Genomic DNA, 56987 nt, shown 5'->3' with positions numbered 1-56987 from the left:
TGGCGGCAGGCGCCGGCCGGGGCCAGCAGCGGGTGGTCGCAGAACCGCGGGATCTCGATGCCCATCTGCTCGGCGACCCGGATCAGCAGCGTCCCCTTCGGGGCGGTGACCTGGATCCCGTCGACGGTCAGCGTGACCGTCTCGGTCTGCTTGGCTACATCGGTCATCAGTGGGCTCCCACCAGCTGCTTGTCGGAGAGCTTCGGAGCGGTACGTCCCTCGATGTAGTCGAGGTAGTCCTGCTTGAAGTACTTCAGCGACGAGGTGACCGGGCTGGTCGCGCCGTCACCCAGGCCGCAGAACGAGCGCCCGAGGATGTTGTCGCAGGTGTCCAGCAGGGTGTCCAGGTCCTCGTGGGTGCCCTGGCCGGAGAGGATCCGGCGGTAGACGCGGACCATCCAGTAGTTGCCCTCACGGCACGGGGTGCACTTGCCGCACGACTCGTGGTGGTAGAACTCCAGCCACCGGTAGGTCGCGTACACCGGGCAGTCCTGGTCGGAGAAGATCTGCGTCGCCGTGGTGCCGAGGATCGACCCGGCCGCCGCCACCCCCTCGAAGTCCAGCGGCACGTCCAGGTGCTCGGCGGTGAGCAGCGGCGTCGACGAGCCGCCCGGCGTCCAGAACTTCAGGTTGTGGCCGGGCTGCATGCCGCCGGCCAGCTCGATCAGCTCGCGGAGCGTGATGCCCATCGAGCACTCGTACTGGCCGGGGTTGGCGATCCGGCCGGAGAGCGAGTAGATCATCGGACCCGACGACTTCTCGGTGCCCATGGTCCGCCACCAGTCCGCGCCGCCGAGCACGATGTACGGGACGCTGGCGATGGTGCCGACGTTGTTCACCACGGTCGGGCTGGCGTACAGGCCGTGGGTCGCCGGGAACGGCGGGCGCAGCCGCGGCTGCCCCCGGAAACCCTCCAGCGAGTCCAGCAGCGCGGTCTCCTCGCCGCAGATGTACGCACCGGCGCCCGAGTGCACCACCAGGTCCAGGTCGAACCGGGAGCCGAGGATGTTCCGCCCGAGGTAGCCCTTGGCGTACGCCTCCTGCACCGCGTTGCGCAGCCGGCGCGCGGCGTGCACGGCCTCGCCCCGGATGTAGATGTAGGCGCGGTTCGCGCGGATCGCGTACGACGCGATGATCACGCCCTCGACCAGCGAGTGCGGGTCGTGCGTCATCAGCGGCAGGTCCTTGCAGGTGCCCGGCTCGCCCTCGTCGGCGTTGACCACGAGATAGTGCGGCTTGCCGTCGCCCTGCGGGATGAACCCCCACTTGAGACCGGTCGGGAAGCCCGCGCCGCCGCGACCGCGCAGCCCGGAGTCCTTGATGAGCTGGATCAGGTCGTCCGGGTGGGCCTTGAGCGCCTTGCGCAGCGCCGCGTACCCGTCGAGCTTCTCGTAGGTGCCGACCCGCCAGGCGTCCGGCGACAGCCAGCGCTTCGTGAGCACCGGCGTAAGCTTGGCCAGCGTCTCCGGCCGAGGAGTGGTCACTTCTGGGCCCCCCTGTCGCTCGCGTTGGGGGAGCGCGTACCGGCCCCCGCCTCCGCCTCCCTGAGGTTGCGCTCCTGCGTACCGGCCTCGTCGCCGGCGGGCTTGCCGTCACCGGCCGGCGGGTTCGCCGCCGCGCCCGCGGCCTCGGCCTCCCGGGCGTCGCGGGGCGACGGGGGTACGCCGTCCACCGGAACCTTCGTGCCCGGCGCGTCGGGGACCGCCGTCTTCGCGTCCGGCTGCCGGGTCTCGGCCGCCCGCACCTCGGGCGACTTGTCGTCCGGCGCCTTGACGTCCCGGGTGGTGCTGCCGACCGCCGCGGCCGGCGGGGCCGGCTCGCCCGCACCGGCGTTGCCGGCCGGTCGGGCGCCGTTGCCCGCGGCCGGCGGCGCCTTCTCGGCGGCCTCGGCCTTCGCCTTCTCGGCGGCCTCGTCGGCCTCCGCCTTGCTGCGGATGGGCGTGTTCGGGTCGAAGCCCGACACGGCGATGCCGTGCTCCTGCGCCAGCCGCAGCCCGCGCAGGGTCGGATCGCCCGGGACGCCGTCGGCGACCGCGCCCTCACGCTCGTCGGCGAACCCGGCGAGCTGCACCGACATCTCCTTCAGCGTGCAGAGCCGGGCCCCCCGGCTCGGCACCGGCCGGCCGCCGCCGCGCAGCTCGTCGACCACGCCGACCGCGGTGTGCGGGTCCACGTTGTCGAAGAAGTCGTAGTTGACCGTCATCACCGGGCCGTAGTCGCACGCCGCCAGGCACTCGGCGTGCTCCAGGGTGATCGTCCCGTCGGCGGTGGTCTCGTCGTGCCCGACGCCGAGGTGCTCGGCGAGCGTGTCGTAGACCTGCTGGCCGCCGAGCACGTTGCACATGGTGTTGGTGCAGACGCTGACCAGCCAGTCACCGGTCGGGCGGCGCTTGTACATCGTGTAGAAGGAGGCGACCGCGCCGACCTGGGCCTTGTTCAGCCCCAGCACCTCGGCGCAGAACGCGATGCCGGCCGGGGAGACGTACCCCTCCTCGGACTGCACCAGGTGCAGCAGCGGCAGCAGGGCCGAGCGGGACCGGTCGGCCGGGTACCGGGCGATGATCTCCCGCGCCCGCGCCCGGGTCTCTTCACTGAAGGTCGTGCTCATCGGAGTCGCCTTTCCGTTCACGACTGCGGGGCTCGCAAGCTCGCTCACCTGTCACACCCGCCCATGACCGGGTCCAGCGAGGCGCCACCGGCGATCACGTCGGCGATCAGGCCGCCCTCCGCCATCGCCGGGAGGGCCTGGAGGTTGACGAAGCTCGGCTCCCGGTAGTGCACCCGGTACGGCCGGGTGCCGCCGTCGGAGACCGCGTGCACGCCCAGCTCCCCGCGCGGCGACTCGACCGCGATGTAGACCTGGCCCGGCGGAACCCGGAAGCCCTCGGTGACGAGCTTGAAGTGGTGGATCAGCGACTCCATCGACTGACCCATGATCTTGGCGACGTGCTCCAGCGAGTTGCCCATGCCGTCGACGCCGATGGCGAGCTGCGCCGGCCAGGCGATCTTCCGGTCGGCCACCATCACCGGGCCCGGCTCGAGCCGGTCCAACGCCTGCTCGACCAGCTTCAGCGACTCCCGGATCTCGGCGAGCCGGACCAGGTAGCGGCCCCACACGTCGCCGTCGGTGTGCGTCGGCACGTCGAACTCGTACGTCTCGTAGCCGCAGTACGGCATGGTCTTGCGCAGGTCCCAGGCCAGGCCGGCGGAGCGCAGCACCGGGCCGGTCACGCCCAGCGCGAGGCAGCCGGTCACGTCGAGCACCGCCACGTTCTGCGTCCGCTCCAGCCAGATCGGCTGGCCGGAGAGCAGGTTCTCGTACTCCTTGAGCTTCTTCGGCATCAGCTTCAGGAACTCGCGGATCTTGACGATCGCCTCGTCCGGCACGTCCTGCGCCACGCCGCCCGGCCGGACGTACGCGTGGTTCATCCGCAGGCCGGTGACCATCTCGAAGATCTCGAGGATGCACTCCCGCTCGCGGAAGCCGTACAGCATCATGTTGACCGCGCCCAGCTCCATGGCGGTGGTGGCCACCCAGACCAGGTGCGAGGAGATCCGGTTCAGCTCCATCATCAGGACCCGGATGGTGGTCGCCCGCTCGGTGATCTGCTCCTCGATGCCGAGCAGCTTCTCCACCGCCAGCGCGTACGCCGTCTCGTTGAACAGCGGCGACAGGTAGTCCATCCGGGTCACGAAGGTCGAGCCCTGGACCCAGTTGCGGTACTCCAGGTTCTTCTCGATGCCGGTGTGCAGGTAGCCGACGACCGAGCGGGCCTCGCGGACCGTCTCGCCCTCCAGCTCCAGGATCAGCCGCAGCACGCCGTGCGTCGACGGGTGCTGCGGGCCCATGTTGACGACGATCCGCTCGTCGTTGATCGGGTCGGTGCCGGAGACGACGTCGTCCCAGTCCCCACCGGTGACGGTGAAGACCTTGCCCTCAGTGGTCTCGCGCTCGGTGGCGTAGTTGGACGCGGTCACTGGTACGACCTCCTCCGGTCCGGCGGCGGGATCTCGGCGCCCTTGTACTCGACGGGCACGCCGCCGAGGGGGTAGTCCTTGCGCTGCGGGTGGCCCTCCCAGTCGTCCGGCATCAGGATCCGGGTCAGGTTGGGGTGGCCGTCAAAGACGATGCCGAACATGTCGTACGTCTCCCGCTCCTGCCAGTCGGCCGTCGGGTAGACGCTGGTCACGCTGGGCAGGTGCGGATCCTCGACGGAGACCGCGGCCTCCAGCCGGACCCGCCGCCGGTACGTCATCGAGGTGAGCTGGTAGACCACGTGCAGCCGGCGTTCGTCGGCACCGAGGTAGTCCACCCCGGACACCGAGGAGCACAGCTCGAAACGGAGCGCGAGGTCGTCCCGCATGACCTGGCAGACCTCGGCGATCCGCTCGGGGCGGACGTGCAGGGTCAGCTCGCCCCGGTCCACCACGACCTTCTCGATAGCGTCGGCGAAGCCCGGGTACGCCTCCTCCAGCGCGTCGGTGACCTCGTCGAAGTAGCCGCCGTACGGCCGCGACGCCGACTCGACCGGCCGGCGCGGGCGGACCAGGCCGCCGTAGCCGGACACGTCGCCGGTGCCCTGGTTGCCGAACATGCCCCGGCCGGCCGGGCTGGCCGGCGGGTACTCGGCGGGGGCGGTGCTGGAGGCGCCGGCCGGGGTCACCGGCACCGGTACGCCGCCGTCGTCGAGCCTGTCGTTGGGCGCGGTCACTTCTGGACACCCCCGTGCTGGTGCAGGTGGTTCTGGGCCTTCATCCAGTTCTCGATCCGCAGCTGCTCCTCGCGGCCCTCGCGGACGGCCTTCGTCCACTCGGCCCGCCGGGCCTTGTCGCTGCGGTACGACGACGGCATCGAGCCGTACGGGACCACCGGCACGTCACCGCGGGCCTGGCGGGCCTCCAGCATCTTGCGGCCGTTCGCGCCCAGCGGCTCGTGCATGATCTTCTCGCGGAGCTTGAGGATCGCGTCGATGAGCATCTCCGGCCGGGGCGGGCAGCCGGGCAGGTACATGTCGACCGGGACCACGTGGTCGACGCCCTGGACGATCGCGTAGTTGTTGAACATGCCGCCGCTGCTGGCGCACACGCCCATCGACAGCACCCAGCGGGGCTCGGCCATCTGGTCGTAGATCTGGCGCAGCACCGGGGCCATCTTCTGGCTCACCCGGCCGGCCACGATCATCAGGTCCGCCTGCCGCGGCGAGGCCCGGAAGACCTCCATGCCCCAGCGGCCCATGTCGTAGTGGGGGCCACCGGCGGCCATCATCTCGATGGCGCAGCAGGCGAGGCCGAACGTGGCGCCCCAGACCGACGACTTGCGCGACCAGTTGACCAGCTTCTCCACCGAGGTGAGCAGGACGCCGGCGGGGAGCTTCTCCTCGATACCCATGTGAGGTTCCTCCCTCAGTCCCAGTCCAGGCCGCCGCGCCGCCACACGTAGGCGTACGCGACGAAGACCGCGACGATGAACAGGACCATCTCCACGAAGCCGAAGATCGGCAGGGCGTCGAACGAGACCGCCCAGGGGTAGAGGAAGATGATCTCGATGTCGAAGACGATGAAGAGCATCGCCGTCAGGTAGAACTTGATCGGGAACCGGCCGCCGCCGACCGGCTGCGGGCTGGGCTCGATGCCGCACTCGTACGCCTCGAGTTTGGCCTTGTTGTAGCGGCGAGGGCCGGCGAGGCGGGCGGCCGCCACGGAGAACAGGGCGAACCCCGCGGCGAGGGCGAACAGCCCGATGATCGGTACGTAAGGCGAGAGCGACATCGTTTCTCCTGCTCGTCCTTCCCTGCCCTCGGTGCTTGACGAAAATCACACTATTCACGTCCCTCGCCGCACCTTCCGGCGGGGGGTCGATCTTTGTCACGCCCGGGGACGTCGCCGGCCCCGGGCGCCCGCTAGACGGCGGGTGCCGCCTTCGACATCGCGTTGATGACCCGGTCCATCGCGTCGCCGCCCCGCGGATCGGTCAGGTTGGCCAGCAGCTTGAGCACGAAGCGCATGAGCGTCGGGTGGGGCATGCCGTACCTCGTGGCGGCCCGCATGACCTCCGGGCGGCCGATCAGCTTCACGAAGATGCCGCCGAGCCGGTAGTAGCCGCCGAGCCGCGCCTTCAGCTCCGTCGGGTACGCCATCAGCGCCCGCTCCCGCTCCGCGCCGGCCGGACGGGCGAGGGCCTGCACCGCGATCTCCGCGGCCAGCTCGCCCGACTCCATCGCGTACGCGATGCCCTCGCCGTTGAACGGGTTGACCATGCCGCCGGAGTCACCGACGAGCAGCATCCCCCGGGTGTAGTGGGGCACCCGGTTGAAGCCCATCGGCAACGCCGCGCCGAGGATCGGCCCCTCGGCGTTCGCCTCGTCGGTCATCCCCCACTCCTCGGGGGTGTTGGCGAGCCAGTCGGTCAGCAGCCGCCGGTAGTTCGTCTTGCCGAAGGCCGACGACGAGTTGAGGACGCCGAGGCCGACGTTGACCCGGCCGTCGCCCAGCCCGAAGATCCAGCCGTAGCCCGGCAGCAGGGCGTCGCTGCCCTTGCTGCGCAGCTCCAACCAGGACTCCAGGTAGTCGTCGTCGTGCTTCGCCTCGCAGCGGTAGTACCGCCGGACGGCCACGCCGATCGGCCGGTCCTCCCGCTTCGCCAGCCCGAGAGCGAGGGGAAGTCGGCCGGAGACGCCGTCCGCGGCGACCACCAGGGGTGCGCGGTAGGTGACCGGCTCCTTCTCGGGCCCCACCTCGGCCTCGACACCGACCACCCGGCCGTCGCCGTCGAGCACCGGGCCGATGACGTTCACGCTCGTGCGCAGCTTGGCGCCGGCGGCCACGGCCCGCTGGGCGAGCAGGTCGTCGAAGTCCAGCCGGGTGCGCACCAGGCCGTAGTTGGGGAAGCTGGCCAGGTCGGGCCAGTCCAGTTCGAGCCGGACACCGCCGCCGATCACCCGCAGGCCCCGGTTGTGCAGCCAGCCGGCCTCGGTCGAGGTGTCCACGCCCATGCGGATCAGCTGCCGCACGGCGCGTGGGGTCAGCCCGTCACCGCAGACCTTTTCCCGGGGGAACTCGGTCTTCTCCAGCAGCAGCACCCGCACGCCGTGCCGAGCCAGGTGGTACGCGGTCGCCGACCCACCGGGACCGGCGCCCACGACGATCACCTCGGCGTCGTTCTCCACCGTGGTCATCCGCGCCTCCTCCCCCGCGTGCTCGTGAAATGCTTCACAAGCCAGACGGTGTGGAGTCTATGACCGGCGTTACACCCGCGCCTGGTGAGGGGTACCTAACTTGCCGGAAACAGGCCGCTCAGCGGCGGGCCGAGCCGGGCGTCGGCGCCGTTTCGGTGCGAGCCGGGCGCGCGGGCGGGTCAGCGGCGGGCCGGCGCGGCGTCGAGCCCGGCCTCGGCGCGGATGGTCGCCGGGAGGTGTTCGCGCAACGCCCCGCCGGCCGCCCGGTCCAGCGCGGCCAGCACCTCGGCCACCACCTGGCGCACGTCGGCGGGATCCGCGCCGGCCAGTTCCTTGAGCTGGGCGATGAGTTCGGCGGCGTCGTCGTCGGTGGGTGCCGTGGCGTCCGCCCGATCGGGTCCCGTCATGGGGCGAGCCTACGGGGCAAAATGGACTATATCCCCATATTCACGAAAAGCTGGTTGGCCAGTCAGGCCCGGGTCGCCCGGTGCAGGGCCACGATGCCGCCGCTCATGTTGCGCCAGGCCACCCGGCCCCACCCGGCCGCCCCGATCCGCGCCGCCAGCGCCGCCTGGTCCGGCCAGGCCCGGATCGACTCCGCGAGGTACACGTAGGCGTCCGGGTTGCTGGAGACCGCACGCGCCACCGCCGGGAGCGACCGCATGAGGTACGACAGGTAGACCGTCCGGAACGCGGGGTTCACCGGCGTGCTGAACTCGCACACCACCAGGCGGCCACCCGGCTTCGTGACCCGGGCCAGCTCGCGCAGCGCCGCGTCGGTGTCGTTGACGTTGCGCAGCGCGAAGGAGATGGTCACCGCGTCGAAGCTCGCGTCCACGAACGGCAGCCGCAGCGCGTCACCGGCCAGCAGGGGCACGGCCGGGCGGGTCCGCTTGCCGGCGTACAGCATGCCGAGGGAGAGATCGACCCCGACCGCGTACGCCCCCGAGTGGGCCAGTTCCTCCGTCGAGACGCCGGTGCCGGCACCCACGTCGAGCACCCGCTCACCGGGCCGCAGGTCGAGCGCTGCCCGGGTCGCCCGCCGCCAGGACCGGTCCTGCCCGAACGAGAGGACGGTGTTGGTCAGGTCGTAGCGGGCGGCCACACCGTCGAACATCGCGGCGACCTCGTGCGGCTGCTTGTCCAGACTGGCGCGCTGACCCCGGGGCGTACTACTCACCCCCCCACTCTGCCAGCCCCCCGGGGGGCTGAAGGAAGGGCCCCTTGTTAACGCCTCCGGTAGAGAAGGGGACCCTTGTTAACGCTGAGTTCCCGACCAGCGCTGACAGGCGACGGGGGCGGGATGGCCAGTGGCCACCCCGCCCCCGTAGCGGTCACGACGGTCAGTCGGTCTGCTTCTCGTCGTCAGGGCCGACCAGGACGACCTTCCGCCGCCGCGACAGCAGCAGGAGCGCGCCGCCGGCCACCAGCACGGCCGCGCCGATGCCGGCGATCAGGCCGACCTGCACGCCGGTGACCGGCAGGCCACCGCCGTCGCCGGAGCCGCCGCCGTCGCCGCCACCCGGGGTCGGCGTGCCGCTCGGCTGGCCGCTCGGGCTCGGCCCGGCCGTCGGAGTCGCCGTGGGGGTGGGGCTCGGCGTGCCGCTCGGGCTCGGGCTGGGCTGAGCCGACAGGTCGACGAACGCCTCGAAGACCGTGTGGTTGTCCAGCTCGTCGACCTCGGCGAAGGCACGCCGCTGGGCCGGGTCGGCCACCCTCGGCTCCTCCTCGGGCTCGCCCTCGGCCGCGTCCAGCCCGTACGCGAAGAGGTCACCCTCGTGCAGCACCGGCTCGGTGACGTCGGCGCCCACCCGAACCGTCACGTCGGCGGTGTAGTACTCGCCGGGACGTACGACGACGCCGGAGTCCTCGCAGAGCAGTTGGGCCTTGCCGAGGATCTCCTGCTGGACGCAGCCCGCCGGGGTCTGCACGAAGCTGACGCCGTGGGGCAGGGTGAGACCGTAGAAGACGCCCGTCGCCTTGCGGCTCCCGTCGTTGTAGACGGCCCAGTCGAGCGGCACGGTGACCCCGCGCCGCACCGGCCTGAGGTCGGGCTCGTTCTGCAGGGCGCCGTCGACCACGACGTTGTCCTGGATGTCCTGTGCCCAGGCGGTGAGGTCGTAGCCCGGGCGGGTCACCTCGACCGGCACGTCGACGACCTCGTCGGCGACGTTCGGCTGCGGGGTGGCGGTGGCGACCCCGACGGTCAGCACGCCGCCGTTGCCCTTCCCGCCGGTGCTGAACAGCGGGACGCCGAAGTCCTCGCTGGTGCCGGCGGGCAGGTCGCCGAGGAGGCACTGGTACATCGTCGAGCCGCTGACCGGTACGCAGCCGTCGGGCATCACATAGCCGACGCGGTTGAGCTTGAGCCGGTCGACCTTCACCCGGACGCTGACGTCCTTCGCGGTGGCCGTGCCGGTGTTGGTGACCGTGAACTTGAACGGCTTGGCCTGGGCCTCGTCGACGCCCTTGGCCAGGCTCGTGCTGATCGGAATCAGCACGAGGTCGGGTGCGTCGGCGGCCCGCGCGGGCGTGCCGACGGCGGTCAGCCCGGCGGCGAGCAGGGTTGCGGCACCCGCCCGCGCCAGGCTGGAGCGCTGGAAGAAGGTCATGGATCCCCCGGGGTAAGGGACGTACGGAACGAGCGGACGGTACCGGAGCGACGTCGCGGCACGCCAGAGGCACGGCGGTGAATGTCGGCCGTCCCACTCGGACGGTGGACACAGCGGAGGCGGGATGGTGGACCATCCCGCCTCCGCTGCCGTGCGTTATGTGAACGACCCTCGCGGGTCGATGGAGGACGACCGTCAGGCGGTCGGCTTCTCGTCGCCAGGGCTCACCAGGACGATCCGGCGGCGCCGCGCGACCAGGAACATCACACCACCCGCGAGCAGCACCGCGACACCGATTCCGCCCATCAGGCCGGCCTGCGGCCCGGTCACCGGCAGTCCGGGACCGTCGCCGTCGCCGTCACCCTCGCCGCCACCGCCGGCACCGCCCTTGGCGGCCACGACGACCGCGAAGCCGTCCACGTTGTCCGTCGGGTCGACGTCGGTGATCCGCTCGCCCTTGTTCACCAGGCGGGCGTTCTCGAGGCTGGTCTTCCGGGCGGCACGGGCCTCCGGGGAGTCCGGCTTCACCATGCCGAGCGCGTCGGCGGTCAGCGAACCGGCCGGCAGGGTGGCCGGGGCCTGGACGCCGTCGGCGACCTTGACCGGGAACTGGATCAGCAGGATCGTCTCGTTGTCCACCACCAGGGTGTCGTCGCGGCACGTCGCGGTGCGCACGTCGGCCGAGTACTCGCAGCCCTCGTACTGCTCGGTGAAGGTGACGTCCTTCGGCAGCTGGAGCTTGATCTCGACGCCCCCGGCGAAGGTGTCGCCCTGGTTGACGATCTCGCCGAAGACGAGTGCCTCGTCGCCGGGGTGGATCGCCTTCCCGTCGGCCCGGGTCTTGACGTCCGGCACGACCACGCCGAGGTCGACGCCCGGCACGCCCTCGTACTCGATCAGGACCCTCTTGTCGTTGTTGTCCGGCGTGGTGTCGTCGGACGACTGCAGGAAGAAGCGGGCGCTGAAACCGCTGGTGCTGCCATCGGGCTCGTACTTGAAGGTGACGATCGGGAACTCGAGTTCCTCGCCCGGGCCAGGGATCCGCTCCGCGGGCACGGTGCACAGGATGCTGAAGATTCCGTCGCCCTTGCAGTCCTCGCCGAGCGGGAGGACGTCGACGGGCTGGTCGTTCCAGCCGGAGTAGTCCACGCCGACGGTCAGGGCGGTCGGGGTGCCCGGGCCGTTGTTCTTGACCTTGAGCCAGCCGATCTTCTCGGTGGCGCCCTCGGCCAGCGTGGTGCCGGCGACGGTCACCGCGAGGTCGGCCTTGGTGTCCTCGGCGTGCGCCGGCGTCGCCGCCACGGCGAGCCCGCCGGCGGCCAGCAGCGCGGCTGCGCCGAGCCGCGCGAGCGGCCGGTTACGGAAGATCATGGAAGCGTCCCCCCGTGGGGTGAAGGAAACATACGGGCGGGGACGTTAGCGGGCGGCGATCGACCTCGCCAGCCTTCTGGAACGGGTGTTTGGCCTGGTCACCTAAGCGTGACCTAAGGATTGTCCGGATTCATGGGGGTTGTCATCGACGAATGTGGACACGCTTCGGTGGAACGGTCACCGAATCGATATCTCCGGTCGACCACATCGGCCGTTCGGCCAACCGACCCCACGTCACGGGCCGTGCCCGCACGGTGATGGACCCGCCCCCGGTGACGGACGCGCGGGCCGGTCCGTCAGCGGGCGTCGACCAGCGGCAGCGACTTCCCCGCGCCACCGCCCGGCAGGGCGATCGAGGAGAAGTGCGAGACCACGCGCTCGTCGGTCGGGTCGTCGGCCGGCGTCCAGTGCACGGCGAGGCGGCTGTAGAGGGTGTCCCGCTGGGCGGGGATCCGGTCGGCGGAGCGGATCATGCCGATCAGCTCGTGCAGGTTGGAGCGGTGCCGTGCGCCGGCCGAGGAGATGACGTTCTCCTCCAGCATGATCGAGCCGAGGTCGTCCACGCCCATGTGCAGGGCGAGTTGCCCGACGTCCTTGCCGGTGGTGAGCCAGGACGCCTGGAGGTGCGGCACGGTCTCGAAGAAGAGCCGCGCCACCGCGACCAGCCGCAGGTACTCCAGGGCGGTCGCCTGGGTGCGGCCCTTCAGGTGGTTGTTCTCCGGCTGGTACGTCCACGGGATGAACGCCCGGAAGCCGCGCGTCCGGTCCTGCACGTCGCGGATCATCCGCAGGTGCTCGATCCGCTCGGCGGCGGTCTCGCCGGTGCCCATCATCATCGTCGCGGTCGACTCGACGCCCTGACGGTGGGCCAGCTCCATGACCTCGAGCCAACGCTCGCCGGACTCCTTCAACGGGGCGATCGCCCGGCGGGGACGCTCGGGCAGCATCTCCGCGCCGGCGCCGGCGATCGAGTCCAGGCCGGCGGCCTTGATGCGGGCGATGGCCTCGTCCAGGCTCACGCCGGAGACCTTCGCCATGTGCAGGATCTCGCTGGGGCCGATCGAGTGGATGGCGAGCTTGGGGTACGCCTTCTTCACCGAGGAGAACAACTCCTCGTAGTACTCGACACCGTAGTCCGGGTGATGCCCGCCCTGGAGCATGACCTGGGTGGCGCCCAGCTCGACCGCCTCGCCGCACCGGCGCAGGATCTCCTCGGTGGGGTGCGTCCACCCCTCCTTGTGCTTCGGCGCGCGGTAGAAGGCGCAGAACTTGCACGCCGTCACGCAGACGTTGGTGTAGTTGATGTTGCGGTCGATCAGGTACGTGACGATGTTGTCCGGGTACCGCCGCCGGCGCACCGCGTCCGCCGCCTCGCCCAGCGCGTGGAAGGGCGCGTCGGTGTAGAGCAGCAGGGCCTCCTCGGGCGTGATCCGCCCGCCGTCCGCGCCGCGCTGCAGGATGTCGTCGATCTCCCGGCTCACCGTCACGCCCCCGAGCCTACGTCGCGGTTCCCCGCCCAGCGACGAGCGGCCACCCGATGTGACGTCGTCGGCTCTCCGTGACCCAGCGTGACGCGGAGCGGCCCACGCGCCACGATCACACTCCGTGCCGGGCATGGCCTCGCAGGCCCGGGACTCGGGCGGGCGGGGGGCTCAGGCGTCGTAGTCGACCGTCAGGCGGTCGGTCGTCGGGCTGGACTGGCAGGTCAGGACGTAGCCCGCCGCCACCTCGTCGGGTTCCAGGGCGTAGTTGCGGGCCATGGTGACCTCGCCGTCGACGACCTTCGCCTTGCAGGTCGAGCAGACGCCGCCCTTGCAGGCGTACGGCAGTTCGCCGCGTACCTTCAGCGCCGCGTCCAGCACCCGCTCGTCACGGCCCATGCTGAAGGTCGAGGAGCGGCCGTCCAGCACGATCGTCACCTCCGCTCCGGCCCCGGGCTCGTCACCCGGGCACCGCACCGGCTCCGGCGGCGCGTCGACGTGGAACAGCTCCGTGCGCACCGCCGACTCCGGCGTCCCCCGCGCGGTCAGCACCTCGCGGGCGTCGACCACCATCCCGTACGGCCCGCAGAGGAACCACTCGTCGATCGTGTCGCCCGGCACGATGGTGTCGAGCAGCCGGCCCAGCCGGTCGGCGTCGATCCGTCCGGACAGCAGCGGCGACTCGCCCTGTTCGCGGGAGAGGACGTGCACCAGGTGCAGCCGGGTGGGGTAGCGGTCCTTCAGGTCCGCGAGCTCCTCGGCGAACATCACGGTGTTGACCGTGCGGTTGCCGTACACCACGGTGAAGGTGCTGGCGGGCTCGACGGCCAGGGCCGTCGCGACCAGCGACAGCACCGGGGTGATGCCGGACCCCGCGACCACCGCGCCGTAGTGGCGCACCCGGTCCGGCACGAACGCCGTGGTGAAGTGGCCGAGCGGCGGCAGCACGTCCACGGTGTCGCCGCCGCGCAGGGCGCCGCAGGCGTACGCCGAGAAGGCGCCGCCGGGGATCTCCCGGACACCGATCCGCAGCCGGCCGTGCCGGGCCAGCTCGTCCGGGGTGGAGCAGATCGAGTACGACCGCCGCACGTCCTCCCCGTCGTCGCCGGTGCGCCGGGCGGTGAGGTGCTGGCCGGCGGCGAACGCGAAGGTCTCGCGCAGCTCCTCCGGCACGGCGAAGGTGACCGCCACCGAGTCGGCGGTGAGCCGGTCGACGGCGGCGACGGGGAGCGGGTGGAAGGCCGGCCGGCGGCGGACCGGTCGGGTGATCGTGACAGTCACAGTGCCTTCAGGTGGTCGAAGGGTTCGGAGCAGGACCGGCAGCGCCAGAGCGCCTTGCACGCGGTGGAGCCGAAGCGGCTGACCTGTTCGGTCTCCGGCGAGCCGCAGCGCGGGCACCGGACGGCGAGGGTCAGCGGCACCGCGCCCTCGCGCCGGGCCGGCCCGGGCGGGGCGATGCCGGCGGCGGCGAGCTTCGCCCGCCCGTCCGCCGAGATCCAGTCGGTGCTCCACGCCGGCGCGTAGACCGTGCGGACCTCGGCGTCGGGGTGACCGGCGGCGGCCAGGGCGCGGCGGATGTCGGTGCGGATGACGTCCATCGCCGGGCAGCCGGTGTAGGTGGGGGTGATGGTGACGACCACCCGGCCGGTGGCCGGGTCCTCGTCGACCGACCGCAGGATGCCCAGCTCGTCGATGGTGACCACCCGGATCTCCGGGTCCACCACCGCCGCCACGGCCTCCCTCGGGCTGGTCACCAGTTCGCTCCGGGATGGGCGCGGTGCAGCACCTGCATCTCGGCGAGCAGGTACGACAGGTGCTCGGTGTGCACGCCGTCCCGGCCACCGGCGGGCGCCCAGCCGGTCTGCGGGAGCGTCAGCGTCGCCTCGTCGAGCACCGCCGTCACGGTCGCGTCGACGTCGGCCCGCAGGCTGGCCGGGTCGACCGGCGCGGCCGGATCCGGGGTGAACAGCTCGTGCGTGTACGGCCAGACCTCGTCGACCGCCGCCTGCATCCGCCGGTGCGACTCCTCGGTGCCGTCGCCGAGCCGGCGCACCCAGAGCGAGGCGTGGTCGAGGTGGTACGCCGACTCCTTGCGGGCCTTGGCGCCGATCGCGGCCAGCCGCTCGTCGGCGCACCCGGCCAGCGCGGTGTAGAGCGGCAACTGGTACGCCGACAGGAAGAGCAGCTTCGCCATGGTCACCGCGAAGTCGCCGTTGGGCAGCTCGACGAGGAGGCAGTTGCGGAACTCACGGTCGTCGCGCAGGTACGCCAGCGCGTCCTCGTCCCGCCCGGCGCCCTCCAGCTCGCCCGCGTACGTCAGCAGCAGGCGGGCGGCGCCGAGCTGGTCGAGGGCGATGTTGGCGAGCGCGATGTCCTCCTCCATCTCCGGCGCGCGGGTGGACCACTCGGCGAGCCGCTGTGCCGCGATCAGCGCGTCGTCGCCGAGGCGCAGCGTGAAGTCGAACGGGCCGTTCACAGGTGGGCCACCCCGTCCGGCACCTGGTAGAAGGTGGGGTGGCGGTAGACCTTGTCGGCCGCCGGGTCGAAGAAGGCGTCCTTCTCGTCCGGGCTGGACGCGGTGATGGCGCTCGCCGGCACCACCCAGATCGACACCCCCTCCTGGCGGCGGGTGTAGAGGTCCCGGGCGTTGCGCAGGGCCAGCTCCGCGTCGGGCGCGTGGAGGCTGCCGACGTGGGTGTGCGACAGCCCGCGCCGGGCCCGGACGAAGACCTCCCACAGCGGGGCGTGTTCCTGGCTGCTCACGCGGCCACCTTCTCCTTCTTCGCTGCCTGCTTGGCCGCGTACGCCGCGGCGGCCTCGCGGACCCAGGCTCCCTCGGCGTGGGCCCGGCGGCGGTGTTCCATCCGCTGCCGGTTGCACGGGCCCTCGCCCTTGATCACCCGCATCAGCTCGTCGTAGTCGGGCTGGGTGAAGTCGTACGCCTGCCGCTCGTCGTTCCAGCGCAGGTCCGGGTCGGGGATGCTCAGGCCGAGCACCTCGGCCTGCTGCACGCACATGTCGACGAAGCGCTGGCGCAGCTCGTCGTTGGAGAAGCGCTTGATCTTCCAGGCCATCGACTGCGCGGAGTGGGTGGAGTCGGTGTCCGGCGGGCCGAACATGGCGAGGGACGGGTACCACCACCGGTCCACCGCGTCCTGGGCCATCGCCTGCTGGGCCGGGGTGCCGTGGGCGAGGGTGTGCAGGATCTCGTACCCCTGCCGCTGGTGGAACGACTCCTCCTTGCAGACGCGGATCATCGCCCGCGCGTACGGCCCGTACGAGCAGCGGCACAGCGGCACCTGGTTGACGATCGCCGCGCCGTCCACCAGCCAGCCGATCGCGCCCATGTCGGCCCAGGTGAGGGTCGGGTAGTTGAAGATCGAGCTGTACTTCTGCCGGCCGCTGAGGAGCAGGTCGACCAGCTCGTCCCGGCTGACGCCCAGGGTCTCCGCGGCGGCGTAGAGGTAGAGGCCGTGCCCGGCCTCGTCCTGCACCTTCGCGAGCAGGATCGCCTTGCGCTTGAGCGAGGGCGCCCGGCTGATCCAGTTGCCCTCGGGCTGCATCCCGATGATCTCGGAGTGGGCGTGCTGGGCGATCTGCCGGATCAGGGTCTTCCGGTACGCCTCCGGCATCCAGTCCCGCGGCTCGATTTTCTGGTCGGCGTCGATGACCTCGGCGAAGTAGGCGGCGAGGTCATCGACGCCGGTGGCGCCGCGCCGCCCCCGCTCGGCGGCCTCCCGCAGCGCCGCCTCGGCCGCCTCGACCTCGCCGAGGAGACCGCCGCCGGGGCCGTCGTCGGCCGGGAAGTCATTGCCATACATGCCTCAAGTGTTACAGCTCGCCACCGAAAACTCTAGGGGGTGTAACAGGATTCCGAGAGCCCTGGCCCTACCCAACGAATCCGATTCGTAACCCAGAGCGGATGTGAGTTGGGTCACGACGGGAATATGAATCCCCCCAGAAGACGCATACCGTCCGGATGTCCCGACTTCATGGCAAGTTGCCAGGTGTCAGAACTCGGCGGGTCGCGGATCCGGACGTAGACTTCCCCGGCACAGCGATCGGTTCCCGACGATCACCGAGAGGCCGCCACCCCCGGCCTCGGCGACCCGATCCGTCCGGACAACGCAGCCGGTCCCCCCGGCCCTGACATCTGGAGCTCACCCACTCATGCGATCCCGCGTGACCCTGGTGCTCGCCGTCGTGGCGGTCCTCCTCGGTGGTGCCCTGCTCGTGCCCGCCGCGTACGCCCGGCTCTCCGACGGCGACGGCGGCGGCGCGGGCGGCGGCGCCGGGAGCGTCGCGGCCCCCGCCCCCACCACGCCGCCACCGCCCACCCTGGCGGCCGCGCCGGTGTCGGTGGCCTTCACGGGCGAGTTCTTCTCCTGGGCCCTGATGGACCGCGAGAGCGGCAAGATCTCCGGCGCGAGGAACATGACCGCCACCAGCTCGACCGAGTCGATGATCAAGGCGTGGTTCGCCGCGGACTACCTGAACCGACTCGGCGAGAAGGCGCCCTCGGCGGCGATGAAGAAGAACATCACCACCGCCATCCGGGACAGCAACGACGACGCCGCGAACGCCCTCTACGCGGCGGTCGGGAAGTCGGCCACCATCAGCCGGATGATCAAGACCTGCGGCCTCACCGACACCAAGCCGGGCAAGGTGCCGGGATACGTCGGCTGGTGGAGCTTCACCCAGATGTCGCCCCGCGACGCGGTCCGGCTCGGCGACTGCCTCGGCGACGGCAAGGCCGCCGGGCCGAAGTGGACGGCGTACCTGCTCGACGAGATGAGCAAGGTCCGCGGCACGACCGCCGCCAAGGACCAGAAGACCCGCGCGGGCGGCGGCCGGTGGGGCATCATCGACGGCCTGCCCGAGTCGATCACCAGCCAGGGCCCGGTCAGCATGAAGAACGGGTGGACGAGGCTCAACTACGACGGCAACTGGCACGTCAACTGCCTCGCCCTGACCGACCGGTGGAGCCTCGCCGTCATGCTGCGTTATCCGCAGACGAGCGGTCTCGACTACGGCTCCCAGGTCTGCGCCAGCGTCGCCGCCCAGCTCGTCACCCCGCAGCCCGGCGCCGCGCTCAAGGTGCCGCAGCAGCCGGCCGGGAAGCTCTGATGGCCCGTCAGCGCCGCAGGAAGCGCGGCGCAGGGCCGGTCGGCGGGCTGATCCTGGTCGCGGTCGTCCTGATCGGACTCGTGGTCGTGTCGCTGCGCCTGCTGCCCGGCTCGCCGTTCGAGTCCCGGGCAGCCGCCCGGTGGGGCGAGCCGACCGTACCGGCGGACCGCGGGACCGGTGCGTCCGCCGACCGCCGTGACCGGCCCTCGCCGTCGCCCAGCCCGTCCCTGGAGCCGCTTCCCTTCGCGGCGCAGGATCTCGACGATCTCGGCATCGAGGGCTGGTACTCCTGGAGCGTGCTGGACCGGCGCACCGGCGAGATCATCGGCTCGGACAACATGGACGAGACCAGCACCACCGCGTCGCTGATCAAGTCCTGGATCGTGGCCGACTACCTGCGGCGCACCGCCGAGGCGGGCGACACGCCGAGCGACGCGAAGCTCGCCGACGCCACGAAGATCATCCGGGACAGCGACAACACGCGTACGCAGAAGTTCTACAACAGCCTCGACGGGTCGGCCTCGATCGAGCGGCTGCTGTCCACCTGCGAGCTGACCGACAGCAGCGTCGCCAGTGACGGCGGCTGGAGCCGGACGAACCTCTCGCCCCGCGACACCGCCCGCCTCGGGGCGTGCATCGCCGACGGCCGCGCCGCCGGGCCGGAGTGGACGGAGTGGCTGCTCGACGAGATGCGGCTGGTCCGCGGCACCGGCGACTTCGGCATCCGCAAGGCGTTCCCGGCGGCCGAGCGCAAGACCATCGCAATCAAGAACGGCTGGGTCGACCGCACCCGCGAGCAGGAGAACCACGTCAACTGCCTCGCCATCGGCGACACCTGGACGATGGGCGTGATGCTGCGCTACCCGATCGAGAAGGGCTACGAGTACGGCATGCAGAACTGCCAGAAGATCACGGCAGCCCTTCTGGTCCGCCCGTAGCGCGCCGAGGCCCTCCGCCGAGGCCCTCAGCCCCGCCGGGAGCCTCAGCCAGTGAAGAAGGCCGGGCCGGTGGCGGGAAGTTCGGGGGTGGCGCCGCTGGCGGCGGCGCGGCGGGCGAACTCGCGGACACCGGAAACCTGCCGGTCACCCAGGCTGAAGTCGAGGACGCGGAAGTAGGTGGCCAGGGTCGCCGCGTCGAAGGGCTCCCAGCGGGCGCCGGCCTCGGCGACCTGGTCCAACTCTCCGAGGCAGAGGTCCCGGGACCGCAGGAACGCCTCGTGGACCTCCTTCACCAGGCCCGGATGGGCCGCGGCGAAGTCCCGGCGTACCGCCCAGACGGCGAAGACCATCGGCAGCCCGGTCCACTCGCGCCAGGCCTGTCCGAGGTCGGTGACCGTGAGGCCACCGCGGGGGGCCTCGTACATGGCGCGCAACGCCACGTCCCCGATCAGCACGCCCGCGTCCGCCTCCAGCAACATCTGGGTCAGGTCGGGCGGGCAGCGGAAGTACTCCGGGTTCACCCCGTACCGCTCGGCCAGCAACAACTGCGCCAGCAGCACGCCGGTCCGCGACGTCGACCCGAGCGCGACCCGGCCGTGGTCGAGGTCGGCCAGTGGCCGGGTGGACACGATGTTGACCGACAGCACCGGACCGTCGCTGCCCACCGCCAGATCGGGCAGGAGCAGCAGGTCGTCGGCGTGCTTCAGGTACTCCACCAGCGTGATCGGGCCGATGTCCAGGTCGCCGGCGACCAGGGCGGCGCTCAGCCGGTCCGGCGAGTCCTTGTGCAGGTCGACGTCGATCAGGGCGCCGGAGCGCATCAGCCCCCAGTAGATCGGCAGGCAGTTGAGGAACTGGATGTGCCCGACCCGGGGGCGCGCGACGTGCTCGACCATTACCTGACCGTATCCCCCGCCACCCGGACCGGCGCGCCGGGCGGGGTGGGAGTGGCCAAGACCGCAGCCACCGGCCGCCCGCTACCGGCCGGCGAGTCCGTAATTCGATGGAGCGCCCCGGTCGTGCGGCGTAGGCTTGCAGGCCGCTTGACGGCCGAGGTGAGCTTCGCACCGCACCGGACGTCCCCGCGCCGGGCGCCGGCCATCCGCCCCCGGACACGCGAGCGATCAGCGATGACCGCAAGGGAAGTCACCGTGACCGCAGCCGACCTCGCTCTCGACCAGGACCTCGCCGCGGAGCGCGAACACCTGGACACCTCCCGCGCCGCCCTGCGGCGGATGCGCGAACGCGCCGAGGCGCTCTTCGCCACCGGTGACAGCGTCGCCGGCGACGCGTACACGGCCGAGCAGCTCGGCCGGCACCTGGCCCGGCGGGTCGCCGAGCTGGCCGACGACCCGACCACGCCGCTGTTCTTCGGCCGGCTCGACTTCGGGGACGCCGACCGGGACCACGCCGGGCGGCGCTACCACGTGGGGCGGCGCCACGTGACCGACGACCGCGGCGAGCCGCTGGTGCTGGACTGGCGCGCCCCGGTGTCCCGGTCTTTCTACCGGGCCAGCGCGCGGGACCCGCAGGGCGTGGCGGTACGCAGACGGTTCGGGTTCAACAGCGGGGTGCTGACCAGCTTCGAGGACGAGCACCTGGACCGTGGCGAGGAGCTGGGCACGGCCAGCCGGATCCTCACCGCCGAGATCGAGCGCCCCCGCGTCGGGCCGATGCGGGACATCGTCGCCACCATCCAGCCCGAGCAGGACGAACTGGTCCGGGCCGACCTGGCCGACTCCATCTGCGTGCAGGGGGCACCGGGCACCGGGAAGACCGCCGTCGGCCTGCACCGGGCCGCGTACCTGCTCTACCTGCACCGGGAGCGGCTGCGGCGCTCCGGTGTGCTGATCGTGGGGCCGAACCGGGCCTTCCTGTCGTACATCGCGGCGGTCCTGCCGGCCCTCGGTGAGGTGGAGGTCGAGCAGGCCACCGTGGAGGACCTGGTCGAACGGGTGCCGGTCCGCGCGGTCGACGACCCGGCCGTCGCGGCCGTCAAGCACGACGCGCGGATGGCCGACGTGCTGCGCCGGGCGGTGGCCGCGCACGTCGGCGAGCCGACCGAGCCGATCGTGGTCTCGGACGGCTCGTTCCGCTGGCGGATCGGGCTGGAGCCGCTGCACCGGGTGGTCGGGGAGACCCGCCGGGAGGGGCTGCCGTACGCGGTCGGCCGGGAGCGGGTCCGCGCCCGGGTGGTGGGCCTGCTGCAGCGGCAGGCGGAGGCCCGGCGGGCCGAGTCACCGAGCGACGCCTGGCTGCGCCGGACGGCGAGATCCCGGCCGGTGACCGCCTTCCTCGACGAGGTCTGGCCGGCGCTCACCCCGGACGGGCTGCTGCACGAGCTGTACGCCGACCCGCAGCGCCTGGCCATGGCCGCCGACGGCCTGCTCACCGCCGAGGAGCAGGCCCTGCTGGCGGCGTCCGGGACCAGGTTGGGCCGCACGGCGAGGGCGACGCGCTGGACGGCCGCCGACGCGGTCCTCGTCGACGAGGCCGCCGGCCTGATCGAGCGGCCGGCCGGCTACGGGCACGTGGTGGTGGACGAGGCGCAGGACCTCTCCCCGATGCAGTGCCGGGCCATCGCGCGGCGCAGCGAGCACGGCTCGATCACCCTGCTCGGCGACCTCGCCCAGGGCACCGCGCCGTGGGCCGCCCGGGACTGGCGGGAGACGCTGCGGCACCTGGGCAAGCCGGACGCGGTGGTGGTGCCGCTGACCGTCGGCTTCCGGGTGCCCGCCGCCGTGGTCGCGTTCGCCAACCGGCTGCTGCCGTCGCTCGCGGTCGACGTAACCCCGGCCGAGTCGCTGCGTCGGGACGGCACGCTGGACGTGCGTACCGTCGGGGAACTGCCGGCGGCGACGGTGGCCGAGGTACGGGCGGCGCTCGCGCACGACGGCTCGGTGGCCGTGATCGCGGCGGACGCCGCGGTCGACGGGCTGCGGGCGGCGCTCGCCGGCGCCGGGATCGAGACCGCGACCGCCGACGACCCGACGGCCGCCGCGCGCGTCACGGTGGTGCCCGCGACGATGGTGAAGGGCCTCGAGTACGACCACGTCATCGTCGTCGAGCCGGCGGCCATCGTGGCGGCGGAGCCCCGCGGCCTGCACCGCCTCTACGTGGTGCTCACCCGGGCGGTGTCCCGGCTGGCGGTGCTGCACACCGCGCCCCTGCCCGCACCGCTGGTGGGTGACTAGGGAGTTCACCGGCGCGGCTTCGGCGGGCGTCGTCGCCACTCCGCGCGGGGTCGGGGGCGGGTGGCGCGGAGGTGCGCGGGTCGCCGGTTCAGTTGACGTTTCGCCCGTTCGTACGCCGGACCGGGCACCGGCGGTGCCACGATGCCGACAGGGCGCGCCGCCGGTGGCCGTCCCCGGGCCGAGAGGGGTCGACGTGAGCACCGTCCCGTCGGGTACGCCGTGCTGGACCGACCTTGCCACGCCGGATCTCGCCGACGCGCGGCGCTTCTACCCGGAGCTGTTCGGCTGGACCGGACAGATCGCGCCGGAGCCGGAGGCGGGCGGCTACACGGTCTTCCTCCTGGACGGCCGGGCGGTGGCCGGGGCGGGGCCACCGGCGATCCCCGACCAGGTGCCCATCTGGTCGGTGTACGTCGCCACCGACGACGCCGACCTGGTGGCCGGGCGCGTCGAGCGGGCCGGTGGGCAGGTGGTGGTGCCGCCCTTCGAGGTGTTGGACCGGGGCCGGATGGCGGTGTTCAGCGACCCGGCGGGCGCGACCTTCAGCGTGTGGCAGCCGATGGCGATGCCGGGCGGGGAGGTCTTCGGTGTCCCCGGCGCGATGAGCTGGACCGAGCTGGTCACCCCGGACCCGGACGGCGCGAAGGTCTTCTACGAGCTGGTCTTCGGCTGGCACCCGGACGGTCAGGCGGGGGAGTCGGCCGCCGCCCACACCGCCTGGCGGCTCGGCGCCCGGATCGTGGCCGGGATGACCGTGCCGCTGGGCGACTTCCCGGCCGACACGCCCGCGTACTGGTCGGTCTACTTCGGGGTGGCCGACGCCGACGCGGCGGCCGCCCGCGCCGCCACCCTGGGCGGCTCGGTCCTGGTGCCCCCGCGCGACATCCCGGCCGGCCGCTACACCGCCCTCCGCGACCCCCAGGGAGCCCTCTTCAACACGATAGCCCTGCCGCCGCGACCCTGACCGTGGCGTCAGCGGCGGACGGGGACGACCAGCGGGCCGTGGTCGCCCTCGACGACCTTGACCGTGGCGCGGTAGTGGCGGGACAGCAGCTTTTCGGTCAGGACGTCGCGGGGGGTGCCGGTGGCGGCGACGCGGCCGTCGGCGAGGAGCACCATGCGGTCGGCGTACTCGCCGGCGATGGAGAGGTCGTGCATGGTGGCGAGCACGGTCAGGCCGTGCTCGCGCCGGAGCTGGTCGACCAGTTCGAGGACCTCCTGCTGGTGGCCGATGTCCAGGGCGCTGGTCGGCTCGTCCAGCAGCAGCAGGGTGGCGCCCTGGGCGAGCGCCCGGGCCAGGAAGACCCGCTGCCGCTCGCCGCCGGAGAGGGTGGCCAGCTCCCGGGTGTGAAAGCCGGCCAGGTCCAGCCGGCCGAGGACGTCGTGCGCGGCGGCCACGTCGGCGGCGGACTCCCGGCCCAGCGGCGGGATGTAGGGGGTACGGCCGAGCAGCACGTAGTCCAGCACCGACATGCCGGGCGGCACCACCGGGGACTGCGCCACGGTGGCCACCACCCGGGCCCGGTCGCGGCGGCGCATCGCCTGGATGGGCGTACCGAAGAGGGTGACCGCGCCCGGGGCGGGCAGCAGGCCGCCGACGGCCCGCAGCAGGGTCGACTTGCCGGCGCCGTTGGGGCCGATCACGGTGACCCACTCGCCGGCGGCGACGGTCAGGTCGACACCGCCGAGGATCGGCACGCCGTCCAGACGGACGTGCAGGGCACGCACCTCGACGGCGGGCGCCCCGGCGCCGGCGGGCAGGTCGGAGCCGCGCGGTGGGCCGGTCATCCGAGCATCCGTCGCGTGGTGCGCAGGACCAGGACGAAGAACGGGCCGCCCAGCAGGGCGGTGACCACACCGATGGGAATCTCCTCCGGGGCGGCGGCCGTCCGGGCCACCACGTCGGTCAGCGCCAGGAACGCCCCGCCGAAGAGCAGCGACAGCGGCAGGATCACCCGGTAGCTGGAGCCGGCGAGCAGCCGTACGGTGTGCGGGACGATGATCCCGACGAAACCGATCAGCCCGGACGCGGAGACCGCGGCGGCGGTGCCGAGCGAGGCGGCGACGATCAGCAGGTACCGGGACCGTTGCGGGTGCAGGCCCAGGCCGGTCGCCTCGTCGTCGCCGACGGAGAGCACGTCCAGCTCGCGGCGGTGCATCAGCACCACCACGGCGGTGAGCAGGAAGTACGGCAGGACCAGCCGGACGTCGTGCCAGCCGGCGGTGGCGAGCCGCCCGAGCAGCCACGAGTAGACCTGCTGGATGTTGTCCGAGTTCTGTTGCAGCAGGTACGTCTGCCCGGCGGAGAGGAACGCGGAGACGGCCACCCCGGCCAGGATCAGCGCCGCCGGGGAACGGCTCCGGCCGCCGGCGGCGCCGAGCAGGTACGTCATGACGACCGCCCCGATCGCGCCGACGAACGCGGCCAGCGGGACGGTGACCGGCAGCCCGGTCAGCGCACCGCCGGCACCCACCCCGGCGGTGATCACGACGGTGACCGCGAGACCGGCCCCGGCGGCTGCGCCGAGCAGGTACGGGTCCGCGAGGGGGTTGCGGAACACGCCCTGGTACGCGCCGCCGGCCAGGGCGAGCAGTCCCCCGACCAGCAGGCCGAGCACGGCCCGGGGCAGCCGCAGCTCGGTGACGATGGCGATCTCCCGCTCGGTCAGCCCGCTGTCGAGGCGTACCCCGGGAAGAAGGTTGAGCAGCTCGACCGCGACGCTGCCCGGCGGCAGGCTGACCGGGCCGAGCGACACGCCGGCGACCAGCGCGACCACCACCGCGGCCACGCCTGCCACGACCCACCGCGCCCGCAGCCCGGCCGGCCGGGATACCTGCGGCGCCCCGGCCGGCCGGAAGGAAGGGCCCCTTGTTAACGCCTGCTGCATGGAAAGGGTCCCCTGTTAACGCCGCGAGAGCGTCACGCGGGCACCTTGGCGGTCGCGTCGATGATCGTGCGCAGCAGGTCGACGACGCGCGGGCCCCAGCGCGAGGCGACGTCGTCATCCAGCGCGACGACCTGGTTGTTCTTCACCGCCGTGATCGCGGCCCAGCCGGGCCGGGCCTTGACCGTGTCCGCGCTCTGCTGGCAGCACTTGGTGTCGGCGAGGAAGACGAAGTCCGGGTTCGCCTTGACGATGACCTCCTGGGAGAGCTGCGGGTAGCCGCCGCTCTTGCCGTCCGGGTCGGCGGGGTCGGCGATGTTCTCCAGCCCGGCGAGGGTGTAGAGCGAGCCGATGAAGGTCCTGCTGGTGGCCGTGTACAGCTCCGGGCCCAGCTCGTGGAAGTAGGTGAGCTTCTCGGACCGCTTGGGCAGGTCGGCGACCAGCTTCGCGATGTCGTCCTTCATCCGCTTGACCACGTCGGCGGCCTCGGCCGGGTGCCCGGTGAGGGTGCCCAGCTCGGTGATCTGGCGGTAGGTGTCGTCGAGGGTGGTCGCGGCCGGGGTGAGGAAGACCGGGATCTTCAGCTTGGCCAGCTGCTCGACGACCTTGTTGCGGTCGTCGGAGAGCACCACCAGGTCGGGGCTCTTGGCGGCGATGGCCTCGGCGTTCGGCTGGAAGCCGGACAGATCGGTCTTCGGCGCCTCGGCCGGATAGTTGGAGTTGTCGTCGACGGCGGTCACCTGCTTGCCGGCACCGACCGCGAAGAGCATCTCGGTGGCGGTGGGCGACAGCGAGACGATCTTCTCCGGCCGCTGGTCGAGGGTGAGCGAGCCGACCGTCACCGGGTACGAGGCGGCGGCCGACGGGCTGCCGCCGGCCGCGGGGGTGTCGGAGGTCTTCTCGGCGCAGGCGCCGAGGGCGAGCGCGGCCACCGCGAGGGTCGCGGCGAAGAGCCGGGGGGTACGTCTGGACATCGGTCCTCCTGTCGGTCGAGGAGCGTGGTGCTTCGCCGACAGGGAGCGGGTGCGCCCGTCCGCGAGGCGCCCTTCCTCGAGAGCGCGATTCGCGACCCCCAGCGCAGGCGACCTGGCTCGTCCCCGGATCTCGGGGCATCACAGTTGCGGGACAGCGCCGGTTTCCCACCGGCTTCGCTGCGGGGTGGTCGTAGTGCCTGTCCGCACGGGCCGGGTGGCACGTGGGAGGACAGGCACTAGCACGGTAGCGCACGCTCCGGACCGCTCTCGCCGCTGGCCGCGGGCCTGTGACGAGAGGGGGTCGGGGCCCCGCCGGGGGCGGGACGGGGCCCCGATCCGTTCTCAGGAGGCGGTGATGGTGAGGTTGTCCACGGCCGCCTCGACGAGGCTCGCCCCGGAGGCGTCCGCCGCCTCCACGTGGATGCGGACGGACTGCCCGGCGTACGGGGTCAGGTTGAGGTTCGCCACCGCCCAGGAGCCGTTGCGGTTGGTCGCCGCGCCGGCCTGGTTGAGCAGGGTGGTGGTGCCGCCGTTGTGCACGACGCTGACCCGCAGGTAGTCCGCGGAGGACGCGTTCGAGCCGTGTGCCAGGTACCAGGCCAGCGACAGCGTCAGCGTGCCGCTCGACGGCAGGGTCACCGCCGGGGAACGGGCGCTGGTGACGCCGCCGTCGATGTCGTAGTCGCCCGCCCCGGCGCCGGCCAGCCGGCCGGTGACCAGGTCGTTGCTGCCCGCGTACGGGGTGAGCTGCTTGGCCCCGCTGGAGGTGGTGGCCTGTGCGGCGCCCCGCTCCCACTGGCCCGTGGTGGCGGTGTCGGTCCCGTTCGGGTTGATCGTCCAGCCGGTCGCGGTCTCGAAGGTGTCCGACCAGACCGTGGTGCCGCCACCGCCGCCGCAGTACTGCGCCTGCTTGTTGATCGCCCGGTACGGGCAGTCGGCGTACTCGGCGAGGATCAGCACCGCGTCGCGGTTGCGCGAGGTCTCCCGCCCGATTACCTCGTCGGGCGGGTAGAAGCCGCCACCGGAGGCCGAGCCCGGGTACATCTCGAAGGTGTACGCCCAGATGCCGTGCTGCCCCCACATCCAGTCGATGCTGGTGCCGTCGGCGATGTAGAGGTCGCTGGACTGCTCCGGGGTGTAGCCGTTGGTGGCCGCCATCTGCTGGCCGATGGTGGCGAAGGTGTTGTACTGGTCGGTGGTCATGCCCGGGGCGGTGTTGTTGTACGTGTAGCCGAACGGCCACAGCACCAGCTCGGAGTAGGTGTGGAAGTCGATGTTGGTCTTGATCTGCTGCACGCCGCCGACGACCCGGCTGTTGACGAAGTTGCGCAGCGCGCTCGTCTCCGGCGCCGAGAACGGCGACGGGCCCCGGTAGGTGTCCGACGAGGTGGAGCCGGACGAGCCCCCGCAGCAGCCCCACTGGTAGGACCAGTTGCGGTTGAGGTCGGTGCCGACGTACGACGAGCCGCTGTTCGGCTGCCGGTTCTTCCGCCAGGACCGGTACGAGCCGGTGGCCACGTCGTACTCGCTGCCGTCCGGGTTCACCGTCGGCACGATCCACAGTTCCCGGCTGTTGACGACGCTGGTGATCCGGGAGTCGCTGCCGTAGCTGTCGGTGAACAGGTTGAGCAGGTAGACCGCCATCTCCACGGTCAGGTGCTCGCGGGCGTGCTGCTGCGAGTTGAAGAGGATCTCCGGCTCGCTCTCGTCGGTGGCGACGTTGTCGGAGATCTTCACCGCCATCAGGTCCCGGCCCTCGTGGGAGCTGCCGATGCTGATCTTCCGGGCGATGGTCGGGTGGTCGGCCACGACCTTGTTCACGACCGCCGTCAGCTCGGCGTAGTTGTGGTAGTTCGAGTCGGCGGGCGGGAAGTCGAGGGTGCCGATCTCCCCGTCGGCGGCGCCGCGGTCGGTGGGCAGTGCGGCGATCGCCTCCAACCGGAAGCCGAGCCGGGTGATGGCGGCGGCCTCGGCGCGGGTGGCCGAGACGTGCAGGACACCGTGCTCGGAGTAGTCGATCGAGGCGCCGGTGCGGGCGACCGCGCTGCGGTCGGCGAGCGTACGCGGGCCGAGCACCCGGTAGGGCACGGCGGCCGGTTCTCCGGAGCGGTCCGGGGCCGGTTCCGCGGAGACCGGCGGCGCGGCGAGGGTGAGCAGGCCGAGCCCCGCGGCGATGGCGAGGGCGAGGCGGCGGCGGAGGGTGGGGGTGCGGAAGGCCATGGACAACCTCCTGGGAGGCGCGGGAGATCTTTCCCGCTCGGTGGAGCACACTCCACCACCCGTCACATGGTCATATCAACATCCATCCATCTCTACTTTCCATGTCAGCCGGATCCTCATCCCGGCAAGGATTTTCTATCCACCAACCTATGGCGAAACTTACTTCCGAGCGGGACACTGACCGGCAACGATGCCCACCTCTCCCGTGGAGTACCGATGCCCAGACCACGCCTCCGCGCCGCCGCACTCGCCGGCCTCACGGCGCTCGCCCTCCTCGGCACGACGACACCCGCCCACGCGACGCCGGTCGCGGCACCGGCCGGCCGGCCGTCCGTTCACGACGAGCAGATCACCTTCCACGAGTGGTCGCGGTACCCGGACTGGCGTCGGGGCAGCCACGCCGGAACCCGGGCCGTGCCCGGCGCACGCCCCGGCCTCACCCTGGCCCGCCCGGCCGGCACCACGCAGTACACCGACCCGCACACCGGCGTCACCCGCACCTGGGAGTACGCGACCTGGACCTCCCCGTCGACGCGGGTCGGCTTCGACGCCAGCGAACTCGTCGCCTCGTGGAACGCGGACACCCCGGCCGGCACCTGGATCCAGATCGAGCTGCAGGGCACGTACAACACCGGTGGGCAGACCCCCTGGTACGTCATGGGCCGGTGGGCCTCCGGCGACGCCGACATCAAGCGCACCAGCGTGAACCGGCAGGGTGACCCCTGGTCGACCATCTGGACCGACACCTTCAGCATCGACGACGCCGACGCCGGGGTGCTGCTGCGCTCGTACCAGCTGCGGCTCACCCTCTACCGGGCGCCCGGCCAGCAGGCCTCGCCGCTGGTGCGCACGCTCGGCGCGATGAGCTCCTTCGTCCCGGACCGGTTCACCGTCACGCCGAGCGCCGGCGGCATCGCCTGGGGTGTCGAACTGCCGGTGCCGCGCTACTCGCAGAACGTCCACACCGGCCACTACCCGGAGTACGACGGCGGCGGCCAGGCCTGGTGCTCCCCCACCTCCACCACCATGGTGATCGAGTACTGGGGCCGGAAGGCGTCCGAGGAGGACACCGCCTGGGTGGACCCGACATACCCGGACCCGACGGTCAACCACGCCGCCCGGATGGTCTACGACTACACCTACGACGGCGCCGGGAACTGGCCGTTCAACACCGCGTACGCCGCCAGCTTCCCGGGCCTGGAGGGGCGGGTCACCCGGCTGCACTCGCTGGACGAGGTGGAGCGCTTCATCGCCGCCGGCATCCCGGTGGTGACCAGCCAGTCGTTCCTCGCCAGCGAACTGGACGGGGCCAACTACGGCACGTCCGGGCACCTGTTCGTGGTGGTCGGGTTCACCGCCGACGGTGACGTGATCGTCAACGACCCCGCCTCGTCCAGCAACGACGAGGTCCGCAACGTCTACCAGCGGGAGCAGTTCGAGCAGATCTGGCTGCGGACCAAGCGGATCAACGCCAGCGGCGGCGTCTCCGGCGGCTCCGGCGGGGTGGCCTACCTGATCAAGCCCGAACGTCTGCCCTGGCCGCACGTGCCGGGCAGCACCAACTGGTGACGGACCCCGGCCGGGAGGGCGCCGGCGCCCTCCCGGTCAGGGGTTGTTCCTCGGCTCCTCGTCCTCGCCGGCCAGGGCGGACCGGAGGCGTTCCTTCTCGGAGCGGCGCCGCTCGGCGGCGGCGGCCATCTCCTCGGCCATCTCGTCCCGCCAGCCTCTCAGCAGGAAGAAGGAGGCGGCCGCCGAGAACACCAGGGCCAGCATCAGCTTGAGGAACAGGTTCATCTCGACGAACCAGAGGGCCGCCAGCACGATGACGAACAGCCCGATCCGGCCCAGCGTGTACTTGACCGCCGCGCTCATCTGCGTACTCCGTTCTCCGCCGCCGGTCGGGCGGCGGCCTCAGCCCGTCCGGCGGGCCAGCCACCGTACGCCGGGGAACCACACCACCGCGTACGCGACGGTGAAGGCCGCCGCGCCCAGCGCGCCGGACAGCAGCGGCGGCAGCCCGGCGGCCAGGCCGGCCACCACCAGCCCCGCCGTCACCGCCACCGCGCCGGCGGCCAGCGCGGTCACGATCCGGGCGGCGCCGAACTCCCAGGCGCGGAAGTCCTCCCAGTAGAGCCACACCGGCAGGATCACCGCCAGCCACCCGTTGGCCCGGCCGAACTCCCCGGCGCCGAACAAGGCGAAGGCCCAGTCGAAGAGCACCACCGCCAGCAGCCCGACGACCAGGCCGGCCAGACTGACCCCGAGCAGATCGCCCAGGGTCAGGATGCGCCCGTCGGCGTCGCGCCGGGGAAAGCCGCTCTGCTGCTCGGTCATGGCCCTACGAGGGTACGCGGCGCTCAGGCCCAGACCTGCTGCGGCTCGGCACGCCGCTCCGCCAGCGTCGGCGCGGCGTCGTACTCGCGCACCACCTCGTAGCGGGTGTTCCGCTCGACCGGGCGGAAGCCGGCGTCCCAGATCAGGTGCAGCAGGTCGTCGCGGTGCATGGTGTTCGGCGTGCCGTACGCGTCGGCGTCGTGGGTGATCTTGTATTCCACGACCGAGCCGTCCAGGTCGTCCACCCCGAAGTTCAGCGAGAGCTGGGCCACCGACAGGCCGTGCATCACCCAGAAGCACTTCACGTGCGGGACGTTGTCGAAGAGCAACCGGGAGACGGCGAAGGTCTTCAGCGACTCGGCCGGCGACGCCATCGTCGTGCGGGCCTGGATCCGGTTGCGGATCTTGCCGTCCGCCGAGTCGACGAAGTCGTGCTGGTAGCGCAGCGGGATGAAGACCACGAAGCCGCCGGTCTCGTCCTGGAGCTCGCGCAGCCGCAGCACGTGGTCGACCCGGTGCCGGGGTTCCTCGATGTGCCCGTACAGCATGGTCGACGGCGTCTTCATGCCCTTGCTGTGCGCCAGCCGGTGGATCCGCGACCAGTCCTCCCAGTGGCAGGCGTGGTCGACGATGTGCTGCCGGACCTCCCAGTCGAAGATCTCCGCGCCGCCACCGGTCAGCGACTCCAGGCCGGCGTCCATCAGCTCGTCGAGGATCTCGTCGGCGGAGAGGCCGCTGATCTTCTCGAACCACTGCACCTCGGTCGCGGTGAACGCCTTCAGCTTGACGTTCGGCAGGGCGCCCTTCAGCTCGCGCAGCACCTTCGGGTAGTAGCGCCAGGGCAGCGTCGGGTGCAGGCCGTTGACGATGTGCAGCTCGGTGAGCTGCTCGTCCTCCATCTCCTTGGCCTTGCGGACCGCCTCGTCGATGCGCATCGTGTACGCGTCCTTCTCACCCGGCTTGCGCTGGAACGAGCAGTACGCGCAGCTCGCGCTGCACACGTTGGTCAGGTTGAGGTGCCGGTTGACGTTGAACATCACCCGGTCGCCGTTCAGCTCGGTGCGGCGGTGGTGCGCCAGCCGGCCCAGCCAGGCGAGGTCGTCGCACTCGTAGAGCGCGATCCCGTCCTCCCGGGTCAGCCGCTCGCCGGCGTACACCTTCGCTTCGAGCTCACGCTTGAGTCCGGCGTCCATGTCCAGCCACGTCCCTTCCACCTGCGGTCCCGATCGAGCCTACGTCGGCCGGCCGAACCGCCGGCAGCGCGGTCGGCGGGCAGCGACGCACTTCACCGCGTTCTCAGCGACCCGTAACCCGGCGACACATCGACATCGCTGCCCGCGTGCGGTAAGACAGGGTGGGGCGCGACACACACCACTGGTAGCGTCCTGGCGCCACGCGCACCAAGCGCGGCAACAGCACCGGACGGGGAGCGGAATGGCCGACAGCAGGTACGGACGACGGCCGGGTCGACGGAGTCCGGTGATCTCACCGGTGCTCCGTCCGAAGCTCTGGTCCGCCCTCCTCGGGGCCGTCGCCGCCGCCGTGCTGTGCACCCCCGCCTACGCCGAGCCGGCCCTGCCCACCACCGTGCCGGACGCGGGCGCCCGCCCGGTCGTGTCCGGCCCGCTCAGCCTGCCCGGCGGCGTGCCGCTCGTCCCCACGCCCGGTGCCGTCGGCACGCCCGTCACCAACCTCGTCAACGGCCCGCTCGCCGCGCAGATCTACGCCGCCGAGGCGCGCGTCGGCCAGCTCGGCGACGAACTGCTCCTGCTGCGGCAGAAACGCACCGAGGGCGAGGCGCAGCTCGTCACCGCCGAGCGGGACCTCACCCTGGCGCGGGACGCGCTGGCCCGGGCCCAGGAGCGGGCCGACAGCGCCGTCGCCGACGCGATCAAGGCCGCCGCGGCGCTGCCGCCCGCCGAGTTCGCGACCGACCTGCACGACCTGAGCCAGCTCTCCCGGATCACCCGCGGCGAGGAGGTCGAGGGCGGGGACACCACCGCCGCGACCCGCGAGCTCAACCGGGCCCGCACCGGCGAGCAGGCCGCCCAGCAGGCCCTCGCGGCCGCGCAGAGCCGGGTGCAGGGCGCCCGCACGGCGTACACGGCGGGCGAGCAGGCGCTGCGCGCCGAGGAGGTGAAGCTCGCCAAGCTGCGCACGGACAACGCGGCGCAGCTGATCGAGCTGGAGCGCCAGCAGGAGGCCGCGGAGCAGGCCCTCGGCGCCGGCTACATCGCCGACGAGACGGCGAACGGGCTGGCCGCGCACCCGGTCGCGGTCAAGGCGCTCGCGTACGCAAAGGCACAGCTCGGCGACCCGTACCTGTGGGCCGCCGAGGGTCCGGACCGGTTCGACTGCTCGGGCCTCATCTGGGCCGCGTACCGGTCGGCCGGCTACTACGACCTCCCGCGGGTCTCCCGCGACCAGTACTTCGCGACCCGGCACCGGTCGGTGGCCCGCACCGCCCTGCTCCCCGGCGACCTGCTCTTCTTCGCCTCCGGGTCGAGCTGGACCAGCATCCACCACATCGGGATGTACGTGGGCGGCGGCAAGATGATCCACGCCCCGAGCACCGGCGACGTGGTCAAGATCTCGACGGTGCGCTGGTCCCGCCTCTACGCGGCCACCCGGGTCGTCGGCGGGGTCCCCGCGCCGACCACACCGCCCCCGACGCCGGCCACACCGGCCTCCCCGACGCCGCCGGCCACGCCCAGGCCGACCCCGTCGACCACGACGTCGCCCAGCACGTCCCCCTCGCCGTCCACCTCGCCGTCCACTTCACCGTCCACCTCGCCGTCCACCTCGCCGTCCACCTCGCCGTCCACCTCGCCGTCCACCTCGCCGTCCACCTCGCCGTCGGCGACCCCGTCCGGGTCGGTCTCGCCGACGCCGTCGCCGACGCGCAGCACGCCCACCCCGCAGCCCGGCGCCCCGTCGAGTCCCGCGAGCGAGCCCTCGTCACCGTCGCCGGGGACGACGACCAGCCGCGCCGTCCCGACCACGGCGGCGAGCAGTTCGACGCCGTCGACCAGCGCCTCGGCCAGCGCGTCGGCGAGCACCGGCAGCTGACGCGACGCGTACGGGTCGCCGTCCGGTACCGACTCCGGCTGTGCGGTCGGGTCGGAATGTGGCACGGTGAGACTCAGGCACGCCCGGTCCGCCGTCACGGATCCGGGTGCGAGCGTGGCGCGGAGGGCGAGCATGGCCGAGCAGAACGTCCCGGTGGATCCGTCCGCCCCCGACCTCACCGGCCAGTCCGGCGAGCCGGGCGGCGACGTCCCGGGAACGACCTCCGTGCCCGACTCCGCCGGGGACCTCCCGACCCCCGACGCAGACGAGGCCCCACCCTGGTCGGCGGCGTCCGCCGCCACGCGTGGGCGGGTCAGCGTCGCCACCGCGGTCGCCCCGCCTCCGGGCGGCGTGGTCCCGAGCGCCACGGCCGCGACGACCTACCGGGCGACCGGCTCCGCCGCCGTACCGTCGCCGGGGGTGCCCGGCCAGCGCGCCAACGCTTCCGACCCGGACAGCGGACGGGCACCGGCCCCCGACGAGCCGGACGCGCCCGGCCCCCGGGCGGCCGACGACACCGGACCGGACGACGCCCGGGACGGCGGGCACGCCGACGGGGTGCCCGAGGACGGTGGGGCCGCGCGGGCCAGCGTGTCGGTGCCCGGGGCGAGCCGGGTCTCGGCCGTCGAGGCGGCGGCCATCCGGTCGGCCACCGGGGAGGCGCGGATCTACCGGGCCGGGCCGGTCAACCCGGAGCCCCCCGAACCGGCGCAGCCGCCGGAGCCGGCGCAACCGCCCAAGCCTCCGGTTCCGGAACCGGAGCCGGCGCCCGCGCCACCCGTCCCCGGGCCGACCCCGCCGTCGCCCACCCCACCGGTGCCCGGCCCGACGCCGCCCGCCCCGGGTCCGTACCCGCCCGGCCCGATTCCGCCGCGACCGACGCCCGGCCCGGTCCCGCCCGTGCCGGGCCCGCCCGCGCCGCCACCCGGCCCGCCGGTGCCCGCGCCCCCGCCACCGCCCGGCCCGATGCCGTCGCCCCCGTTCCCGCCGCCGCCCGCGACCTCCTGGTCCGCCGTGGCGGCCGGGCAGCCGGCACCGCTCACCGGACGCGCCGCCGTGCCGGCACCGCCGGCGGTTCCCGGCCCGCGCGACGCCGCCGGCAGTCCGCCGACCGCACCCGCGGGCGGTCCGTGGGCCGGCCGGCCGGACCGGCACGAGGGCGATCTGGGCTCGATCTACGGCGCCGGATCGGACGGCCCGGGCTTCGCCACCGTCGCCTTCCCGGCGAACCCGCTCGAGACGTCCGGTTCCCTCACCGGGCACATCCTCGCCCAGGGCTGGACGGAGACGCCGGCCGAGGAGCGGTCCAGCCACGCCCGCGTGGTGCTCGTCCTGGCCGTGTCGGTGGGGCTGCTGGTGGCGATCAGCGTGCTGGTCGTCCTGCTCGCCAACGACGCGATGGACGGGCTGGTGGGCGACATCCTGAGCCGGTGAGGGCCGGGTGAGCCGCCCCACTACGGCTCCGCGACGACGTGGCGGTCCGGGCGGACCGCCGTACACTGGTGGAGATCATTGACCCGGCGCGCCTCAACGCGCGCCCATGGGCGGTCTTGCGGGCGATCCGGCGGCGTGCAGCCGCGGCGGGCCATCGCGAAGATGCGCCCCGCTCGAAAGGCCTTTCTTGACCACCTCGTTCGACCCTGGCACGACCTCGTCCGCCGCCGACACCACGATCGACTTCGCCGCCCTCGGGCTGCCCCAGCCGCTGGTCCGGGCCCTGTCCCGGCAGGGCATCACCACGCCGTTCGAGATCCAACGCGCCACCATGCCGGACGCCCTGGCCGGCCGCGACGTGCTCGGGCGCGGCCAGACGGGCTCCGGCAAGACCCTGGCCTTCGGCCTGCCCCTGCTGGCCCGGGTGGCCGACCGGCGACCGGCCCGGCCCCTGCACCCGCGCGCCCTCGTCCTGGTGCCGACCCGCGAACTCGCCATGCAGGTCAACGACGCCCTGCTCCCGCTCGGCAAGGCCGTCGGCGTGTTCCTCAAGACCGCGGTCGGCGGCGTGCCGTACGACCGGCAGATCGACGCCCTGCGCCGCGGGGTGGAGGTCGTCGTGGCCACCCCCGGCCGGCTCGGGGACCTCATCGACCGGGGCGTGTGCCGCCTCGAGGACGTCGAGGTCACCGTGCTGGACGAGGCGGACCAGATGGCCGACATGGGCTTCCTGCCCGAGGTGACCGAGCTGCTGGCGAAGACCCCCGCCGACGCGCAGCGCCTGCTCTTCTCGGCCACTCTGGACGGTGACGTGGACGCGCTGGTCAAGCGGTTCATGACCGACCCGGTGACCCACTCCACCGCCCCGCCCACGGCGGCCGTGTCCACCATGGACCACCACCTCCTGCTGATCCCGCCGCACGACAAGTTCCCCGTCGCCGCGTCCATCGCGGCCCGGGAGGGGCGCACGATGGTGTTCGCCCGTACCCAGCTCGGCGTCGACCGGCTGGTGCAGCAGTTGGCCGCGGTCGGCGTACGGGCGGGGGGCCTGCACGGCGGCAAGACCCAGCGGATGCGCACCCGCACCCTCGCCGAGTTCCGCGAGGGCCGGACGAACGTCCTGGTCGCCACCGACGTGGCGGCGCGCGGCATCCACGTCGACGGCGTCTCGCTCGTGCTGCACGTCGACCCGCCGAAGGACCCGAAGGACTACCTGCACCGGGCGGGGCGTACCGCGCGGGCGGGCGAGTCCGGCGCGGTGGCGACCCTGGTCCTCCCGAAGCAGCGGCGCACCACCCTCGCGATGCTCGAGAGGGCCGGCGTCGAGCCGGCGCAGACCCGGGTCCGGGCCGGTGATCCGGCCCTGGCCGAGTTGACCGGCGCCCGCGAGCCGAGTGGCGTCCCGGTCCGCGACGAGCCCGAGCCGCGCCGCCCCTCCGGTCCGCGCCGCCCGGCGTACCGGGGGCACGGCGAGCGCGCCGAGCACGGACGGTACGGCGAGCGCGGCGACCACCGGCGGTACGGCGAGCGCGGCGACGACCGGCGTTCGGCCGGTGGCGATCACCGACGCTTTGGGGATCGCACCGACGACCGGCGCTTCGGCGAGCGCGGCGACGACCGGCGCTTCGGCGAGCGCGGCGACGACCGGCGCTTCGGCGAGCGCGGCGACGACCGGCGCTTCGCCGACCGTGGCGAGCACCGCCGCTTCGGCGAGCGCGGCGACCACCGGCGGTTCGACGACCGCCGCCACCCGGGCCGGCCGGCCGACGGCCGCTCGGAGCGGCGACCGGGTGACCGGCCCTTCGGTGGTCGCCCCGCCGCGGGCCGGCACTGACGCACCGGACCTGATCGGATCCGTCGGGGCGGCGCTCCGGCCGTCGTGCCGACGCCACCCGGCGGATCCGATCACCGGCCGCGCCGCCGACTGCGCTGCCCGGCCGCGCCGGGTCGCGTAGCGTCGGTTCATGCCGACCATGCCGAAGTCGTTCCTCTGGACTCGGACCGACACCGCCGGCGCCGAGCACGCCCTCGTCGACGACGGGCAGGGGTTGACGGCGCGGGGCACCCAGGTCGCCGTGGACCCGATCCCGTACACGTGCCGGTACCAGCTCGGCACCGATCCGGACTGGGTCACCACGAGCCTGGTCGTGGAGGCCGAGGGGTCGGGCTGGCTGCGCAGCGTACGCCTGGAACGGGCGGTCGACCGGTGGCGGGTGACCACGGCCGAGCAGGGCGACCTGGACGCCGCGCTGGCCGCCGCCGATCAGCCGCCCGCCGGCCTGCCGGGCACCGACGACCCGGATCGCCTGGCCGACGCCCTCGACGTCGACCTGGGCGGGTCGGCGCTCTTCAACACCCTGCCGGTACGCCGGCTCGGCCTGGCCGGCGGGCCCGCCGACACGCCGCACCGGATCGCGGTCGCCTGGGTGCTGGTGCCGAGCCTGGTGGTGGTCGCCGCCGAGCAGGTCTACACCGGACTGGGCCCCGGCCGGGTGCGTTTCACCAGCGACACGTTCACCGCCGAACTGGACGTGGACGGCGACGGGTACGTGCTGCGCTACCCGGGACTCGCGGAGCGGGCCGCGCCGCGCTGACCGGAATTCCCCCGGGCTCGGCGGGCGCTGAACAGGCTGCCCGGCGTTCCCGGGCCGTGCCGCGTCGAGCGGGGCTGCTGTCAGGCGGGCCAGGCGCCGTCGGCGAGGAAGCGTTCGACGGTGGCCAGGTGCGGGGCCAGGTCGAGGCCCTGGGCGGCGACCCAGTCGTCGGCGTAGTAGGTGTCGGCGTAGCGGTCCCCGGCGTCGCAGATCAGCGTGACGACCGAACCGGTGCGGCCCTCGGCCAGCAGCTCGGCGATCAGCCCGAACGCGCCCCACAGGTTGGTCCCGGTGGAGCCGCCGACCTGCCGGCCGAGGACGGCCGAGCCGGCCCGCATGGCGGCCAGGGAGGCGGCGTCCGGCACCTGCACCATCCGGTCCACCACCGACGGCAGGAAGGACGCCTCGACGGTGGGCCGGCCGATCCCCTCGATCCGGGAGCCGCGTCCGGTGCGCACCGACCAGTCGGCGGCCTGCCACGCCGGGTAGAACGCCGAGTTCTCCGGGTCCACGACGCAGAGCTTGGTGGGCAGCCGCCGGTAGCGGGCGTACCGGCCGATCGTGGCGCTGGTGCCGCCGGTGCCGGCGCCGACCACGACCCACGCCGGTACGGGGTGCCGCTCCAGGGCGAGCTGGAAGAAGATCGACTCGGCGATGTTGTTGTTGCCCCGCCAGTCGGTGGCCCGCTCGGCGTACGTGAACTGATCCATGAAGTGGCCGCCCGAGTCCTCGGCCAGCCAGCGCGCCTCGACGACCACCTTGGCCGGGTCGTCGACCAGATGGCACCGACCGCCCTGGAACTCGATCTTCGCGATCTTCTCGGGGGACGTGGAGGCCGGCATCACCGCGATGAACGGCAACCCGAGCATCCGGGCGAAGTACGCCTCGGAGACTGCAGTCGACCCGGAGGAGGCCTCCACGATCGTGGTGCCGGGCCCGATCCAGCCGTTGCAGAGCCCGTACAGGAACAGCGACCGGGCCAGCCGGTGCTTCAGGGAACCGGTCGGGTGCACCGACTCGTCCTTGAGGTAGAGATCGATCCCCCACTCCCGGGGCAACGGGAACGGCAGCAGGTGGGTGTCGGCGGACCGGTTCGCGTCCGCCTCGACGGTGGCGATCGCCTCGGTCACCCACCGGCGGCTGGCCTCGTCGCACCGGTCGAGATGAGTCACCCGGGAAACCTAGCAAGCCTGGTCAGTACGGCCCGCCGCCGGTCCGGCGGCGCTGCCGGCGCTGACCGGCCCGGCCGACGGCCATCACCGCCGGCAGGAGCCGCAGCGCCGCGCCGGGCAGCGCGTCGAGGAGGCGGACCTGCGCGCCCCGCCAGCGCGGGACGGCGACCACCGGGCGTGGCCGCCGGGCCAGTCGCGCGGCCCGGCGGGCCACGCGTTCCGGCGTGAGCAGCGTCCCGGTGAACGAGGCGGCGGCGCCCGGGTCGTCCAGCCGGTCGTGCAGCATCGGCGTCCAGATCCCGTCCGGGCACAGGCACGACACGTGTACGTCCCGGTGCCCGGCCAGCCTCAGGTCGGCCTGCGTACCGATGCTGAACGCGACGAGGGCGTGCTTGCTGGCCGCGTAGACGGTCTCACCCGGGGCGGCCACCAGCCCGGCGAGCGAGACGACGTTCAGCACGTGCCCGTGCCCCTGGCTCCGCATGACCGCCAGCGCCGCGAGGGTGCCGTTCATCGCGCCGAGCGTGTTGACCTCCAGCACCCGGCGTCGGGTCGCCGCGTCGTGCTCCCAGGACGGGCCGGTGACGAGGATTCCGGCGTTGTTGACCCAGAGCCCGAGACCGCCGCGTCCGGCCGCCTCGGCCGCGACGTCGGCACAGGCCGCCTCGTCGCGGACGTCCAGCGCGCGGGACCACCCGCCCAGCGGTGCCGCGGCGGCGGCCACCGCGTCGGGGTCGAGGTCGGTGAGGAGGACCGGCCACCCGTCGGCGTGCAGCGCGGCGGCGATGGCCTGCCCGAGTCCCCCGGCCGCGCCGGTCACCACGGCGGCGCCGGGGACGGTGGCGGCACCGGTGGGGTGGCCCGCGCCGGTCGTCGGGATGGTCATCGGCGCACGCTACTACCGCCGGTCCGGTTGCCGCCAGAGCCGCGACGACGACGCTCCTCCGTGCCGGTCGGGACGTTGTCCGGCTCCTGTCGAGCTGCCCTCGTGGACGGGGCGGCGACGCCGGCCCGGACAGGCCGACGTGGTCGCACCGACGGGGGCAGCTCGACAGCGTCCGCTTCGGGGTCGCCGGCCGGGAATTGGGGAGGTGGACTGCGGGCGACCGGGTCAGGCAGGCGGTGGGGCGACGGGCTGGGGCCGGTTCTCCCACTTGGTCGACAGGGCGATCGAGGTACGGGTGGACGCCACGCCCGGGGTGCGGTTCAGGCGCACGATGAGCGCCTCCAGCTCGGCGATCGTCCCGACCCGGGCCTTGAGCAGGAACGACTCGACCCCCGCCATGAAGTAGCAGGACTCGATCTCGGGGATGGCCCGGAACGCCTCCAGCACGTCGTCGGTGTCCGCGGCCGAGTCCTCGACGATGCCGATGATGGCGGTCACGCCCAGGCCGATCGTCTCCGGCTCCACCTCGGCCCGGTACGCGCGGATCACGCCGCTGGACTCCAGCTTGCCGACCCGTTCGTGCACGGCCGGGGCGGAGAGCCCCACCTGTCGGGCCAGCTCGGCATAGGAGAGGCGGGCGTTGCCGCGCAGCAGCTCAACGAGGCTCAGGTCGATCGCGTCCACGGACTGTAGACCCTAGTCCCACGGTGGTCACGCCGAGTGCGCGGTCCCGGATGAGCATACCGAGCGTAATTGTTCACGAACCAGTCGTGAAGACGGACGTTCGCGGGTAACATTTCCTAACTTCCCACTCAGTGGGTTTTTCGCGTTTGGCGGACAAGCCAGGTCGCCGGTGCTGTAATTGCCATACGTCCCTCATGACGGCTCTGGGCTCGCACCGGCCGGGGGCAGTGTGTTCAGCCGGGGGCTTCGTCGACGCGAGGAGGGGGCTGTGGACACTGGAGATCGCCTGCTGACACCGGGTGAGGTCGCCGCGCTGTTTCGGGTTGATCCCAAGACTGTGACGAGGTGGGCGGCGGCGGGCCGGATAGGCAGCATCCGGACTCCAGGCGGGCATCGCCGGTTTCGGGAATCCGAGGTGCGGGCCCTGCTCGAGGGGGAGGGCATGTTGGACGAGGCGGAGGACATGGGCAAGCCACGCAACGCGGGCCCTACCGCCTCGACCGGTTCCGGCCCGGCCAACGCCGGGATGTACTGAAGCGGTGTGACGTCGCGCGGACCGGATCCTGGCAACCGGTCCGCGCGCCGATCGGACCGGCGCGCGCTTCACTCGCGCGCCGCGCCCAACTCGCCCGACCAGCGGCGGAAGAGCGTGTGCGGTACGCCCAGGGCGTCCAGCACCTTGCCCGCGACGAAGTCCACGAGTTGAGCGGCGGAGGCCGCCGCTCCCGCCCCGTAGAAGCCGGGGCTGGCCGGTAGTACCACCGCACCGGCGTCGTGCAGGGCGATGAGGTGCTCCAGGTGGCTCCGCGTCACGGGCGTCTCACGGGGGACCACGACCACCGGCCGGCGCTCCTTGAGGTTGACCTCGGCCGCCCGTTGCAGCAGGTCCTTGGAGAGGCCGATGGCGATGCCGGCGCAGGCCGCCGTGCTCGCCGGGACCACCGCCATGCCGCGTACCGGATACGAGCCGCTGCTGGGCCCGGCCGCCAGCTCGCCCGCCGGCCAGTGGCGGACGTCGGCGCCGACGAGGTCCTGCCCCAGCCAGGCGGCCAGGTCCTCGGCCCAGTGCCCGTCGCGGAACGACCGACCGGTCTCGTCGAGGATGGTCAACCGGGCGGCCCGGGAGACGATGAGGTCCACCGGTTCGCCGGCGTCGAGCAGCGCCCGGACGACGGCGGCGGCGTACGGCGTGCCGGACGCCCCGGACACCCCGACCACCCATGGTTCGCGCATGCCTCCAGCCTGCCTGGTCGTCGCCGCCCGGCCGATGGCACCCCCGGTTTGGGAGGTTTCCCACCCCACTCAGCCAGCTTGTCCGCCCCGGAAGGCGGGCATCCCGCCAACCTGACATGCTCTCCACAGCGATGTGCATCGTCAGCAGCTCGCACGCGGGAGGAATCGGTGATGACCGGGGCGGTCCTCTGGTCGCTGCGGGCCGAGTGCCCGATCGCGCCCCGGATCTCGCCGTACGCCGACGCGGTGCAGCGGTGGCTCGTCGACGAGTTGCTGCCCGACCTCGACCTGCCGCTGGACGCCGCGGCCCGGCGGCGGCTGGCCGCCGCCGGCGTCGCCCGGTACGCCGGCCGGCTCTACCCGGGCGCCACCGAGGCCGACCTGCGGGTGCTGACCGCGCTCTTCACCTGGTTCTTCCTCGTCGACGACGCCTGCGACGGGCCGCAGCGGCTCGCCCCGGACGAGATCCGCGCACTGCGCACCGGGACGCTGACCGTGCTGCACGGCGGGGCCCGCCTCCGGTCCCCCGGGCTGGACGGTGGGCTGCGGCGGCTGCTGGTCCGCGCGTGGCGGGAGCCGCGCCGCCGGATGCCGGCGCGGTGGCGGACGCGGGTCGCCGACGCGGTCGCCCACCACCTCGACGGCACCTGGCGGGAAGCGGTCGGCAAGGCCGCCGGCCACCGGCCGGGTGTCGCCGAGTACATCGAGCTGCGGCGCGCCACCTCGGCGGCGTACCTGTCGTACCCGCTGGTGGAGTTCGTGACCGGGCGCCCGCTGCCGGACGCGGTCTACCACCACCCGGCGCTGCGCCGGGTCGCCGACACCGGCAACGACCTGCTGTCCTGGTACAACGACCTCGCGTCGCTGGATCGGGAGCAGCCCACCGCCGTGGGGCACAACCTGGTGCTGGCGGTCGCCGGTGAGCGGCGGGTGCCGCTGGCCGAGGCGGTCGCGCTGGTCGCCGATCGCTGGCGGGAGTCGATGCGCCGCTTCGTGGAGTTACGCGCGGCGGTGCCGTCGTTCGGCCGGGCGGTGGACGCCGCGGTCGGCGACCACCTGGACGTGATCGCCAACGCCGTCCGGGGCACCATCGACTGGACCGTCGAGAGCACCCGCTACGCGGGTAAGGAAGGGCCCCTTCTTAACGCCTCCGGTAGAGCAGGGGCCCCTTCTTAACACCGGCCGGGGCGGCCGGTCAGGGCCGCAGGCCGAGCCGGACCACCAGGTCGAGCAGGGCGAAGACGAACAGCGCGATGCCGACGAAGCCGTTGGCCGTGAAGAACGCCCGGTTGACCCGGCTCAGGTCGGTCGGGCTCACCACCACGTGCTGGTACGCGAAGGCGACCGCGGTCAGTGCCAGCCCGATCCACCAGAGCCAGCCGAAGCCGACCAGTACGCCGAACCAGATGAACAAGGCGAAGGTCACCACGTGCGCGACGGTCGAGGCGTGCAGCGCGAAACGCAGCCCGTAGCGGGCCGGCACGCTGTGCACGCCGATCTTCCGGTCCACCTCGGCGTCCTGGCACGCGTAGATCAGGTCGAAGCCGCCGATCCACAGCCCCACCGCCGCCCCGAGCAGCCACGCGGGCCACGAATCGGCGAAGGTGCCGGTCACCGCGAGCCAGGCGCCGACCGGGCCGACCGCCTGCGCCAGCGCGAGGATCGCGTGCGGCCAGTTGGTGAACCGCTTGCCGTACGGGTAGACGACCAGCGGCACCACGGCGAGCGGCGCGAGCACCAGGCAGAGCGGGTTGAGCAGGGCGGCGGCGGCCAGGAACACGACCAGCGCGACCGCCGCGCCGGTCCAGGCCGTCCGCAGGCTCACCGCTCCGGTCACCAGTTCCCGGTTCGCGGTACGCGGGTTCCGCGCGTCGATCCGCCGGTCGAGGATCCGGTTGGCGGCCATCGCGAACGTCCGCGCCCCGACCATCGCCACGCTGATCAGCAGCAGGTCGAGCCAGCGCACCCGTCCGCCGTTCACCTGCATCGCGGTCAACGCGGAGAGGTACGCGAACGGCAACGCGAACACGGAGTGCTCGATCGCCACGAGCTTGAGGAAGGACCTCACCCGGCCCGGCCGCTCGACCGGCGCGTCGACGACGGCCATCAGACGCCGTACTCCTTCCAGCGCTTGTCGACCAGCGAGACCACCTCGGGGCTCATGGTCATCTCCTCGGGCCAGCCCCGGGTGTAGCCCTCCTCGGGGAGCTTGCGGGTGGCGTCGACACCCGCCTTGCCGCCCCAGAACTGCTGGTACGACGAGTGGTCGAGGTGGTCGACCGGCCCCTCGGTGAGCAGCAGGTCGCGGGCGTAGTCGACGTTGCCGAAGGCGCGGAAGGCCACCTCGTTGTAGTCGTGCACGTCGCAGTCCTCGTCGACGATCACGATCAGCTTGGTCAGCGACATCAGGTGCGCGCCCCAGATCGCGTTCATGACCTTCTGGGCGTGCTTCGGGTAGCGCTTGCGGATCGACACGATCGCGCAGTTGTGGAAGACGCCGGCGGCGGGTAGGTCGTAGTCGACGATGTCCGGGATCAGCAGCTTGAGCAGCGGCTGGAAGATCCGCTCGGTGGCCTTGCCGAGGCCGTGGTCCTCCTGTGGCGGCTTGGAGGTGACGATCGAGTGGTAGACCGGGTCGCGCTGCATGGTCATGGTCTCGACGTGCAGGACCGGGAACGGCTCGACCGGGGTGTAGAAGCCGGTGTGGTCGCCGAACGGGCCCTCGGGCAGCCGCTCGCCGGGCTCGATGTACCCCTCGAGCACCACCTGGGCGTGGGCCGGGACCTGAAGGGGCACGGTCAGGCAGTCGACCATCTCGACCCGCTCGCCGCGCAGGAAGCCGGCGAACAGGTACTCGTCGATGTCGCCGGGGAGCGGGGCGCTCGCCGAGTACGAGACCACCGGGTCGCAGCCGATGGCGATGGCGACCGGCAGCCGCTGGCCGAGCCGCTCGGCGACCGCGTGGTGCGCGGTGGAGTCCTTGTGGATCTGCCAGTGCATGCCCAGCGTGTTCCGGCTGTGCTGCTGGAGCCGGTACAACCCGAGGTTGCGCTTGCCGGTCTCCGGGTGCTTGGTGTGGGTCAGGCCGAAGTTGTGGAAGATCCCGCCGTCGCCGGGCCACACCTGCAGGCCGGGCAGCCGGTTCAGGTCGACGTCCTCGCCCCGGTACACCACCTGCTGGCAGGGCGCGGTCTTCACCTTGCGCGGCGGCACCGACTTGAGCTGCATGACCTTGCCCAGGCCCTCACGGATGCCGGACCAGCCGACCGGGAGTTCCGGCTTGACCAGAGCGCCGATCCGGGCGCCGATCTCGTCCAGCGACTCGACGCCGAGCGCCATCGCCATCCGCTTCTCGGTGCCGAACAGGTTGATCGCCACCGGCATCTCACCGCGGGTCGGGCGCTCGAAGAGCAGCGCCGGGCCACCCGCGCGGACCGTGCGGGTGACGATCTCGCTGATCTCCAGGGTGGGGTCGACGGGGACGGTCACCCGCCGCAGCTCACCCGCGCGCTCCAGCGCCGCGAGGAAGTCCTTGAGATCGGTGTACGGGAAGCCACGAGCCGCCATGCCCGCAAGTCTCCCGCATCCCGGTCGCGACCGGCCGAGGCGGGTCGGTCCCCGGCTTGCCGCGACGACGCCGACCCATCGCCGCCCACACCCTTCGGATGGGTTCATGCCGCTTCAGCACGGATGGCGGGATTCAGACCGTACCCTCCTCGACAGGAAGTCGAGTCCCACATCCCTGATGCGAGCGACGGAGGATTACCAGATGACGGGAACGAAGGTCGCCGGGTACACGTACGGCACGGATCGGGTCGCCCGATCCCCCGTCACCCTCGCCGATCTCGACCAGATCAAGGCCAGCGCGATGTTCGAGCCGAGCGACGTGGCGGCACTGCGCACCGCGGGCGAGGTGCTGGCCGATCAGATCGAGGACATCCTCGACGTCTGGTACGGCTTCGTGACCGCCCACCCGCATCTCGCCGCCTACTTCGCCACTCCGGCCGGCCAGCCGATCGAGGACTACCAGCAGCGCGTACGCGGCCGGTTCGGCCAGTGGATCCTGGACACCTGCAACCGGCCGTACGACCCGGCGTGGCTGGACTACGCCGAGGAGATCGGGCTACGGCACACCCCGCAACGCAAGAACGCGACCGACAACGCCCCCTCGGTACCGCTGATCAACCTGCGGCACATCATCGCGTTCATCGTCCCGATCACCACGACCATCCGGCCGTTCCTCGCCAACAAGGGGCACAGCGCGGACGAGGTCGAGGCCATGCACCAGGCGTGGCTGAAGTCGGTCGTCCTCCAGGTCGCCCTGTGGAGCAGGCCGTTCACCGCTACCGGCTGTTGGTGATCGCCGGGCGGACACGTTCGGCCCGGACCGGGTCGCCGCCATGGAGGACGACCTGCGGTCGGTCACCCCGGCCAACTGGTCCCGGCATCACCCCCGGGCGGTGCGTCCCGCGGTATTCAGTCACCGGTGTAGAGCCGCGCCGGGTCGACGAGAACCACGTCAGGCCGGCGTTGGGCGACCTGGCGCAGGTCATCGGTGAACCCCGCACCACTGGCGAGCAACAGCTGGGCACCACGGGCGTCCAGGCCGGGTCGGGCGACGAGCAGGTCACGCGCTCTGGCCAGCCGGTCCAGGTCAGGGACGCCCAACGTACGGCCCCACTTGACCTCACCGACGGCGAGCAGCGGACGGGGGCCGTCGCCAGGTGGCGGCTCTCCGAGCGCGACGAGGTCGAGTTCCAGGCTCGTCCGGCTGGCCGGGTCGGTCAGCACGCCCGAGCTCGCCTCGGCGGCGATGCCGCCCAGCGTATCGGGCGCGGCGAAGCGCACGGCCCACTGCCGGACGATTTCTTCGAACGCCGGGCCCAGCACCCCGCTCGTGTACCGTCGCTCGGAACGTCGCCAGACGTCCGTGCCACGCCGCTGCTCCAGCGCCGTCCAGGCCGGCCGCATGACGGTCTGGTAGAAGGTGATGAGAGGCTCCGCGATGCGGTATCGGCTACGGCCGCTGCGCAGCGGGTCCGGCTCGCGAACCAGGAGGCCGGCGTCCTCGAGCACCGTGAGCGGGTGCTGCAGATCGGTGGCCTTGCGCCCGATGAAGCCGGCGATGCCGCCCCGGGTGCCGTTGCCTTCGGCGACCGCCGCGAGTACGGAGTGGTAGACGGCCGTGTCCCGCAGGTCCGGATCCTCGGCGAGCAGGTAGCGCGCCTCACGGAACAGTGGACGCGCGGGATTCAGCACCGCCCGCACGACCCAGTCGTCGAAGTCGCCGGGCCCCTCGGGCGAGTCGTCCTGCACGTACTCCCGGCGGTAGGCCGGTGTGCCCCCGACGATGGCGAACACCCGGGCGGCGAGCGACGGGTCACTGATCCCCCAGAAGGCCGCCGCCGCCCGGTAGTCGAGGGGTGCGACGGGAAGTTCGAGCCCGGCCCGCCCGCGCAGCGGAGCGGAGCCGGCCAGCAGCCCGCCCATGAACGAGAGCGCGGAGCCGCACAGCAGCAGACGGGAACGGGAGTCGGTGCGCTCCGCGCGGCCCGGAGTGAGTGCGTGCTGGATTACCGACGGCAGGTCACGACTCGCCCGAGCCAGGTAGGGAAACTCGTCGATCACCACGGGGAGCTGGCGTTCGCGACCCAGGGCCAGCAGCGCGTCGACCGCGCTCGACCAGTCGACCAGATGGACCGGCCCAGGGGCACCTGTGTGCCGGCCGAGCGCCTCGCCCAGCCGCCGCAGCGACTCCGTCGGTGTCGCCTCGGTCGCCCCGAAGTAGAAGCCGCCCGCGGCGCGGGCCAGTTCGTACAGCAGCAACGTCTTGCCCTGCCGGCGGCGCCCGCTCACCACGCCCAACGTGGCACCTCGCCGGTCGTCGGTGGCGAAACGGACCAACTCCGCCCACTCGACGTCACGGTCGAAGATCTCCGCGGGCTTGCTCAGCTCCATGGACGCAAAGTATAACTACACTTCTTATAACTGTAGTTATACAAAATGCAGGGTCAGTCGATACCGGCGTACGAGTGCAGGCCCTCGAAGAAGATGTTCACGCCGAACAGGTTCATCAGCACGGTGAGAAAGCCGAGCACGGCCAGCCAGGTCGCCACGTTCCGCTTCACGCTCGGTGTGGCCCGGGCGTGCAGGTAGCCCGCGTACACCACCCAGGAGATGAACGCCCAGGTCTCCTTCGGGTCCCAGCCCCACGGCCGGCCCCAGGCCGCCTCGGCCCAGATCGCCCCGGCGATCACCGCGAAGGTGAAGATCGGGAACGAGAACGCGTGCAGCACGAAGGTCAGCCGTTCCAGGGCCGCCGCCGCCGGCATCCGCCTGGCGAGGGTGTACGGGAAGCTCCGCCGGCCCTGTTCCCAACCGGCCCGCATCAGGTACGCGACCGCCGGCACCACACCGAGCAGGAAGACCCCGGAACTGAACACGATCGTCGAGACGTGGACGACGAACCAGTACGAGTTAAGCGCCGGCACCAGCGGGACGATCGGCGTGTACAGCACCAGCTCGGCGGTCGCCACCAGCAGCACCATGACCAGCGTCAGGAACAGCCCGAGGCGGCGCAGCGGCGGGCGCTTCCACAGCACGGCGAGCCAGCCCGCGGTCGCGATGAACGAGACCGTCAGCACGAACTCGTACATGTTGCCCCAGGGCATCCGGTCGGCGGCGAGGCCGCGCGTGACCAGCGCACCCAGGTGCAGCAGGGCGGCCACGGCGGTGGCCCCGACGGCGATCCGGCCGGCCAGCCGGGCCCGCGCGGCGGTGCGCTCGGCCGCTGCCGTACCGCCGGCCGCCGGCACCTTCGCGACGACCTCGCCGGGCGCTCCCACGCCCGCGCCGACCAGCTCGCGGGCGGGCGCGGCGGCCCGGGTACGGGCGTTGCCGAGCGCGTACTCGACGGCGTGGCTGATCATCGCGACCAGGTACGCCAGGATCGCGAACGACACCAGCTGGTCGGAGAGTGCGGACATCACTCGGCTCCTTCTCGCGCCCCGGCCTGGTCGTCAGGACCGGCACCGACCTGCCCGCCCCGCGTCCCGTCGCCGCTGACCGCGGCCACGAGCTGCGCGAACTCGTCGGCGAACCCGGGATGGTCGGTGCGCGGCAGCCCACCGGCCTCGACCAAACTACTACCGCCCGTCGGAGATCCACCCGCGGGGTCGCCGGCCGTCACCCCGGCGGGGGGCAGCACCCGGAAGAAGACCCGGCGCCGGCGGCCGAAGAGCGAGCCCATCAGGCCCAGCAGCAGCGTGCCGGAGCTGACCAGCAGCAGCGTCGCACCCGGGTCGTACCGCACCGACAGCACGATGTACGGCTCGGTGCCCAGGAACTCCAGCTTCGAGCCGTCGTCCAGCGTCCAGGCCTCGCCGACCTTGAGCAGCTTCGTGCCGACCTCCTTGACCTTGCCTTCCCGCACCTGTCGCTGATCCAGCTCGTACACCGAGCCGGGGATGCCGGCGTCCAGGCCCAGGTTGCCCCGGTACGCGACGAGGTTGAGCAGCGGGTTGCGCTCGGTCGGGAACTCGGACCGGACGAACGGGCCCTCCTGCGGGGCGGTCGGCAGGTACAGGCCGGAGAAGGCCATCTGGAGGTTCGCGTCCCGCTTGCCGGTGGCCGGGTCGACGTTGGCGTCGGGGAAGGTCGCCACGCCCTCGCCGGTGATCCCGATGTCTCCGGTGGTGAGGAACGGGGTCGTGCTGGTCTGGCTGCGGCCGAAGCGGTCGGTGTAGCGGACCACCGGGGCGTACCCGTGGCCGAGCAGGTAGACGTTCGCGCCGTCCAGGCGCAGCGGCGAGTTGACCGAGAACTCGGCCGGGCGCGGGGCGCCGCCGTCCTCGTCGACGGTCACCTCCGCGTTGAAGGACTCCGGCTGGCCGTTGGACTCCAGGAACTCCGCCTCGAAGTCGTTCAAGCTCAGGCAGAACCCCGGCAGGTCGGCGCTGCCCACCCGGGCACCGAACGACGTCTCCGCGTACTGCTGCTGGGTGTTGCAGAACGCGTTCTCCGCGCCGGCCACCAGCAGGCGGTTGCCGCTCCAGCCGTACCACGAGCCGAGCGCGACACCGACCAGCACCACCACCATCGAGGTGTGGAAGAGCAGGTTGCCGGTCTCCTTGAGGTAGCCCTTCTCGGCGGAGACCTCGTCACCCCGCACCACCACCCGCCAGCGGCGGCGGCGCAGCGACTCGGCGATCGCGGCGGCACCGCCGGCCGGGGCGGCGAGGACGGCGTGCTGGGGCAGCCGGTCGAGCCGCTTCGGGACGGCGGGCGGCTGCGACCGCAGGGCCCGGACGTGGTCCCGGAGCCGGGGCGTGATGCAGCCGATCAGCGACGTGAAGAGCAGCAGGTAGATCGCCGAGAACCAGACCGACCCGAACGCCTCGAACGCGCCCAGCCGGTCCAGCACCGGGGCCAGGTCCGGGTGGGCGGCGAAGTAGTCCCGTACGTCCTCCGGGTTGACGCCGCGCTGCGGCAGGACGGAGCCGGGGATCGCGGCGACCGCGAGCAGGAAGAGCAGCACCAGCGCGGTACGCATGCTGGTGAGCTGCCGCCACGAGTTGCGCAGCAACGCGAGTACCGGGTTGGGGCGGCGCCGGGGCGCCTCGGCCGGCGGGGCCCGCCGCTCGTCCACGACGGTCATCAGATGCTCACCTCACCGGCGCCGACGGTGGCCTGCAACCAGCTCACGAAGTTGGTCCAGCCGCCGGTCACGAGGGCGAGGCCGATCAGGATCAGCAGCACGCCGCCGACCCGGGTGACCCACCGGCTGTTGCGCCGGACGGCGCGGAAGACCCCGAGCAGGCGCTGGAAGCCCAGCCCGAAGACGAGGAACGGCACCCCCAGCCCGAGGCAGTACGCCACGGCGAGCACCACGGCCCGGTCGGTCTGGCCTCCGACGGTGGCCATTCCCAGCACCGCGCCGAGTGTCGGGCCGGTGCAGGGCACCCAGCTCAGCGCGAAGACCGCGCCGAGCACCGGCGCGCCGAGCAGCCCGGCGGACGGCAGCTTCTGGATGCGGAACTCGCGCTGCAACCCGGGCAGCGCCCCGACGTAGCTCAGCCCGAGGAGCACGATCAGCCCGCCGATCACGATCTCCAGCGTCCGCTCGTACTGGAAGAGGACCTTGCCGACGGTGGCGAACAAGATCGCGGTGGCGGTGAAGACGACGGTGAAGCCGGCGATGAACAGCAGCGTGCCGGCGAGCACCCGGCCCTTGACGGCCGCCGCGGCGGCCCGGGTGCGTTCCCGCACCGCCACGCCCCCGCCCGAGGTGTTAACAGGGGGCCCTTCCTCTACCGGAGACGTTAAGAGGGGGCCCTTCCTTTCGCGGCGTCCTTCGAGGTCGGCGCCGGCTAGGCCCGTTACGTAGGAGAGGTAGCCGGGCATCAGGGGGAGGACGCAGGGGGACAGGAAGCTCACCAGGCCGGCCAGGGCCGCCGCGCCGATGGCGAGCAGCAGCGGACCGGACTGCGCGAGCTCGCGGAACGTCTCGCCCATCAGCGCTGGCCGGTCCGCGCGGGCGACTCCGCGGCGATCCGCTCGACGATGGGCTGGAGGCCCTCCTGCTTGACGGCGGCCCGGATCACGGTGGCGATCCGGCCCTCCCGGTCGAGCACGACGGTGGCCGGGATGGTGTTCGGCGGGATGTCCAGCGCGAGCGCCAGGCGGCTCGGCGGGTCGAACAGGCTCGGGTACGTCACCCGGCCCTCCTCGAACGCCTTCGCCTTGTCCCGCTGGTCCTGGATGTTGATGCCGAGGAACGTCACGCCGGAGCTCTTGGTCGCCTGGTAGGTCGCCTCCAGGTCGTCGGCCTCGGCGCGGCAGGGCGCGCACCAGGAACCCCAGAAGTTGACCACCACGACCTGGCCGCGGTCGCGTGCCACGTCGTAGCTGCCGCCGTCGAGCAGCTCACCGGCGAGTTTCGGGGCGGCGGAACGCTGGTCCGGAGCGCACTCGATAATCCCGTCCCGGTTGTCGCAGGCCTTCTCCGCGTTCGACGGGGAGCAGGCGGCGAGCGCCGCCGTGGCGACGGCGGCGAGCAGGCCGGCGGTCAACCTGAGAGGCCGGTTCATCACGCCCCCTTGGCTGTCCGGGCGGTCGGCGACATCGCGATCAGGTGCGCGGCCGGCTCGGTGTACCCGATGCCGACCACCTTGGCGCCGTCGAAGTGGAAGGAGGTGAGGCTGGCCAGCCCGCACTGCCGCTTACGCGGGTCGTGCCAGAGGCGCTTGCGTTCGACGTACCGGCGCAGGGTCCAGATCGGCAGCTGGTGGGAGACGAGGACGGCCTCCCGCCCCTCGGCGGCGACGCGGGCGGCGTGCAGGGCGGCGAACATGCGCTCCGCGATCGCGCGGTACGCCTCACCCCAGCTCGGCGTCACCGGGTCGCGCAGTACCCACCAGTTGCGCGGGTCGCGGAACGACCCGTCGCCCGGGGACACCTTCTTACCCTCGAACCAGTTGGCGCTCTCGATCAGCCGCTCGTCGACACCGACCGGCAGCCCGAACTGCGCGGCGATCGGCTCGGCGGTCTGCTGGGCACGGTCCAGCGGGCTGGCCACCACGTGCACGACCTCCCGCTCGGCGAGCCCCTGCGCGGCGGCCTTCGCCATCTGCACGCCCAGCTCGGACAGGCGGAAGCCCGGCAGCCGGCCGTAGAGGATGCCCTCGGGGTTGTACACCTCGCCGTGCCGCAGCACGTGGACCACCGTCTTGCTCACCGCTGCGCCCCCCTTGTTCGCGACTGCGGGGCTCGCGAACCCGGCGCACTCCTCGCGCTCACCGCTACCCCCCGTGACCCGCCGCAGCCGCCGCGGCCGCCGCCGCCGGAAGCGCCCCGGCGATCTGCTCCAGGGCGGCGTCATCGATCGCCGCCGACACGAACCACGACTCGAACGCGCTCGGCGGCAGGTAGACCCCGGCCGCGAGCATCGCGTGGAAGAACGCCTTGAACGCCGGCACCTGCTGGGTGCGCGCACTGTCGTAGTCGACCACGTCGGCGTCGGTGAAGAAGATCGAGAACATGTTGCCCGCGTACGACAGCCGGTGCGGGACCCCGGCGGCGGCCAGCGCGTCGCCCGCCAGCTTGCCCACGACGGCAGCCGTCTCGTCCAGCCTGCGGTAGACCGCGTCGTCGGCGAGCCGGAGCGTGGCCAGGCCGGCGGCGCAGGCGAGGGGGTTACCGGAGAGCGTGCCGGCCTGGTAGACCGGCCCGGCCGGGGCGAGGCGCCCCATCACCTCCGCGCGTCCGCCGAAGGCCGCGGCGGGCAGGCCGCCACCCATGACCTTCCCGTACGTCCACAGGTCGGCCTCGGAGGCGTCGAGGCCGTGCCACCCGGAGCGGGAGACCCGGAACCCGGTCATCACCTCGTCGACGATGAGCAGCGCGCCGTGCGCGTGGGCGATCGCGGCGAGCCGTTGGTTGAAGGCGTCGCGCGGGGCGACCACGCCCATGTTGCCGGCGGCGGCCTCGGTGATGACCGCGGCGATGTGCGGTCCCTCGGCGGCGAAGGCCGCCTCGACGGCGGTCAGGTCGTTGTACGGCAGCACGATCGTGTCGCCGGCCGCCGCGCCGGTCACGCCGGGTGAATCGGGGAGGCCGAGGGTGGCGACGCCGGACCCGGCGGCGGCGAGCAGCGCATCCGAGTGCCCGTGGTAGCAGCCGGCGAACTTGATGATCTTGGAGCGGCCGGTGAAGCCGCGGGCCAACCGGATCGCCGACATGGTGGCCTCGGTGCCCGAGTTGACCAGCCGCACCTGCTCGACCGGGGTGCGGTCGACGATCTCGGCGGCCAGCTCCACCTCACCGGGGGTGGGAGTGCCGAAACTGGTGCCGAGGGCGGCGGCCTCGCGCAGCGCCTCGACCACCGCCGGGTGGGCGTGGCCGAGGATCAGCGGCCCCCACGAGCAGACCAGGTCGACGTAGCGCCGCCCGTCCGCGTCGTACAGCCAGGGCCCCTCCCCCCGGACCATGAACCGCGGGGTGCCGCCGACCGCCCGGAAGGCGCGGACAGGGGAGTTCACCCCGCCCGGCACGAGGGCGCGGGCGCGGGCGAACAGGGCCTCGGAGGCCGGTGCGTCGGCCGGGTAGCGGCCGGATCCGGCGGGAAACAGATCGGTCACGATGCCGCCATTGTGTCAGCGTCGGAGGCCCGATCGGCAGGCACCCCGTACCGGGGGTTACCAGTCTCACCCTGGCCGGGTGTCCTCCGCCCCTGGTCGCCGGGCCCACTCCGCCTCGCCGGGCCGGTGCGTCGAGATCGCGATAGGCTGACCCGGTGGATCGTGCCGAACTGTCCATCACGCTGCACCGGTCGGGTGACGAGGCCATCCTGCGCCTCGCCGGTGAGATCGACATGCTCACGGCCGCCCAGCTCTCGACCGTCGTCAACGAGGTGCTGACGGATCCGCCGCCGCGGATCGTGCTCGACCTGGGCGGCGTCACCTTCTGCGACTCGCAGGGTCTGGGCACGCTGGTCGTGCTCAGTCGCAAGGCCAGTCACGCCCAGAGCCTGCTGGTCCTCACCAACGTGGGCGAGTTCCTGCTCCGCGTCTTCGACATCACGGGCCTCCGCAGCGCCCTGATGATCCGCAACGACGCCCCCACCACCTGACCGGCCGTCAGTCGGTGTTGCCCCAGCGGGCCTGCTCCAGCAGGTCGATCGCGCGGGCCACCGCCTCCGGGTCCGCGTCGCCGCGCAGCAGGGCGGTCGCCTCGTCCACCGCGTCGGTCAGCAGGCGCCACTGCCGGTCACGCTCCCGGACCAGGTCGGACTGCGCCGCGAGCTGCCGCGTCTTCACCCACAGCTCCACGAACACCGACACCTTGGCACGCAGCACCCACGGGTCGAACGGCTTGGTCAGGTAGTCCACCGCGCCGGCCGCGTACCCGCGCAGCGCGAGCTGGGCGTCCCGGTCGGCGGCGGTGAGGAAGATGATCGGGACGTGCCGGGTACGCTCCCGCCGCTTGATGTGGCTGGCCGTCTCGAAGCCGTCCATGTCGGGCATCTGCGCGTCGAGGAGGATCACCGCGAAGTCGTCGACGAGGAGCTGCTTCAACGCCGCCTCGCCGCTCTCCACCGCCACCGACTGCACCGGAAGCCCCTGGAGGATCGCCTCCAGGGCCATCAGGTTCTCCCGGCGGTCGTCCACCAGCAGCGCCTTCGCCATCTGGGTCACGAACTCTCCTCGCTCCGGCTGCCACTGATCCAGGACGACATACGTTCGATCAGCTCGTCCAGGTCGACCGGCTTGGTGATGTAGTCACTACCCCCGGCCGCCAGAGCCGACTCCCGGTCACCGGGCATCGCCTTCGCGGTCAGGAAGACGATCGGCAGGTCGGCGAACCGGTGGTTACGCCGGATCTGCCGCGTCGTCTCGTATCCGTCCTGGTCGGGCATCATGGCATCCATCAGGACGATGTCCACCTCGGGATGCTCGGCCAGGAGGCGGACGCCGTCCGCCCCGTTGTCCGAGTACAACACGGTCATGCCGTGCAGCTCCAATGCGCTGGTCAAGGCGAAGACGTTCCGGACGTCGTCGTCCACGATCAGCACCGTCGCACCCTCGAGCTGGCGCGTGGCCGGCGCCTCCGACGCCTCCGGCAGCAGCTCCACCGGCGGCATCAGCAGCGACGACGGGAGGCCGGCCCGGGTGGGCGAGGGCGGCGCCGGTGCCACGACGGCGTCCGGGGCCAGCACGTCGGGTACGAAGAGCGTGAACGTCGACCCCTGCCCGGGCGCCGACGACACGCTGATCGCACCACCCAGCAGCCGGGCCAGGTCCCGGCTGATCGACAGCCCCAGGCCGGTGCCGCCGTAGCGGCGACTGGTGGTGCCGTCGGCCTGCTGGAACGCCTCGAAGATGATCGAGAGCTTGTCGTCGGAGATGCCGATGCCGGTGTCCGCGACGGTGAACGCGATCACCTGCCGGGCGTTGGTCAGCGCCGGCACGTCGAACACCGCGGTACCCGGCGCCGGGGCGATCTTGAGCGTCACCGCGCCGGCGTCGGTGAACTTGACCGCGTTGGAGAGCAGGTTGCGGAGGATCTGCTGCAAGCGCTGGGCGTCGGTGACGATCGCCTCCGGCAGGTCCCCGCTGACCTGGACGTCGAAGTCCAGGCCCTTCTCCTCCGCCTGGGGCGCGAACGCCTGCTCGACGTAGCCGCGGATTTCGGCGAACCGGATCTCGGTCGGCTCGACGTCCATCCGGCCCGCCTCGATCTTGGACAGGTCGAGGATGTCGTCGATCAGCGAGAGCAGGTCGGAGCCGGCGCTGTGGATCGTCCTGGCGAACTCGATCTGCTTCGGGCTGAGGTTCCTCTCCGAGTTCTCGGCGAGCAGCCGGGCCAGCAGCAGCAGGGAGTTCAGCGGCGTACGCAGCTCGTGGCTCATGTTCGCCAGGAACTCCGACTTGTACGCCGACGCCCGGGTGAGCTGCTGCGCCTTCTCCTCCAGGCCGAGCCGGGCCAGCTCGATCTCCCGGTTCTTCGTCTCGATGTTGCCCTTCTGCTCCGACAGCAGCTTCGCCTTGTCCTCCAGCTCCGCGTTGGTGCGCTGGAGTTCGGCCGACTGCTCCTGCAGCTCGTGGGCCAGCCGCTGGGACTGGGCGAGCAGTTCCTCCGTACGCCGGTTCGCCTGGATGGTGTTGACCGCGACGCCGATCGTCAGGACCAGCCGCTCGAGGAACGCCAGGTGCAGGTCGGAGAAGGCCGACACCCCGGCGAACTCGATCACGCCGAGCAGCTCGCCCTCGAAGAGCACCGGCAGCACGACCAGGTCGGCCGGCGGCGTGTCGGCGAGCCCCGAGCGCAGCGTGAGCCGGCCGTCCGGGGCCGCGCTGACCCGGATGGTGCGGCGGGAGAGCGCGGTCTGCCCCACGAGCCCCTCGCCGGGGCCGAAGGTGACGTCGTGTCCGCGCGCCACGTAGCCGTACGAGGCGGCGAGCCGCAGCCGGACGCTTCCCTCCGAGTCGTCGACGAGGAAAAACGCGCCGAGCTGGGCGTCGACCAGCGGCGTCACCTCCATCATGATCATGCGGCAGACCTCGCCGAGGTCCCGCTGACCCTGGAGCAGACCACCGATGCGGGCCAGGTTGGAGTCCAGCCAGCCCTGCTCGGCGTTCTTCTTGGTCGTCTCCCGGAGGGTGACGATCATCTGGTTGATGTTGTCCTTCAGCTCGGCGACCTCGCCCTGCGCCTCGACCGCGATCCGCTGGGTCAGGTCGCCCCGGGTCACCGAGGTGGAGACCTGCGCGATGGCGCGCAGCTGCGTGGTCAGCGTCGAGGCGAGCTGGTTGACGTTCTCGGTGAGGTCCCGCCACGTACCGGAGACGCCCTTGACCTGGGCCTGACCACCCAACTTGCCCTCGATGCCGACCTCCCGGGCCACCCGCGTGACCTCGTCGGCGAACGACGACAGCTGGTCCACCATCGTGTTCACGGTGTTCTTCAGCTCCAGGATCTCGCCCTGCGCGTCCACCGTGATCTTCTGGCCCAGGTCGCCCTTCGCCACCGCGGTGGTGACCGAGGCGATGTTGCGAACCTGCGAGGTCAGGTTCGACGCCATCGAGTTCACGTTGTCGGTCAGGTCG

At 72.4% G+C, this 56987-nt stretch carries 54 protein-coding genes and 1 riboswitch (1 of these 55 cut by a window edge); of the genes, 13 read left to right on the top strand and 41 right to left on the bottom strand.

Annotated elements, in window-relative coordinates:
* From AB0873_RS17040 to paaA, 18 genes are all read right to left on the bottom strand, one after another.
* Positions 1-167: the beginning of an NADH-quinone oxidoreductase subunit G gene (locus AB0873_RS17040; RefSeq protein ID WP_366600668.1), read on the bottom strand. It extends 2350 nt beyond the left edge of the window; 167 of the gene's 2517 nt are visible here — the first part of the coding sequence; its start codon is at positions 165-167; its stop codon lies off the left edge, out of view.
* Positions 167-1483 carry an NADH-quinone oxidoreductase subunit NuoF gene (gene nuoF / locus AB0873_RS17035; RefSeq protein WP_366600667.1) on the bottom strand — a complete coding sequence of 439 codons (1317 nt, stop codon included), beginning with the start codon at positions 1481-1483 and terminating at the stop codon, positions 167-169. Before nuoF ends, AB0873_RS17040 begins: the two co-directional genes overlap by 1 nt.
* Positions 1480-2607 (bottom strand): NADH-quinone oxidoreductase subunit NuoE, encoded by a 1128-nt coding sequence (gene nuoE / locus AB0873_RS17030; protein ID WP_366600666.1) that lies wholly within the window; start codon positions 2605-2607, stop codon positions 1480-1482. The genes nuoF and nuoE overlap by 4 nt, the downstream gene beginning before the upstream one ends.
* Before the next feature lie 44 nt (positions 2608-2651).
* The gene (locus AB0873_RS17025) at positions 2652-3977 is read right to left on the bottom strand and encodes an NADH-quinone oxidoreductase subunit D (protein WP_366600665.1); all 1326 of its coding nucleotides are present in this window, start codon (positions 3975-3977) and stop codon (positions 2652-2654) included.
* A complete protein-coding gene (locus tag AB0873_RS17020; protein ID WP_155329295.1) occupies positions 3974-4711 on the bottom strand; it encodes an NADH-quinone oxidoreductase subunit C in 738 nt (245 codons plus the stop codon). Before AB0873_RS17020 ends, AB0873_RS17025 begins: the two co-directional genes overlap by 4 nt.
* Positions 4708-5388 (bottom strand): NADH-quinone oxidoreductase subunit B family protein, encoded by a 681-nt coding sequence (locus tag AB0873_RS17015; protein WP_155329296.1) that lies wholly within the window; start codon positions 5386-5388, stop codon positions 4708-4710. The genes AB0873_RS17020 and AB0873_RS17015 overlap by 4 nt, the downstream gene beginning before the upstream one ends.
* A 14-nt stretch (positions 5389-5402) precedes the next feature.
* Positions 5403-5768, bottom strand: coding sequence for an NADH-quinone oxidoreductase subunit A (locus tag AB0873_RS17010; RefSeq protein ID WP_155329297.1), 366 nt, complete (start codon positions 5766-5768; stop codon positions 5403-5405).
* A gap of 131 nt (positions 5769-5899) precedes the next feature.
* Positions 5900-7174, bottom strand: coding sequence for a geranylgeranyl reductase family protein (locus AB0873_RS17005; RefSeq protein ID WP_366600664.1), 1275 nt, complete (start codon positions 7172-7174; stop codon positions 5900-5902).
* Positions 7175-7353: 179 nt separating this feature from the next.
* Entirely contained in the window at positions 7354-7581 is a 228-nt protein-coding gene (locus AB0873_RS17000) for a hypothetical protein (RefSeq protein WP_155329299.1), read from the bottom strand.
* A gap of 62 nt (positions 7582-7643) precedes the next feature.
* On the bottom strand, positions 7644-8354 hold the full coding sequence (locus AB0873_RS16995) for a demethylmenaquinone methyltransferase (RefSeq protein ID WP_366600663.1): 711 nt from the start codon (positions 8352-8354) through the stop codon (positions 7644-7646).
* A gap of 163 nt (positions 8355-8517) precedes the next feature.
* Positions 8518-9786, bottom strand: a complete 1269-nt coding sequence (locus AB0873_RS16990; protein WP_366600662.1) for an LPXTG cell wall anchor domain-containing protein — start codon at positions 9784-9786, stop codon at positions 8518-8520.
* A 195-nt stretch (positions 9787-9981) separates the two neighbouring features.
* A complete protein-coding gene (locus AB0873_RS16985; RefSeq protein ID WP_366600661.1) occupies positions 9982-11157 on the bottom strand; it encodes a cell wall anchor protein in 1176 nt (391 codons plus the stop codon).
* A 296-nt stretch (positions 11158-11453) separates the two neighbouring features.
* Positions 11454-12644 carry a cyclic dehypoxanthinyl futalosine synthase gene (gene mqnC / locus AB0873_RS16980; protein WP_366600660.1) on the bottom strand — a complete coding sequence of 397 codons (1191 nt, stop codon included), beginning with the start codon at positions 12642-12644 and terminating at the stop codon, positions 11454-11456.
* Between the two features lie 165 nt (positions 12645-12809).
* Positions 12810-13919 (bottom strand): 1,2-phenylacetyl-CoA epoxidase subunit PaaE, encoded by a 1110-nt coding sequence (gene paaE, locus AB0873_RS16975; protein ID WP_366600659.1) that lies wholly within the window; start codon positions 13917-13919, stop codon positions 12810-12812.
* On the bottom strand, positions 13916-14392 hold the full coding sequence (paaD, locus tag AB0873_RS16970) for a 1,2-phenylacetyl-CoA epoxidase subunit PaaD (protein WP_366600658.1): 477 nt from the start codon (positions 14390-14392) through the stop codon (positions 13916-13918). The genes paaE and paaD overlap by 4 nt, the downstream gene beginning before the upstream one ends.
* On the bottom strand, positions 14389-15114 hold the full coding sequence (gene paaC, locus AB0873_RS16965) for a 1,2-phenylacetyl-CoA epoxidase subunit PaaC (RefSeq protein ID WP_366600657.1): 726 nt from the start codon (positions 15112-15114) through the stop codon (positions 14389-14391). The genes paaD and paaC overlap by 4 nt, the downstream gene beginning before the upstream one ends.
* On the bottom strand, positions 15111-15401 hold the full coding sequence (paaB, locus tag AB0873_RS16960) for a 1,2-phenylacetyl-CoA epoxidase subunit PaaB (RefSeq protein ID WP_366600656.1): 291 nt from the start codon (positions 15399-15401) through the stop codon (positions 15111-15113). The genes paaC and paaB overlap by 4 nt, the downstream gene beginning before the upstream one ends.
* Positions 15398-16459, bottom strand: coding sequence for a 1,2-phenylacetyl-CoA epoxidase subunit PaaA (gene paaA / locus AB0873_RS16955; protein WP_366600655.1), 1062 nt, complete (start codon positions 16457-16459; stop codon positions 15398-15400). Before paaA ends, paaB begins: the two co-directional genes overlap by 4 nt.
* Positions 16460-16808: 349 nt before the next feature.
* Between paaA and AB0873_RS16950 the strand changes: the two genes are divergently transcribed.
* Positions 16809-17765: a hypothetical protein gene (locus AB0873_RS16950; protein WP_366600654.1), complete on the top strand. Its 957-nt coding sequence runs from the start codon at positions 16809-16811 to the stop codon at positions 17763-17765.
* Entirely contained in the window at positions 17765-18703 is a 939-nt protein-coding gene (locus AB0873_RS16945) for a hypothetical protein (RefSeq protein WP_366600653.1), read from the top strand. The genes AB0873_RS16950 and AB0873_RS16945 overlap by 1 nt, the downstream gene beginning before the upstream one ends.
* Before the next feature lie 44 nt (positions 18704-18747).
* Here the strand turns inward: AB0873_RS16945 and AB0873_RS16940 are convergent, their stop codons facing one another.
* Positions 18748-19599, bottom strand: a complete 852-nt coding sequence (locus tag AB0873_RS16940) for a menaquinone biosynthesis protein (protein WP_366600652.1) — start codon at positions 19597-19599, stop codon at positions 18748-18750.
* Positions 19600-20130: 531 nt separating this feature from the next.
* On the opposite strand from AB0873_RS16940, the gene AB0873_RS16935 reads away from it, so the two are divergent.
* Both AB0873_RS16935 and AB0873_RS16930 read left to right on the top strand, forming a co-directional pair.
* A complete protein-coding gene (locus AB0873_RS16935) occupies positions 20131-21897 on the top strand; it encodes an AAA family ATPase (RefSeq protein ID WP_366600689.1) in 1767 nt (588 codons plus the stop codon).
* Between the two features lie 193 nt (positions 21898-22090).
* Entirely contained in the window at positions 22091-22861 is a 771-nt protein-coding gene (locus AB0873_RS16930) for a VOC family protein (RefSeq protein WP_366600651.1), read from the top strand.
* Between the two features lie 8 nt (positions 22862-22869).
* On the opposite strand, the gene AB0873_RS16925 is transcribed toward AB0873_RS16930, so the two are convergent.
* From AB0873_RS16925 to AB0873_RS16910, 4 genes are all read right to left on the bottom strand, one after another.
* Positions 22870-23685 (bottom strand): ABC transporter ATP-binding protein, encoded by an 816-nt coding sequence (locus AB0873_RS16925; protein ID WP_366600650.1) that lies wholly within the window; start codon positions 23683-23685, stop codon positions 22870-22872.
* Entirely contained in the window at positions 23682-24785 is a 1104-nt protein-coding gene (locus AB0873_RS16920; protein WP_155329315.1) for an iron ABC transporter permease, read from the bottom strand. The genes AB0873_RS16925 and AB0873_RS16920 overlap by 4 nt, the downstream gene beginning before the upstream one ends.
* 32 nt (positions 24786-24817) lie before the next feature.
* Positions 24818-25756 (bottom strand): ABC transporter substrate-binding protein, encoded by a 939-nt coding sequence (locus tag AB0873_RS16915; protein WP_366600649.1) that lies wholly within the window; start codon positions 25754-25756, stop codon positions 24818-24820.
* Between the two features lie 111 nt (positions 25757-25867).
* A riboswitch (cobalamin riboswitch) is annotated at positions 25868-25929 on the bottom strand.
* 169 nt (positions 25930-26098) lie between these two features.
* Positions 26099-27976, bottom strand: coding sequence for a M14 family zinc carboxypeptidase (locus AB0873_RS16910; protein ID WP_366600648.1), 1878 nt, complete (start codon positions 27974-27976; stop codon positions 26099-26101).
* A 216-nt stretch (positions 27977-28192) separates the two neighbouring features.
* On the opposite strand from AB0873_RS16910, the gene AB0873_RS16905 reads away from it, so the two are divergent.
* Complete coding sequence (locus tag AB0873_RS16905; RefSeq protein ID WP_366600647.1) at positions 28193-29545, top strand: C39 family peptidase; 1353 nt, start codon at positions 28193-28195, stop codon at positions 29543-29545.
* A gap of 36 nt (positions 29546-29581) precedes the next feature.
* Here AB0873_RS16905 and AB0873_RS16900 read toward each other — a convergent pair whose 3' ends face one another.
* From AB0873_RS16900 to mqnE, 3 genes are read right to left on the bottom strand one after another with little or no spacing between them, the layout of a single operon-like run.
* Positions 29582-29848: a DUF4229 domain-containing protein gene (locus AB0873_RS16900; protein WP_155329319.1), complete on the bottom strand. Its 267-nt coding sequence runs from the start codon at positions 29846-29848 to the stop codon at positions 29582-29584.
* Positions 29849-29887: 39 nt separating this feature from the next.
* Positions 29888-30310, bottom strand: coding sequence for a hypothetical protein (locus AB0873_RS16895; protein ID WP_366600646.1), 423 nt, complete (start codon positions 30308-30310; stop codon positions 29888-29890).
* 23 nt (positions 30311-30333) lie between these two features.
* Complete coding sequence (mqnE, locus tag AB0873_RS16890) at positions 30334-31503, bottom strand: aminofutalosine synthase MqnE (protein ID WP_366600688.1); 1170 nt, start codon at positions 31501-31503, stop codon at positions 30334-30336.
* Between the two features lie 241 nt (positions 31504-31744).
* On the opposite strand from mqnE, the gene AB0873_RS16885 reads away from it, so the two are divergent.
* The 4 genes from AB0873_RS16885 (at position 31745) to AB0873_RS16870 (ending at position 37407) form a co-directional block, all read left to right on the top strand.
* Positions 31745-33379, top strand: a complete 1635-nt coding sequence (locus tag AB0873_RS16885; protein WP_366600645.1) for an NlpC/P60 family protein — start codon at positions 31745-31747, stop codon at positions 33377-33379.
* A gap of 132 nt (positions 33380-33511) precedes the next feature.
* Positions 33512-34813: a hypothetical protein gene (locus tag AB0873_RS16880; RefSeq protein ID WP_366600644.1), complete on the top strand. Its 1302-nt coding sequence runs from the start codon at positions 33512-33514 to the stop codon at positions 34811-34813.
* A gap of 187 nt (positions 34814-35000) precedes the next feature.
* A complete protein-coding gene (locus AB0873_RS16875; RefSeq protein WP_366600643.1) occupies positions 35001-36647 on the top strand; it encodes a DEAD/DEAH box helicase in 1647 nt (548 codons plus the stop codon).
* 130 nt (positions 36648-36777) lie between these two features.
* The gene (locus AB0873_RS16870; protein ID WP_366600642.1) at positions 36778-37407 is read left to right on the top strand and encodes a putative glycolipid-binding domain-containing protein; all 630 of its coding nucleotides are present in this window, start codon (positions 36778-36780) and stop codon (positions 37405-37407) included.
* Between the two features lie 80 nt (positions 37408-37487).
* Here AB0873_RS16870 and AB0873_RS16865 read toward each other — a convergent pair whose 3' ends face one another.
* The 3 genes from AB0873_RS16865 to AB0873_RS16855 all read right to left on the bottom strand — a co-directional run bounded on the left by AB0873_RS16865 (position 37488) and on the right by AB0873_RS16855 (position 40149).
* Entirely contained in the window at positions 37488-38579 is a 1092-nt protein-coding gene (locus tag AB0873_RS16865; RefSeq protein WP_366600641.1) for a PLP-dependent cysteine synthase family protein, read from the bottom strand.
* A gap of 22 nt (positions 38580-38601) precedes the next feature.
* The gene (locus AB0873_RS16860; RefSeq protein ID WP_366600640.1) at positions 38602-39465 is read right to left on the bottom strand and encodes an SDR family oxidoreductase; all 864 of its coding nucleotides are present in this window, start codon (positions 39463-39465) and stop codon (positions 38602-38604) included.
* Positions 39466-39690: 225 nt separating this feature from the next.
* On the bottom strand, positions 39691-40149 hold the full coding sequence (locus tag AB0873_RS16855; RefSeq protein ID WP_155329325.1) for an Lrp/AsnC family transcriptional regulator: 459 nt from the start codon (positions 40147-40149) through the stop codon (positions 39691-39693).
* A 268-nt stretch (positions 40150-40417) separates the two neighbouring features.
* Between AB0873_RS16855 and AB0873_RS16850 the strand changes: the two genes are divergently transcribed.
* Entirely contained in the window at positions 40418-40684 is a 267-nt protein-coding gene (locus AB0873_RS16850) for a BldC family transcriptional regulator (RefSeq protein WP_130321259.1), read from the top strand.
* Positions 40685-40752: 68 nt separating this feature from the next.
* Here AB0873_RS16850 and AB0873_RS16845 read toward each other — a convergent pair whose 3' ends face one another.
* Entirely contained in the window at positions 40753-41382 is a 630-nt protein-coding gene (locus tag AB0873_RS16845; RefSeq protein WP_366600639.1) for a UbiX family flavin prenyltransferase, read from the bottom strand.
* A 171-nt stretch (positions 41383-41553) separates the two neighbouring features.
* On the opposite strand from AB0873_RS16845, the gene AB0873_RS16840 reads away from it, so the two are divergent.
* Positions 41554-42558: a terpene synthase family protein gene (locus AB0873_RS16840; protein WP_366600638.1), complete on the top strand. Its 1005-nt coding sequence runs from the start codon at positions 41554-41556 to the stop codon at positions 42556-42558.
* A 19-nt stretch (positions 42559-42577) separates the two neighbouring features.
* Here AB0873_RS16840 and mqnP read toward each other — a convergent pair whose 3' ends face one another.
* A complete protein-coding gene (gene mqnP, locus AB0873_RS16835; RefSeq protein WP_366600637.1) occupies positions 42578-43489 on the bottom strand; it encodes a menaquinone biosynthesis prenyltransferase MqnP in 912 nt (303 codons plus the stop codon).
* Positions 43489-44949, bottom strand: coding sequence for a menaquinone biosynthesis decarboxylase (locus tag AB0873_RS16830; protein ID WP_366600636.1), 1461 nt, complete (start codon positions 44947-44949; stop codon positions 43489-43491). The genes mqnP and AB0873_RS16830 overlap by 1 nt, the downstream gene beginning before the upstream one ends.
* Before the next feature lie 202 nt (positions 44950-45151).
* On the opposite strand from AB0873_RS16830, the gene AB0873_RS16825 reads away from it, so the two are divergent.
* Complete coding sequence (locus AB0873_RS16825) at positions 45152-45742, top strand: protoglobin domain-containing protein (RefSeq protein WP_366600635.1); 591 nt, start codon at positions 45152-45154, stop codon at positions 45740-45742.
* A gap of 116 nt (positions 45743-45858) precedes the next feature.
* Here the strand turns inward: AB0873_RS16825 and AB0873_RS16820 are convergent, their stop codons facing one another.
* The 7 genes from AB0873_RS16820 to hemL all read right to left on the bottom strand — a co-directional run bounded on the left by AB0873_RS16820 (position 45859) and on the right by hemL (position 53519).
* The gene (locus AB0873_RS16820) at positions 45859-47340 is read right to left on the bottom strand and encodes an ATP-binding protein (RefSeq protein ID WP_366600634.1); all 1482 of its coding nucleotides are present in this window, start codon (positions 47338-47340) and stop codon (positions 45859-45861) included.
* A gap of 53 nt (positions 47341-47393) precedes the next feature.
* Positions 47394-48368, bottom strand: a complete 975-nt coding sequence (gene ccsB / locus AB0873_RS16815) for a c-type cytochrome biogenesis protein CcsB (protein ID WP_366600633.1) — start codon at positions 48366-48368, stop codon at positions 47394-47396.
* Complete coding sequence (locus tag AB0873_RS16810) at positions 48368-50038, bottom strand: cytochrome c biogenesis protein ResB (protein WP_366600632.1); 1671 nt, start codon at positions 50036-50038, stop codon at positions 48368-48370. Before AB0873_RS16810 ends, ccsB begins: the two co-directional genes overlap by 1 nt.
* Positions 50038-50895 (bottom strand): cytochrome c biogenesis protein CcdA, encoded by an 858-nt coding sequence (locus tag AB0873_RS16805; protein ID WP_155329333.1) that lies wholly within the window; start codon positions 50893-50895, stop codon positions 50038-50040. The genes AB0873_RS16810 and AB0873_RS16805 overlap by 1 nt, the downstream gene beginning before the upstream one ends.
* Entirely contained in the window at positions 50895-51470 is a 576-nt protein-coding gene (locus tag AB0873_RS16800; RefSeq protein WP_366600631.1) for a TlpA disulfide reductase family protein, read from the bottom strand. Before AB0873_RS16800 ends, AB0873_RS16805 begins: the two co-directional genes overlap by 1 nt.
* Positions 51470-52117, bottom strand: coding sequence for a histidine phosphatase family protein (locus AB0873_RS16795; protein ID WP_366600630.1), 648 nt, complete (start codon positions 52115-52117; stop codon positions 51470-51472). Before AB0873_RS16795 ends, AB0873_RS16800 begins: the two co-directional genes overlap by 1 nt.
* 64 nt (positions 52118-52181) lie before the next feature.
* Positions 52182-53519, bottom strand: coding sequence for a glutamate-1-semialdehyde 2,1-aminomutase (gene hemL, locus AB0873_RS16790; protein ID WP_155329336.1), 1338 nt, complete (start codon positions 53517-53519; stop codon positions 52182-52184).
* A gap of 155 nt (positions 53520-53674) precedes the next feature.
* Here hemL and AB0873_RS16785 point away from each other — a divergent pair, with 155 nt between their 5' ends.
* Positions 53675-54010 carry an STAS domain-containing protein gene (locus tag AB0873_RS16785; protein WP_366600629.1) on the top strand — a complete coding sequence of 112 codons (336 nt, stop codon included), beginning with the start codon at positions 53675-53677 and terminating at the stop codon, positions 54008-54010.
* Positions 54011-54017: 7 nt separating this feature from the next.
* Here the strand turns inward: AB0873_RS16785 and AB0873_RS16780 are convergent, their stop codons facing one another.
* Positions 54018-54575 carry a response regulator gene (locus tag AB0873_RS16780; RefSeq protein ID WP_155329338.1) on the bottom strand — a complete coding sequence of 186 codons (558 nt, stop codon included), beginning with the start codon at positions 54573-54575 and terminating at the stop codon, positions 54018-54020.
* On the bottom strand, positions 54572-56987 hold a 2416-nt coding region (locus tag AB0873_RS16775; RefSeq protein WP_366600628.1), incomplete at its 5' end, for an ATP-binding protein. The genes AB0873_RS16780 and AB0873_RS16775, both read right to left, overlap by 4 nt.

The sequence above is a fragment of the Micromonospora sp. NPDC047707 genome, from assembly GCF_040704235.1.
GTDB lineage: Bacteria > Actinomycetota > Actinomycetes > Mycobacteriales > Micromonosporaceae > Micromonospora.
The sequence above is the reverse complement of the archived record's forward strand: the minus strand, read 5'-3'. Positions and strand labels throughout refer to the sequence as shown.

Coding starts and splice junctions, on each gene's coding strand:
- nuoE (WP_366600666.1), bottom strand. CDS start 2,607: ATGAGCACGACCTTCAGTGAAGAGACCCGGGCGCGGGCGCGGGAGATC.
- AB0873_RS17015 (WP_155329296.1), bottom strand. CDS start 5,388: ATGGGTATCGAGGAGAAGCTCCCCGCCGGCGTCCTGCTCACCTCGGTG.
- AB0873_RS17010 (WP_155329297.1), bottom strand. CDS start 5,768: ATGTCGCTCTCGCCTTACGTACCGATCATCGGGCTGTTCGCCCTCGCC.
- AB0873_RS17005 (WP_366600664.1), bottom strand. CDS start 7,174: ATGACCACGGTGGAGAACGACGCCGAGGTGATCGTCGTGGGCGCCGGT.
- AB0873_RS17000 (WP_155329299.1), bottom strand. CDS start 7,581: ATGACGGGACCCGATCGGGCGGACGCCACGGCACCCACCGACGACGAC.
- AB0873_RS16990 (WP_366600662.1), bottom strand. CDS start 9,786: ATGACCTTCTTCCAGCGCTCCAGCCTGGCGCGGGCGGGTGCCGCAACC.
- AB0873_RS16985 (WP_366600661.1), bottom strand. CDS start 11,157: ATGATCTTCCGTAACCGGCCGCTCGCGCGGCTCGGCGCAGCCGCGCTG.
- paaA (WP_366600655.1), bottom strand. CDS start 16,459: ATGTATGGCAATGACTTCCCGGCCGACGACGGCCCCGGCGGCGGTCTC.
- AB0873_RS16950 (WP_366600654.1), top strand. CDS start 16,809: ATGCGATCCCGCGTGACCCTGGTGCTCGCCGTCGTGGCGGTCCTCCTC.
- AB0873_RS16945 (WP_366600653.1), top strand. CDS start 17,765: ATGGCCCGTCAGCGCCGCAGGAAGCGCGGCGCAGGGCCGGTCGGCGGG.
- AB0873_RS16940 (WP_366600652.1), bottom strand. CDS start 19,599: ATGGTCGAGCACGTCGCGCGCCCCCGGGTCGGGCACATCCAGTTCCTC.
- AB0873_RS16925 (WP_366600650.1), bottom strand. CDS start 23,685: ATGACCGGCCCACCGCGCGGCTCCGACCTGCCCGCCGGCGCCGGGGCG.
- AB0873_RS16920 (WP_155329315.1), bottom strand. CDS start 24,785: ATGCAGCAGGCGTTAACAAGGGGCCCTTCCTTCCGGCCGGCCGGGGCG.
- AB0873_RS16915 (WP_366600649.1), bottom strand. CDS start 25,756: ATGTCCAGACGTACCCCCCGGCTCTTCGCCGCGACCCTCGCGGTGGCC.
- AB0873_RS16910 (WP_366600648.1), bottom strand. CDS start 27,976: ATGGCCTTCCGCACCCCCACCCTCCGCCGCCGCCTCGCCCTCGCCATC.
- AB0873_RS16905 (WP_366600647.1), top strand. CDS start 28,193: ATGCCCAGACCACGCCTCCGCGCCGCCGCACTCGCCGGCCTCACGGCG.
- AB0873_RS16900 (WP_155329319.1), bottom strand. CDS start 29,848: ATGAGCGCGGCGGTCAAGTACACGCTGGGCCGGATCGGGCTGTTCGTC.
- AB0873_RS16895 (WP_366600646.1), bottom strand. CDS start 30,310: ATGACCGAGCAGCAGAGCGGCTTTCCCCGGCGCGACGCCGACGGGCGC.
- mqnE (WP_366600688.1), bottom strand. CDS start 31,503: ATGGACGCCGGACTCAAGCGTGAGCTCGAAGCGAAGGTGTACGCCGGC.
- AB0873_RS16885 (WP_366600645.1), top strand. CDS start 31,745: ATGGCCGACAGCAGGTACGGACGACGGCCGGGTCGACGGAGTCCGGTG.
- AB0873_RS16880 (WP_366600644.1), top strand. CDS start 33,512: ATGGCCGAGCAGAACGTCCCGGTGGATCCGTCCGCCCCCGACCTCACC.
- AB0873_RS16870 (WP_366600642.1), top strand. CDS start 36,778: ATGCCGACCATGCCGAAGTCGTTCCTCTGGACTCGGACCGACACCGCC.
- AB0873_RS16860 (WP_366600640.1), bottom strand. CDS start 39,465: ATGACCATCCCGACGACCGGCGCGGGCCACCCCACCGGTGCCGCCACC.
- AB0873_RS16845 (WP_366600639.1), bottom strand. CDS start 41,382: ATGCGCGAACCATGGGTGGTCGGGGTGTCCGGGGCGTCCGGCACGCCG.
- AB0873_RS16840 (WP_366600638.1), top strand. CDS start 41,554: ATGACCGGGGCGGTCCTCTGGTCGCTGCGGGCCGAGTGCCCGATCGCG.
- mqnP (WP_366600637.1), bottom strand. CDS start 43,489: ATGGCCGTCGTCGACGCGCCGGTCGAGCGGCCGGGCCGGGTGAGGTCC.
- AB0873_RS16830 (WP_366600636.1), bottom strand. CDS start 44,949: ATGGCGGCTCGTGGCTTCCCGTACACCGATCTCAAGGACTTCCTCGCG.
- AB0873_RS16825 (WP_366600635.1), top strand. CDS start 45,152: ATGACGGGAACGAAGGTCGCCGGGTACACGTACGGCACGGATCGGGTC.
- AB0873_RS16820 (WP_366600634.1), bottom strand. CDS start 47,340: ATGGAGCTGAGCAAGCCCGCGGAGATCTTCGACCGTGACGTCGAGTGG.
- ccsB (WP_366600633.1), bottom strand. CDS start 48,368: ATGTCCGCACTCTCCGACCAGCTGGTGTCGTTCGCGATCCTGGCGTAC.
- AB0873_RS16810 (WP_366600632.1), bottom strand. CDS start 50,038: ATGACCGTCGTGGACGAGCGGCGGGCCCCGCCGGCCGAGGCGCCCCGG.
- AB0873_RS16805 (WP_155329333.1), bottom strand. CDS start 50,895: ATGGGCGAGACGTTCCGCGAGCTCGCGCAGTCCGGTCCGCTGCTGCTC.
- AB0873_RS16800 (WP_366600631.1), bottom strand. CDS start 51,470: ATGAACCGGCCTCTCAGGTTGACCGCCGGCCTGCTCGCCGCCGTCGCC.